The sequence below is a fragment of the Amorphus sp. MBR-141 genome, assembly GCF_053628695.1.
Map to the genome: position 1 here is coordinate 56,217 of NZ_JBRJGW010000013.1, position 56,473 is coordinate 112,689.

Annotated in this window: 50 protein-coding genes (2 of these 50 only partly in view); 23 read left to right on the forward strand and 27 right to left on the reverse strand. The window is 68.5% G+C overall.

Annotation, left to right across the window (positions count from 1 at the left end; genetic code table 11):
- The 3 genes in view from ACSSVZ_RS17380 to ACSSVZ_RS17390 are tightly spaced (at most 25 nt apart) and all read left to right on the forward strand, a layout consistent with a single transcriptional unit that may run on beyond the window.
- Positions 1 to 411 carry the 3' portion of an acetate--CoA ligase family protein gene (locus ACSSVZ_RS17380; RefSeq protein WP_453971982.1) on the forward strand. 1,683 nt of this gene lie to the left of the window's left edge, so 411 of the gene's 2,094 nt are visible here — the last part of the coding sequence; its start codon lies beyond the left edge, outside the window; it ends in the stop codon at positions 409 to 411.
- A 2-nt stretch (positions 412 to 413) separates the two neighbouring features.
- A complete protein-coding gene (locus tag ACSSVZ_RS17385) occupies positions 414 to 1,853 on the forward strand; it encodes an NAD-dependent succinate-semialdehyde dehydrogenase (RefSeq protein WP_453971983.1) in 1,440 nt (479 codons plus the stop codon).
- Positions 1,854 to 1,878: 25 nt separating this feature from the next.
- Positions 1,879 to 3,030 carry an acyl-CoA dehydrogenase family protein gene (locus ACSSVZ_RS17390; protein WP_453971984.1) on the forward strand — a complete coding sequence of 384 codons (1,152 nt, stop codon included), beginning with the start codon at positions 1,879 to 1,881 and terminating at the stop codon, positions 3,028 to 3,030.
- Between the two features lie 54 nt (positions 3,031 to 3,084).
- Here ACSSVZ_RS17390 and ACSSVZ_RS17395 read toward each other — a convergent pair whose 3' ends face one another.
- Positions 3,085 to 4,023 (reverse strand): acyl-CoA thioesterase, encoded by a 939-nt coding sequence (locus ACSSVZ_RS17395; protein WP_453971985.1) that lies wholly within the window; start codon positions 4,021 to 4,023, stop codon positions 3,085 to 3,087.
- A 186-nt stretch (positions 4,024 to 4,209) separates the two neighbouring features.
- Between ACSSVZ_RS17395 and ACSSVZ_RS17400 the strand changes: the two genes are divergently transcribed.
- The 7 genes from ACSSVZ_RS17400 (at position 4,210) to ACSSVZ_RS17430 (ending at position 13,966) form a co-directional block, all read left to right on the forward strand.
- Positions 4,210 to 5,220: a TAXI family TRAP transporter solute-binding subunit gene (locus ACSSVZ_RS17400; RefSeq protein WP_453971986.1), complete on the forward strand. Its 1,011-nt coding sequence runs from the start codon at positions 4,210 to 4,212 to the stop codon at positions 5,218 to 5,220.
- Between the two features lie 277 nt (positions 5,221 to 5,497).
- Entirely contained in the window at positions 5,498 to 6,511 is a 1,014-nt protein-coding gene (locus tag ACSSVZ_RS17405; protein ID WP_453971987.1) for a TAXI family TRAP transporter solute-binding subunit, read from the forward strand.
- A 123-nt stretch (positions 6,512 to 6,634) separates the two neighbouring features.
- A complete protein-coding gene (locus tag ACSSVZ_RS17410) occupies positions 6,635 to 8,599 on the forward strand; it encodes a TRAP transporter permease (RefSeq protein ID WP_453971988.1) in 1,965 nt (654 codons plus the stop codon).
- A gap of 22 nt (positions 8,600 to 8,621) precedes the next feature.
- Positions 8,622 to 9,881 carry an alpha-hydroxy acid oxidase gene (locus ACSSVZ_RS17415; protein WP_453971989.1) on the forward strand — a complete coding sequence of 420 codons (1,260 nt, stop codon included), beginning with the start codon at positions 8,622 to 8,624 and terminating at the stop codon, positions 9,879 to 9,881.
- Positions 9,878 to 11,518 carry a thiamine pyrophosphate-requiring protein gene (locus ACSSVZ_RS17420; protein WP_453971990.1) on the forward strand — a complete coding sequence of 547 codons (1,641 nt, stop codon included), beginning with the start codon at positions 9,878 to 9,880 and terminating at the stop codon, positions 11,516 to 11,518. Before ACSSVZ_RS17415 ends, ACSSVZ_RS17420 begins: the two co-directional genes overlap by 4 nt.
- Before the next feature lie 30 nt (positions 11,519 to 11,548).
- A complete protein-coding gene (locus ACSSVZ_RS17425) occupies positions 11,549 to 12,937 on the forward strand; it encodes an FAD-binding oxidoreductase (RefSeq protein WP_453971991.1) in 1,389 nt (462 codons plus the stop codon).
- A gap of 39 nt (positions 12,938 to 12,976) precedes the next feature.
- On the forward strand, positions 12,977 to 13,966 hold the full coding sequence (locus ACSSVZ_RS17430; RefSeq protein WP_453971992.1) for an amidohydrolase family protein: 990 nt from the start codon (positions 12,977 to 12,979) through the stop codon (positions 13,964 to 13,966).
- Positions 13,967 to 14,025: 59 nt separating this feature from the next.
- Here the strand turns inward: ACSSVZ_RS17430 and ACSSVZ_RS17435 are convergent, their stop codons facing one another.
- A complete protein-coding gene (locus ACSSVZ_RS17435; protein ID WP_453971993.1) occupies positions 14,026 to 14,724 on the reverse strand; it encodes an SDR family oxidoreductase in 699 nt (232 codons plus the stop codon).
- Positions 14,725 to 14,855: 131 nt separating this feature from the next.
- Positions 14,856 to 15,323 (reverse strand): (2Fe-2S)-binding protein, encoded by a 468-nt coding sequence (locus ACSSVZ_RS17440; RefSeq protein WP_453971994.1) that lies wholly within the window; start codon positions 15,321 to 15,323, stop codon positions 14,856 to 14,858.
- Between ACSSVZ_RS17440 and ACSSVZ_RS17445 the strand changes: the two genes are divergently transcribed.
- Positions 15,322 to 15,456 carry a hypothetical protein gene (locus ACSSVZ_RS17445; RefSeq protein WP_453971995.1) on the forward strand — a complete coding sequence of 45 codons (135 nt, stop codon included), beginning with the start codon at positions 15,322 to 15,324 and terminating at the stop codon, positions 15,454 to 15,456. The two genes, ACSSVZ_RS17440 and ACSSVZ_RS17445, sit on opposite strands and share 2 nt — an antisense overlap.
- Here the strand turns inward: ACSSVZ_RS17445 and ACSSVZ_RS17450 are convergent.
- From ACSSVZ_RS17450 to ACSSVZ_RS17495, 10 genes are all read right to left on the reverse strand, one after another.
- Entirely contained in the window at positions 15,441 to 16,142 is a 702-nt protein-coding gene (locus tag ACSSVZ_RS17450) for an ABC transporter ATP-binding protein (RefSeq protein WP_453971996.1), read from the reverse strand. The genes ACSSVZ_RS17445 and ACSSVZ_RS17450 overlap by 16 nt on opposite strands.
- Positions 16,136 to 16,912 (reverse strand): ABC transporter ATP-binding protein, encoded by a 777-nt coding sequence (locus ACSSVZ_RS17455; protein ID WP_453971997.1) that lies wholly within the window; start codon positions 16,910 to 16,912, stop codon positions 16,136 to 16,138. Before ACSSVZ_RS17455 ends, ACSSVZ_RS17450 begins: the two co-directional genes overlap by 7 nt.
- Entirely contained in the window at positions 16,909 to 17,889 is a 981-nt protein-coding gene (locus tag ACSSVZ_RS17460; protein WP_453971998.1) for a branched-chain amino acid ABC transporter permease, read from the reverse strand. The genes ACSSVZ_RS17455 and ACSSVZ_RS17460 overlap by 4 nt, the downstream gene beginning before the upstream one ends.
- Positions 17,890 to 17,906: 17 nt before the next feature.
- Positions 17,907 to 18,821, reverse strand: coding sequence for a branched-chain amino acid ABC transporter permease (locus ACSSVZ_RS17465; protein ID WP_453971999.1), 915 nt, complete (start codon positions 18,819 to 18,821; stop codon positions 17,907 to 17,909).
- A 77-nt stretch (positions 18,822 to 18,898) separates the two neighbouring features.
- Positions 18,899 to 20,062 (reverse strand): ABC transporter substrate-binding protein, encoded by a 1,164-nt coding sequence (locus ACSSVZ_RS17470; protein WP_453972000.1) that lies wholly within the window; start codon positions 20,060 to 20,062, stop codon positions 18,899 to 18,901.
- A gap of 26 nt (positions 20,063 to 20,088) precedes the next feature.
- Complete coding sequence (locus ACSSVZ_RS17475; RefSeq protein WP_453972001.1) at positions 20,089 to 21,054, reverse strand: MBL fold metallo-hydrolase; 966 nt, start codon at positions 21,052 to 21,054, stop codon at positions 20,089 to 20,091.
- Between the two features lie 8 nt (positions 21,055 to 21,062).
- The gene (locus ACSSVZ_RS17480; protein WP_453972002.1) at positions 21,063 to 22,238 is read right to left on the reverse strand and encodes an ABC transporter substrate-binding protein; all 1,176 of its coding nucleotides are present in this window, start codon (positions 22,236 to 22,238) and stop codon (positions 21,063 to 21,065) included.
- Between the two features lie 64 nt (positions 22,239 to 22,302).
- The gene (locus tag ACSSVZ_RS17485; protein WP_453972003.1) at positions 22,303 to 22,851 is read right to left on the reverse strand and encodes a 3-hydroxyanthranilate 3,4-dioxygenase; all 549 of its coding nucleotides are present in this window, start codon (positions 22,849 to 22,851) and stop codon (positions 22,303 to 22,305) included.
- A 50-nt stretch (positions 22,852 to 22,901) separates the two neighbouring features.
- Positions 22,902 to 23,861, reverse strand: a complete 960-nt coding sequence (locus tag ACSSVZ_RS17490) for a dihydrodipicolinate synthase family protein (RefSeq protein WP_453972004.1) — start codon at positions 23,859 to 23,861, stop codon at positions 22,902 to 22,904.
- Positions 23,858 to 26,137: a xanthine dehydrogenase family protein molybdopterin-binding subunit gene (locus tag ACSSVZ_RS17495; RefSeq protein WP_453972005.1), complete on the reverse strand. Its 2,280-nt coding sequence runs from the start codon at positions 26,135 to 26,137 to the stop codon at positions 23,858 to 23,860. Before ACSSVZ_RS17495 ends, ACSSVZ_RS17490 begins: the two co-directional genes overlap by 4 nt.
- A 127-nt stretch (positions 26,138 to 26,264) precedes the next feature.
- Between ACSSVZ_RS17495 and ACSSVZ_RS17500 the strand changes: the two genes are divergently transcribed.
- Positions 26,265 to 27,173, forward strand: coding sequence for a LysR family transcriptional regulator (locus ACSSVZ_RS17500; RefSeq protein ID WP_453972006.1), 909 nt, complete (start codon positions 26,265 to 26,267; stop codon positions 27,171 to 27,173).
- 39 nt (positions 27,174 to 27,212) lie between these two features.
- Here the strand turns inward: ACSSVZ_RS17500 and ACSSVZ_RS17505 are convergent, their stop codons facing one another.
- The gene (locus ACSSVZ_RS17505) at positions 27,213 to 28,094 is read right to left on the reverse strand and encodes an alpha/beta hydrolase (protein WP_453972007.1); all 882 of its coding nucleotides are present in this window, start codon (positions 28,092 to 28,094) and stop codon (positions 27,213 to 27,215) included.
- A 326-nt stretch (positions 28,095 to 28,420) separates the two neighbouring features.
- Here ACSSVZ_RS17505 and ACSSVZ_RS17510 point away from each other — a divergent pair, with 326 nt between their 5' ends.
- The 7 genes from ACSSVZ_RS17510 to ACSSVZ_RS17540 all read left to right on the forward strand — a co-directional run bounded on the left by ACSSVZ_RS17510 (position 28,421) and on the right by ACSSVZ_RS17540 (position 36,606).
- Positions 28,421 to 29,644 (forward strand): MHYT domain-containing protein, encoded by a 1,224-nt coding sequence (locus ACSSVZ_RS17510; RefSeq protein ID WP_453972008.1) that lies wholly within the window; start codon positions 28,421 to 28,423, stop codon positions 29,642 to 29,644.
- A gap of 168 nt (positions 29,645 to 29,812) precedes the next feature.
- Positions 29,813 to 30,676 carry an FAD binding domain-containing protein gene (locus tag ACSSVZ_RS17515; RefSeq protein ID WP_453972009.1) on the forward strand — a complete coding sequence of 288 codons (864 nt, stop codon included), beginning with the start codon at positions 29,813 to 29,815 and terminating at the stop codon, positions 30,674 to 30,676.
- A gap of 11 nt (positions 30,677 to 30,687) precedes the next feature.
- Entirely contained in the window at positions 30,688 to 31,188 is a 501-nt protein-coding gene (locus ACSSVZ_RS17520; RefSeq protein WP_453972010.1) for a (2Fe-2S)-binding protein, read from the forward strand.
- Positions 31,185 to 33,605, forward strand: a complete 2,421-nt coding sequence (locus tag ACSSVZ_RS17525; RefSeq protein ID WP_453972011.1) for an aerobic carbon-monoxide dehydrogenase large subunit — start codon at positions 31,185 to 31,187, stop codon at positions 33,603 to 33,605. Before ACSSVZ_RS17520 ends, ACSSVZ_RS17525 begins: the two co-directional genes overlap by 4 nt.
- 85 nt (positions 33,606 to 33,690) lie before the next feature.
- On the forward strand, positions 33,691 to 34,566 hold the full coding sequence (locus tag ACSSVZ_RS17530) for an AAA family ATPase (RefSeq protein ID WP_453972012.1): 876 nt from the start codon (positions 33,691 to 33,693) through the stop codon (positions 34,564 to 34,566).
- On the forward strand, positions 34,563 to 35,768 hold the full coding sequence (locus ACSSVZ_RS17535; protein WP_453972013.1) for a vWA domain-containing protein: 1,206 nt from the start codon (positions 34,563 to 34,565) through the stop codon (positions 35,766 to 35,768). Before ACSSVZ_RS17530 ends, ACSSVZ_RS17535 begins: the two co-directional genes overlap by 4 nt.
- Positions 35,769 to 35,778: 10 nt before the next feature.
- Entirely contained in the window at positions 35,779 to 36,606 is an 828-nt protein-coding gene (locus tag ACSSVZ_RS17540; protein ID WP_453972014.1) for an XdhC family protein, read from the forward strand.
- A gap of 48 nt (positions 36,607 to 36,654) precedes the next feature.
- Here ACSSVZ_RS17540 and ACSSVZ_RS17545 read toward each other — a convergent pair whose 3' ends face one another.
- The 5 genes from ACSSVZ_RS17545 to ACSSVZ_RS17565 form a co-directional block, all read right to left on the reverse strand.
- Positions 36,655 to 37,032: a winged helix-turn-helix transcriptional regulator gene (locus ACSSVZ_RS17545; protein ID WP_453972015.1), complete on the reverse strand. Its 378-nt coding sequence runs from the start codon at positions 37,030 to 37,032 to the stop codon at positions 36,655 to 36,657.
- Positions 37,033 to 37,152: 120 nt separating this feature from the next.
- On the reverse strand, positions 37,153 to 38,787 hold the full coding sequence (locus tag ACSSVZ_RS17550) for a GMC oxidoreductase (protein ID WP_453972016.1): 1,635 nt from the start codon (positions 38,785 to 38,787) through the stop codon (positions 37,153 to 37,155).
- Positions 38,777 to 39,094, reverse strand: a complete 318-nt coding sequence (locus ACSSVZ_RS17555; RefSeq protein WP_453972017.1) for a hypothetical protein — start codon at positions 39,092 to 39,094, stop codon at positions 38,777 to 38,779. Before ACSSVZ_RS17555 ends, ACSSVZ_RS17550 begins: the two co-directional genes overlap by 11 nt.
- Positions 39,094 to 40,494 carry a sugar porter family MFS transporter gene (locus tag ACSSVZ_RS17560; RefSeq protein WP_453972018.1) on the reverse strand — a complete coding sequence of 467 codons (1,401 nt, stop codon included), beginning with the start codon at positions 40,492 to 40,494 and terminating at the stop codon, positions 39,094 to 39,096. The genes ACSSVZ_RS17555 and ACSSVZ_RS17560 overlap by 1 nt, the downstream gene beginning before the upstream one ends.
- A gap of 30 nt (positions 40,495 to 40,524) precedes the next feature.
- Entirely contained in the window at positions 40,525 to 41,853 is a 1,329-nt protein-coding gene (locus tag ACSSVZ_RS17565; RefSeq protein ID WP_453972019.1) for a DegT/DnrJ/EryC1/StrS family aminotransferase, read from the reverse strand.
- A 167-nt stretch (positions 41,854 to 42,020) separates the two neighbouring features.
- On the opposite strand from ACSSVZ_RS17565, the gene ACSSVZ_RS17570 reads away from it, so the two are divergent.
- Positions 42,021 to 43,367: a sugar porter family MFS transporter gene (locus tag ACSSVZ_RS17570; RefSeq protein WP_453972020.1), complete on the forward strand. Its 1,347-nt coding sequence runs from the start codon at positions 42,021 to 42,023 to the stop codon at positions 43,365 to 43,367.
- A 136-nt stretch (positions 43,368 to 43,503) separates the two neighbouring features.
- On the opposite strand, the gene ACSSVZ_RS17575 is transcribed toward ACSSVZ_RS17570, so the two are convergent.
- Positions 43,504 to 44,559 (reverse strand): hypothetical protein, encoded by a 1,056-nt coding sequence (locus tag ACSSVZ_RS17575; RefSeq protein WP_453972021.1) that lies wholly within the window; start codon positions 44,557 to 44,559, stop codon positions 43,504 to 43,506.
- Between the two features lie 355 nt (positions 44,560 to 44,914).
- Here ACSSVZ_RS17575 and ACSSVZ_RS17580 point away from each other — a divergent pair, with 355 nt between their 5' ends.
- Entirely contained in the window at positions 44,915 to 46,582 is a 1,668-nt protein-coding gene (locus ACSSVZ_RS17580; protein WP_453972022.1) for a thiamine pyrophosphate-requiring protein, read from the forward strand.
- A gap of 21 nt (positions 46,583 to 46,603) precedes the next feature.
- Here the strand turns inward: ACSSVZ_RS17580 and ACSSVZ_RS17585 are convergent, their stop codons facing one another.
- From ACSSVZ_RS17585 to ACSSVZ_RS17615, 7 genes are all read right to left on the reverse strand, one after another.
- Positions 46,604 to 48,502 (reverse strand): TRAP transporter permease, encoded by a 1,899-nt coding sequence (locus ACSSVZ_RS17585; protein ID WP_453972023.1) that lies wholly within the window; start codon positions 48,500 to 48,502, stop codon positions 46,604 to 46,606.
- Positions 48,503 to 48,517: 15 nt separating this feature from the next.
- Complete coding sequence (locus ACSSVZ_RS17590) at positions 48,518 to 49,450, reverse strand: TAXI family TRAP transporter solute-binding subunit (protein ID WP_453972024.1); 933 nt, start codon at positions 49,448 to 49,450, stop codon at positions 48,518 to 48,520.
- A 101-nt stretch (positions 49,451 to 49,551) separates the two neighbouring features.
- Complete coding sequence (locus ACSSVZ_RS17595; protein ID WP_453972025.1) at positions 49,552 to 50,748, reverse strand: ABC transporter substrate-binding protein; 1,197 nt, start codon at positions 50,746 to 50,748, stop codon at positions 49,552 to 49,554.
- 45 nt (positions 50,749 to 50,793) lie between these two features.
- Positions 50,794 to 51,537, reverse strand: coding sequence for an ABC transporter ATP-binding protein (locus ACSSVZ_RS17600; protein ID WP_453972026.1), 744 nt, complete (start codon positions 51,535 to 51,537; stop codon positions 50,794 to 50,796).
- The gene (locus tag ACSSVZ_RS17605) at positions 51,527 to 52,333 is read right to left on the reverse strand and encodes an ABC transporter ATP-binding protein (RefSeq protein ID WP_453972027.1); all 807 of its coding nucleotides are present in this window, start codon (positions 52,331 to 52,333) and stop codon (positions 51,527 to 51,529) included. The genes ACSSVZ_RS17600 and ACSSVZ_RS17605 overlap by 11 nt, the downstream gene beginning before the upstream one ends.
- Entirely contained in the window at positions 52,330 to 53,256 is a 927-nt protein-coding gene (locus ACSSVZ_RS17610; protein ID WP_453972028.1) for a branched-chain amino acid ABC transporter permease, read from the reverse strand. The genes ACSSVZ_RS17605 and ACSSVZ_RS17610 overlap by 4 nt, the downstream gene beginning before the upstream one ends.
- Positions 53,256 to 54,173 carry a branched-chain amino acid ABC transporter permease gene (locus ACSSVZ_RS17615; protein WP_453972029.1) on the reverse strand — a complete coding sequence of 306 codons (918 nt, stop codon included), beginning with the start codon at positions 54,171 to 54,173 and terminating at the stop codon, positions 53,256 to 53,258. Before ACSSVZ_RS17615 ends, ACSSVZ_RS17610 begins: the two co-directional genes overlap by 1 nt.
- A 443-nt stretch (positions 54,174 to 54,616) precedes the next feature.
- Between ACSSVZ_RS17615 and ACSSVZ_RS17620 the strand changes: the two genes are divergently transcribed.
- Both ACSSVZ_RS17620 and ACSSVZ_RS17625 read left to right on the forward strand, forming a co-directional pair.
- Complete coding sequence (locus ACSSVZ_RS17620; protein ID WP_453972030.1) at positions 54,617 to 55,798, forward strand: FAD-dependent oxidoreductase; 1,182 nt, start codon at positions 54,617 to 54,619, stop codon at positions 55,796 to 55,798.
- 48 nt (positions 55,799 to 55,846) lie between these two features.
- Positions 55,847 to 56,473 carry the 5' portion of a maleate cis-trans isomerase family protein gene (locus ACSSVZ_RS17625; RefSeq protein ID WP_453972031.1) on the forward strand. Its footprint extends 120 nt past the window's final position, so the window shows 627 of its 747 coding nt (coding positions 1–627); its start codon is at positions 55,847 to 55,849; its stop codon lies beyond the right edge, outside the window.

Here is a 56,473-nt window from a genome sequence, read left to right on the forward strand (position 1 = left end):
GCCGCTCCCGGCATACCGTGCGACGGCATTCTCGTGGAGGAGATGGCGCCGCGGTTCGCGCTCGAGATGGTCGTCTCCACCCGCCGCGATCCGGCGTGGGGCGTGGTGGTGATCGCCGGCCTCGGCGGCGTGTTCACCGAACTGATGCACGACATCCGGATGTTCCCGGCCGGGCTCTCGAAGGCGCGCATCCGCGCCGAGATCGACAAGCTCCGCGGGGCGCCCCTCCTCCATGGGTATCGCGGCGGCGCCATGCTCGACGTCGATGCCGTCGTCGACACGCTCGACCGGCTTGGCCGGATGCTTCTCGCCGACCCGTCGCTGGTGGAAGTCGAGATCAACCCGCTGGCCATCTACCCTGCCGGCGAAGGAGTCCGGATCCTGGACGTTCTCGCAACAAGAAAGGTCTGACCATGTCCCATTCCGGCTATCCGGACCTCGGTCTGTTCATTGACAACAAGCTGGTGCCAGGCAGCGGCGCGGGCGAGCGGTTCGTCGTCAATCCGGCCACCGGCGAGACGCTCGCCCGGCTGCCGATGGCGTCGCGCGACGATCTCGATGCCGCGCTTTCGGGCGCCGCGCGCGCCTTCCCGGCCTGGAAGGCGACCCCGGTCCTCGCGCGCTCCCAGATCCTGCGCAAGGCGGCGTCGATCATGCGCGAGCGGCTGGAGGCGATCGCCCTCACCATGACGCTCGAACAGGGCAAGGTCCTTGCCGAATCGCGCATGGAGGTTTCGGCCGCCGCCGACATCCTCGACTGGTACGCCGAGGAAGGCCGGCGCGCCTACGGCCGGGTGATCCCGTCGCGCGCGCCCGGCACCCGCTTCCTGACGCTGAAGCTGCCCGTCGGCCCCGTCGCGGCCTTCTCGCCGTGGAACTTCCCCGCCGTGATCCCGGCCCGCAAGGTCGGCGCGGCGCTGGCGGCCGGCTGCACCTGCATCATCAAGCCGGCGGAAGAGACGCCGGGGACGATGCTCGCCATCGCCCAGGCGCTTGCCGAGGCCGGTCTGCCGGACGGCGTCCTCAGCGTCGTCACCGGCAATCCGTCCGAGATCTCGACCTACCTGATCGCCTCGCCGATCATCCGCAAGGTGTCGTTCACCGGCTCGACGGCGGTCGGGCGCGAGATCGGCCGGCTCGCCGCCGACGGCGTCAAGCGGACGACGCTGGAGCTCGGCGGTCACGCGCCGGTGCTCGTGCTCGACGACGCCGACCCGACCGCCGCGGCGGCCGCAAGCGCGGCATCGAAGTTCCGCAACGCCGGCCAGGTCTGCATCTCCCCCACCCGCTTCTACGTCCATGACCGCGTCTACGACGACTTCGTCGACGCGTTCGCCGAGAAGGCGCAGGGCCTCACCGTCGCCGACGGCGTCAGCGACGGCGCCCAGATGGGGCCGACGGCGAACCCGCGCCGGGTCTCGGCGATGGAAGCGCTGACCGCCGATGCGGTCGGCGTCGGAGCGCGCGTCGTGGCAGGCGGAGAGCGCGGCTCCAACCAGGGCTTCTTCTGGCAGCCGACGGTGATCGCGGACGTTCCGGACACCGCCCGCATCATGAACGAGGAACCGTTCGGACCGGTGGCCGTCATCCGGCGCATCAGCTCGGTGGACGAGGCCATCGCCGAAGCCAACCGGCTCCCTTACGGCCTCGCGGCCTACGCCTTCACCCGGTCGAGCGCGAATTCGATCCGGCTGGGCGAGCAGGTCGAGACCGGCATGCTGGGCATCAACAACTTCCTCATCAACATGCCGGAAACGCCGTTCGGCGGCGTCAAGGAAAGCGGCTACGGCAGCGAGGGCGGCAGCGAGGGGCTCGACGCCTATCTCGACGTCAAGCTCGTCAGCGAAAGCTGACGCGGCCGCGTCAGGGGAGCGTTCAATGGATCTGGGTTTCTCCGAAGAGCAGCGGATGCTGCGCGACAGCGTCCGCAAGCTCATGGACCGGCACGCGCCGCCCGACATGGTCGCCCGGCACGACCGGGAAGGCAGCTATCCCTACGCGCTGCACCGGGAATGGGCCGAGGCCGGCCTGTTCTCGCTCCCCTTTGCCGAGGCCGATGGCGGCCTCGGCGGCTCGGTCATCGATCTCGCCATCGTCGGCGAGGAGATCGCCTACACGAGCGCCGACTTCTACATGGCCTATGCCGGCGGGGTGTTCTGCGGGCTCAACATCGCGCGCAAGGGCACGGCGGAGCAGAAGGCGCGCTTCCTGCCGCCGATCATGTCCGGCGACCTCAGGATGGCGATCTCGATCTCCGAAGCCGACGCAGGCTCCGACGTCGGCGCGATGCGCACCAGCGCCCGAAAGGACGGCGACGTCTGGGTGGTCGACGGCACCAAGCTCTGGTCGACCGGCGCCGGCGTCGAAAACACCCTCCTGAACGTCTACCTGAAGACCGACCCCAGCGTGTCGCACCGCAAGGGCATGTCGCTCTTCCTGATCGACAACGACGCGCCGGGCGTGGAGCTGAAGAAGCTCGACATGCTCGGGCGCACAGCCACCGGCACCTACGAGATCCGCTTCGACGGGGTGAAGGTCGACGACGACCGGATCGTCGGCGGCGTCAACGGCGGCTGGAACTGCATCCTGTCCGGGCTGCAGGTGGAGCGCATCGTCTCGGCCGCCGGCAACTGCGGCGCCGCGCGGGCGGTGGTGGACCTGGCGACGGCCTACGCGAAGGAACGCACCCAGTTCGGCAAGCCGATCGGGTCGAACCAGGCGATCGCCCATATGATCGCCGACATGCGCACCGAGGTGGAAGCCGCCCGCGCCCTGATGTGGCAGGCGGCCTGGAAGGTGTCCGTCGGCGAGGACGCCCTCGCCGAGATCTCCATGGCCAAGCTGTTCTCGTCGGAGACCTACGCCAAGGTGGCGAACACGGGCATGCAGGTGATGGGGGCGTTCGGCTACTCGATGGAGTTCCCGATGCAACGCCACTACCGCGACGCGCGCTCGGCGACGATCGCGGCCGGTTCCTCGCAGATGCAACGCAACCTGATCGCCGGCCTGATGGGCCTCAAGGTCACCTGAGACCGGTCGGGGGCGGCTCCTCGCCCCCACCCAGCGAGTGGTGCGGAAGCCGCGTCAGAGCCTGAGCCCTGGGGCAACGATCTCCTGCATGGCCGCCTGCGCTTCGGCCGGAATCGACAGCGCCTTGCGCGCCTCCAGATCGAACGACACCGTGACGCCCTCCCCGGAGAACCACGGCTGCCCGGTCTCCGGATCCATCAGCCAGTGCACGATGCGCATGGTCCGGGCGTCGAAGCCGGCAAGGCCGGAGCGCAGCTCGAAGCGGTCCCCTGCCCGCGGATAACGGTGATAGAGCAGCCGATACTCGATCATCGCCCCGCCGATGCGCTCGGCCGGCATGTCGAGATAAGAGGCGAGATCGCCGCGAAGCGTCGGGCCGACAAGCGGCATCCCGTCGGTCACCGCGGCCAGGAACCCCTCCAGCCGCAATCGGCCGAACACGTCGCAGCTCTCGACGCCGAAGGCACCGCGGCTCGCACACATCAGGCCGAGCCTGTCGGCTGCGGCGGGCGCGGCCATGGTCTCGACCGGATCCAGCGAGACGCTGCGCGGCTCGGCCTTCTCCGGGACGGTGATGGTCAGCGTTTCCGCCTCGCGCCGCACGGCGCCCGGCAGCGGACGGGGCGCGCCGGTGGCCGCGTCGGCGAGCACCACGGTGGTGCGCATGGTCGCGGCAAGATCCCCGGACCGGCTGTGACGCAGCAGGAACTGCACGACCATGCTGTCGTCGCTCGCGGACAGCACACCGGCCGTCATGTGCAGCGGCGCCGACAGCCGCGCCTCCCGCAGAAAGCGCAGATGCTGTTCGGTGACGATCAGCGTCTCGCCGGCATCGGCACGGAACGCACCCGCAAGACCCAGCCTCGCGGCGACGGCGACCAGTCCTTGCCGCACGAGGGCGTTGTAGTAACGCGCACTCAGGTGCCCCATCTGGTCGCATTCCCAGCTGTTCACGCTGCCGCGCCAGACTTCCATCTCGGCTTCGCAGACCACGCCCGCCCTCCAGGGATCTTTTCGCTGCACATCGGTTCGCCGATCCCGTCCTTGACGGGCCTGAACCGCGTTCGTAGGCTGCAAGATATAAGGGACCCTGATCTGAAAAGTACACCCCGGCAAACGGGGATGTGGCCGCGAGACGGCCGACAGACAGGGGAGGAAACCACAGGGGAGGACGTTTCCATGAAATTGCAGACGAAGTCCGTCTTGCGTTCGGTCGTCGCCGGTCTGGCGATGAGCGTGGCCCTCGCCGGCACCGCATCGGCGGAGCTGTCCGTCGACCGGCTGACCATCGCCACCGGTCCGGCGGGGCTCTATTATTCCCAGATCGCCACCGCGCTCACGACCATCATCCAGGAGAAGACCGGCATTCCCTCGACGGCCCGTCCGCATGGCGGCACGTCGCAGTATCTGCCGCAGCTGCACCGCGGAGAGGTGCTCCTCGGCATGAATTCGGGCCTGGATGCCAATGCTGCCTATTCCGGCAAGGAGCCGTATCCCCAGGCGATGGACAACATCCGCGCCGTGTCGGTGATCGGCCAGGCCAACTATTCCTTCATCGCCCGCGCCGATTCCGGCATCAAGACGATCGCCGACGTGAAGGGCAAGCGGGTCATCACGAGCTATCGCACGCTTGCCCTCTTCGACGACGTGAACCGGGCGATCCTCGCCACCGCCGGCCTGAGCGAAGACGACGTGATCGCCGTCGCCGAGACGAACGTGCCCTCGGCCATCAAGGCGTTGACGGAAGACCGGGTCGACGTGACCGCCGCGATCCTGGGCATCACCGCGCACCGCGAGGCCGATGCCGCCATCTCCGGCGGCACCCGGGTCGTCGCGCTCGGGCCCGATCCGGCTCCGATCGACGGCCTCCGGGGCTTCCATGTCGGGATGATCGAGCCGGGACCCGCCAGCGTCGGGGTCGCCGAGCCGACGCGGATTGCCATCTACGATTCCTACCTGAACACCGGCGTCCACGCCGATGCCGACGACATCTATGAAATCGCCAGGATGACCCACGAGAACTGGGGAGAGATGCAGAAGGCCGTGCCGGCGCTGCGTGGCATGACCGCGGAGCAGATGATGCCGGAGCGGATCAGCCATCCCTTCCACGAAGGTGCGATCCGCTACTTCCGCGAGATCGGCCTGTGGACCCCTGAGCATGACGCACAGCAGGCCGAACTGCTGAAATGAGACACGCAGGACACGGCAGCCAGCCGTAGCTCAAGCTCCACCGCACAACCTCGGGCGGCGGCGGACATTCCGGCTTCATTGGACCGCCGGCCCGCAAGGGGGTCGCGCCGGCGACTGCCTGAAATATCGCCGGGCTTCCCCCTTGACCGGCAAGATCGGCCTACGTACCGTGCTGCCTATATAAGGGTCCCTGATCTGACATCGACATCCCCGTCACTGGGGATGCGGCTGCCTTGAGACGGCCGGCGATCAGGGATGAAGCGCGAGGGGAAAAATCATGTCGACACAGACGAGATCCGTCTTCAGGTCACTTGTCGCGGCGGCCGCGATGAGCATTGCGTTCGGCCAGGCGGCATCCGCCGAGATATCGGTGGACCGCATCACGGTTGCCACCGGCCCGGCCGGGACGCTTTACGCGCAGCTTGGGACCGCACTGTCCACCCTGATCCAGGATAAGACGGGCATTCCGTCGACCGCACGGCCGCACGGCGGCACCTCGCAGTATCTGCCGCAGCTGCACCGCGGCGAGGTGTTCCTGGGCATCAACTCCGGTCTCGACTCCAATGCCGCCCTGCTCGGCAAGGAGCCCTATCCGCAGGCGATGGGCAACATCCGGGCCGTGCTGGTGATCGCCCAGGCGAAGTACTCGTTCATCGCGCGCGCCAACTCCGACATCAAGACCGTCGCCGACGTGAAGGGTAAGCGGGTCATCACCAGCTACCGCACCCTCGCCCTGTTCGACGACGTCAACCGCGCGCTCCTGGCAACGGCGGGCCTGACCGAGAAAGACGTGACCGCGGTTGCAGAAACCAACGTGCCGTCGGCGCTCGCGGCCCTCGCCGAAGACCGGGTCGACGTCAGCGCCTCGATCCTCAGCATCCCGTCGCACCGCGAGGCCGATGCCGCCATTCCCGGCGGCACCCGGGTCGTTGCGCTCGGTCCGGACGACGGCCCCGTCAACGCGCTGCCGAGCTTCCATGTCGGCATCATGCAGCCGGGACCCGCTTCGGTCGGCGTGACGGAGCCGACCAAGGTCGCCATCTACGATTCCTACCTGAACACCGGCGTCCACGCGAACGCCGACGACATCTACGAGGTGGTCAAGACCACCTACGAGAACTGGGCTGACATGCAGAAGGCCGTGCCGGCGCTGCGTGGCATGAAGCCCGAGCAGATGGTGCCGGAGAAGCTCAGCCATCCGTTCCACGACGGCGCGATCCGCTACTTCAAGGAGATCGGCCTGTGGACGCCGGAACTCGACGCTCAGCAGGCGGCGTTCCTGAAGCAATAGAAGCTTCGCTCACACCACCCATCCGGGCAGCAGGCCGCCGCAGAGCGCGCCGCTGCCCGGGTTTTCCAAGCTTGTGATCTCCCGCTCCCTGGGGGGCGGTGACGAATATTCGGCACCCCGTTCATGTCGCGCGTCACGTCAGGCCTTCTCAAGCTCTACTACGCCTATCTGCTGATCGGCGGCATCTGCTGGGCCATGGACCTGCCCCTGCGGCTGGGCATCAACCTCGTCGATTCGGAATGGCTCGGGCCCTATCTCGGCGTTGCCGTGGCGGCCGGATTCCTGCAGAAGCCGTATGGCAAGAAGGCCGGCCTGATCGAGGTCGTCTTCGGCCTTGCCGCCATCGGCTGCTGGAGCTGGATGTCCTACAACTTCGAGGGCTGGCTCTTCGACTTCATGGGCACCACGCCCGAGAAGTTCGTGCCGGGCATCTTCGGCATCGTGCTGATGCTGGAGGCCCTGCGGAAGGTCTGCGGGACGGGCATCGCGGTGCTCGTCTGGGTGCTGATCGCCTACGCCTTCGTTGGCTGGGTGCTGCCGCAACCGTTCGAGGCGGACAAGCTGCCGCCCGAACGCGTCATCATGTACCTCTACTCCGATACCAGTGCGATCCCGGGCCTCGTGCTGTCGATCGTCGCCTCGCTCGTCCTTGCCTTCATCGTGCTGGGCAAGCTGATGGAGGTCGGCGGCGCCACCAATTTCTTCACCGACCTCGCCATGTCGATGATGGGCCACCGGCGCGGTGGTCCGGCGAAGGTCGCCGTGATCGCCTCCAGCCTGTTCGGCAGCGTGTCGGGCTCGCCCGTCGGCAACATCATGTCGACCGGCGTCGTCACCATCCCGCTGATGAAGCGGACCGGCTTCACCGCCGCCCAGGCCGCGGCCATCGAGGCCGTCGCCTCGACCGGCGGCCAGATCGCCCCGCCCGTCATGGGCGCCGCGGCGTTCCTGATGGCCGAATTCCTGCAGATCGACTACTATCAAGTCGTGCTGGCCGCCCTCCTGCCGGCAATCTTCTACTATATCTGCCTGTTCGTTCAGGTGGACGCCATCGCCGAGCGACGCGGCCTCGTCGGGCTGCCCCGCAGCGAGCTTCCGAAGATCGGCACGGTCTTCAAGCGCGGCTGGTTCTTCGTCCTGCCGCTCGTCCTGCTGATCTATCTCCTGTTCTGGGCAAACATGGCACCGGCGGCCGCCGCCCTCACCGCCGGCGCCACGCTGCTGGTCCTGGCAATCGTCATGGGCCGCTTCCGCACCTACTCCGAATGGCGCGCGTTCGTTCTCGGCGGCGGCGAGTCGATGATCCCCATCGTGCTCATCGCCGGCGGCGCCGGCGCGGTCGTCGGCGTCATGAACGTGTCCGGCCTCGGTCAGTCTCTCTCCTTCATCGTGATGCAGGTCGGCACGAACTGGGGCGTGTTCGCGATGCTGGTGCTCACCGCCATCCTGTCGATCATCCTCGGCATGGGCATGCCGGTGACGGCGATCTACATCGTGCTGGCGACCGTCATCGCGCCGTCGCTCGTCGACATGGGGCTGACCCCGCTCGCCGCGCACCTGTTCATCTTCTACTTCGGCGTGATGTCCTTCCTGACCCCGCCGGTGTGCGTCTCGAGCTTCGTCGCGGCGAGCCTCGCCCGGGCCGGCATGTGGAGCACCGGCTGGATCGGCATGCGCTTCGCCTCGATGGCGTTCATCCTGCCGTTCATCTGGGCCTACGACCCAGCCCTGCTCCTCGACGGCACCCCGCAGGCGATCGTGACGGTGGTCGCCACGACGCTGGCGGCGATCCTGCTGATCAGCCGCGTGTCGCGCCTGCTGGAGCATCCGAACCCGGCGAGCATCGCCATGGCCCTGGTGGCCGCCGTCATGGTCGTTGCGATCGTGTCGGCGCCGGTTTGGGCCGGCCCCGAAGCGATCCTGACGCTCGTCGTCGCCGCGGTGGGCTTCGGGGTCTATTTCCTACTCCCCCGCGTCTCGCTGCCCGGCATTCGCGCCGAGGGAGGGCCGGTCGTCGTCCCCGGCGAGCCCGAGCGGCGTCCGGAGACCTCCGAAAGCCTGTCCCATGCAGAGCCGAAGCGCAGCTGAGGTGAGCGGAGGAACGACGGCCGTGGCTGATTCAGACGACAGCCGCCTGACCGACAGGCTGTCGGCCTGGCGCAAGACGTACCCGACGTTGCCCGAGCTGGAGGCCCCTGCCCGCCGCCGGCTGCCCTATTTCGCCTACGACTTCCTGCAGGGCGGGACCGGTGCGGAGACCTGCCGCGCCCGCAACATCGCGGCGTTTGGCGACATCACCGTCGCGCCGCGCTACGGCGTCGACGTCGCCCGCGTGGACACCTCGATCGAGCTGTTCGGAAAGCGCCATGCCGCACCGCTCGCGATCGGGGCGATCGGAATGGACGGAATGATCTGGCCGGGGGCGACAGCCGCCCTGTCCCGCACGGCCCAGGCGCACGGCATCGCCCATTCCACCAGCACGATGGCGACCGCCGACCTGGAATCCGTCGCGCGCATCGCCCCCGATGCGTTCTGGTTCCAGCTCTACGGCATGCCCGGGGGCGACCATCGCACCACCTTCGATCTCGTCCGCCGCGCCCAGGATGCCGGCGCGCACGCGCTGATCGTGACCCTGGACATCCCGCGGCCCGCCAAGCGCAACCGCGACCTGAAGAACGGCCTGTCGATCCCGTTCCGGATCCGGCCGCGCATGATGGCCGCCGCGCTCACCCGCCCCCACTGGCTCGCCGCCATCCGGCGCGAGGGCATGCCGCGCTTCGCCAACATGGCCGCCTATTGCGGACCGGACCCGAGCCGCGAGGATCTTGCCGCCTTCGTCCAGCGCGAACGGGCCGGTGCGTTTTCCTGGGAGCTGGTCGCCCGGGTGCGCGAGCAGTGGACCGGACCGCTGCTGGTCAAGGGCATCCTGCATCCGGCCGATGCGGAGCGCGCGGTCGCCCTCGGTGCGGACGGCATCATCGCGTCCAACCACGGCGGTCGCCAGTTCGACGCGGCGCCGGCGCCAATCGACGTGCTGCCGGCCATCCGCGAGGTTGTGGGCAACCGCGCCAGGGTGCTCGTCGACAGCGGCGTCATGTACGGCGTCGACATCCTCAAGGCGCTCGCCTGCGGCGCCGACGCCGTCCTCGCCGGCCGCGCCTTCATGCTCGGCCTGGCGGCTCTCGGCCCGCTCGGCGGACATCACGTCGCCAGCATACTGATCGAGGAATTTTCCCTCGCCCTCGCCCAGTCCGGTCACCTGACGGCCGAGGATGCGAAATCCGCCACCATCCGCCACCCCAAGGCCTGGTCCGCCGCCGACTTCACCGAGCGCGGCAAGGCCCATCACGACACAGGATACGCCCCATGAAAGTCGGAGACGCGATCGCCGAGATCCTGAAGCGCGAGGGCATCGAACTCGTCTTCGGCTATCCGGTCAATCACGTGATCGAGCACGCCGCCGTCGCCGACATCCGGCCGATCATCGTGCGCCAGGAGCGCACCGGCATCCACATGGCCGATGCGATCTCGCGGATGTCTTCGGGCAAGAAGATCGGCGTCTTCGTGATGCAGAGCGGCCCGGGCACGGAGAACTCCTACGGAGCCATCGCCCAGGCCTACTCGGAATCCGTGCCGATCCTGGTGATGCCCGGCGGCTACGCCCGGCGGATGGCCCACATCGACCCGCATTACAACGCGACCGTCGCCATGCGCGACATCACCAAGTCGGCCGAACCGATCAACGTCCCGGCCGAGATCCCCAACATCTTCCGACGCGCCTTCTCCAAGCTCCGCAACGGCCGCGGCGGCCCTGTCCTGATCGAGATCCCCGGCGACATCTGGTCGGAAGAGGTGCCGGAGCCGCTGGACTACCGCCCGGTGCTCGCGACCCGGAGCGGGCCCGATCCCGAGGCGGTCCGCGAAGCCGTCGACACGCTCGTGGCGGCGAAGCGACCGGTGATCTATGCCGGCCAGGGCATTCACTATGCCCGGGCCTGGCCGCAGCTGAAAAGCCTGGCGGAACGCCTCGCCATTCCGGTCTGCACCAGCCTGGAAGGCAAGAGCGCCTTCCCCGAGGACCATCCGCTGGCGCTCGGGTCCGGCGGCGCGGCGATCCCGAAGACCGTCCGGCACTTCCTCGACGAGGCCGACGTGATCTTCGGCATCGGCTGCTCGTTCACCCAGACACCGTTCGGCGTGCAGATGCCGCTCGCCCGCAAGACCGTCATCCACGGCACCCTGGACGCGGATCACGTCAACAAGGAGTACGAGGCGACCACCGCGCTGATCGGCGACGCCGCCCTCACCCTCGACGCGCTCATCGCTGAACTCGACGGGCGCGGCATCGCGGCGCGGGCCCACGACGCGGTGGCGGAGGAAATCGCCGCGGTGAAGGAGGAATGGCTCGCGGAGTGGCTGCCGAAGCTCACATCCGACGCGAACCCGATGACGCCCTACCGGGTGCTCTGGGACCTCCAGCACACCGTCGACGTGGAAAACACCATCATCACCCACGACGCCGGCAGCCCGCGCGACCAGCTCTCGCCGTTCTGGGTCACCAAGGTGCCGCTCACCTACATCGGCTGGGGAAAATCGACCCAGCTCGGTTACGGGCTGGGCCTCGCCATGGGCGCCAAGCTCGCCTTCCCCGACAAGCTCTGCATCAACGTCTGGGGCGACGCGGCGATCGGCTTCACCGGCATGGACTTCGAGACCGCCGTGCGCGAGCGCATCCCGATCCTGTCGATCCTGCTCAACAACTTCTCCATGGCGATGGAGCTCCCGATCATGGGCGTGTCCACCGACAAGTACCGGGCGACCGACATCTCCGGGAACTACGCCGCCTTCGCCGAGGCGCTCGGCGGCTACGGCGAGCGGATCACCGATCCCTCGGAGATCGTTCCGGCCATCCGCCGCGGCATCGAGAAGACCCAAGCGGGCATCCCGGTGCTCCTGGAGTTCATCACCTCGCAGGAACTCGCCGCGTCCAAGTATCCGGCCGTCTGACACCCCAGGCGAAACGGGAGACCGCATGATATGACCATCGCCCAGTCCCAGGCAGCCGTCGTGGTCGGCGAGCTCAAGGACCATTTCGGCGAGCGGCTCGCCACCACCGAGGCCATCCGGCTGCAGCATGGCCGCGACATGTCGCGGTTGCCGGCGGCCCTGCCCGACGCCGTCGTGTTCGTCGAAAGCGAGGACGAGGTCCGCCGGGTGGTGTCGGCCTGCTTCCGCCACTCCGTGCCCGTCGTCCCCTACGGCGCCGGCTCGTCGATGGAGGGTCACACCATCGCGGTGAAGGGCGGCATCTGTATCGACATGAGCCGCATGAACCGGATCGTCGAGATCCATCCGGAGGATGGCGACGCGGTCGTCGAGGCCGGCGTCACCCGCAAGCAGCTCAACGCCCACATCCGCGACACCGGGCTGACGTTCCCGATCGATCCGGGCGCCGACGCCTCGCTGGGCGGCATGGCGTCGACGCGCGGCTCCGGCACCACCGCCGTGCGCTACGGCACCATGCGCGAAAACGTGCTGGCGCTGCGCGTCGTGCGCGCCGACGGCACCGTCATCACCACCGGCACGCGTGCCCGCAAATCCTCGACCGGCTACGATCTCACGCGCCTGTTCGTCGGCGCCGAGGGCACGCTCGGGGTGATCACCGAGGTGACCGTCCGGCTCCATCCGATCCCGGAGAGCGTCGCCTCGGCCATCTGCGCCTTCGAGACCGTCGAGGGCGCCGTCACCACGGTGATCGAGACGATCCAGCTGGGCGTTCCCATCGCAAGGGTCGAGTTCCTCGACGACACGGCGATCCGCGCCACCAACCTCTATTCCAAGCTCGGCCTGAAAGAGACGCCGACGCTGTTTCTGGAGTTTCACGGCAGCCCGCGCTGGGTCCAGGAGCAGTCCGAGACGGTGCAGGAGATCGCCGAGGCGAACGGCGGCTCCGACTTCGCCTGGTCGACGAAGGAGGAGGAACGCTCGCGACTCTGGCAGGCGCGCCACGATTCCATCTACTCCAACAAGGCGTTGCGGCCCGGCTGCGACTGCTACACCACCGACATCTGCGTGCCGATCTCGCGGCTGGCGGAAAGCATCCTCACCGCCCGGGCCGACATCGAGGCCTCGCCGCTGATCGGCAAGATCATCGGCCATGTCGGCGACGGAAACTTCCACATCGCCTATCTGATCGAACCGGACAACGCGGCCGAACTGGCCGAGGCCGAGCGCCTCGCCGACCGGCTGGTGGAGCGCGCCCTGAAGGTCGGCGGCACCGCCAGCGGCGAACACGGCATCGGCCTCGCCAAGCTCAAGTACCTGCGCAAAGAGCACGGCGACGCGATCGATTCCATGAAGGCGATCAAGGCCGCGCTCGACCCCACGGGGATCATGAACCCCGGCAAGCTCGGCCAGGTCGGCTGACCCGTTTCCAACCGCTCTGATGCAGCAAGGGAGATCCGCGTGACGAGCCCGGTGATCGACGTCCACACCCACATGATGAGCCAGCCCTACCTCGACCTCGTGCGGGAGAAGGGTGCGCCCAAGTACACCTTCCGCACCCTGCCCGAAGGCGGCGAGGTGGTGGACATGTACGGGTCTCCGTTCCTCACGCTGTTTCCCGCCATGCTCGACTACGACATGCGGATCAAGGCGATGGACCAGGCCCGCGTCGACGTCGCCATCGTATCCCTGACCTCGCCGAACGCCTATTTCGGCGACCCGGACGTCAGCATCGAGGCGGCACGCACGATGAACGACTGCTTCATCGAAGCCCAGCGCGCCTTTCCCGATCGCATCCGCTGGATGTGCTCGCTGCCCTGGCAGCACCCGGAACTCGCCAAGGCCGAGCTCAAGCGCTGCCTCGACGCCGGCGCCGTGGGCGTCATGGTGCTCGCCAACATCGACGGCATGTCGCTCACCGATCCGCTGTTCGCCGACATCTGGCAGACGATCGACGACCACGCCCTGCCGGTTCTCGTGCACCCTTCCGCACCGCCCGCCGTCGACCAGCTGGACATGCGTAAGCACAACATGGTGCCGCCGGTCGGCTTCGTCTTCGACACCACCATGGCGATCTCGCGGATGATCTACGACGGCTTCTTCGACCGCTATCAGAAGGTGAAGATCATCGCCTCGCACGGCGGCGGCGCCCTGCCGTTCATCGCCGGCCGCCTGGACATCTGCTACGACAAGATCCCGACCTGCGCCGCCCACGCGGAAGAACGGCCGACCCAGTATCTCCGCCGGATCTACGTCGATGCCGTCGTGCACCGTCAGGATGCCCTGCAGATGTGCATCGACGTCTGTGGGCCGGAGAACGTGCTTTACGGTTCCGACTATCCGCACAACATCGGCGACATGACGGGCTGCCTCGCGCGTGTGGATTCACTTGCCGGCGAGACCCGCCACCTGGTGCGCGGTCGCAACGCGGAACGCGTGTTCAAGCTCTGAGGGATGCGCCCCGGTCGATATGCCGGGGCTGCCTCCTCGGGCCGTTCCGATCCGGCAGGTCAGCCGCGCCCGAAGAACGGCACCCGCAGCGGCACGATGGTGGAATCGATCATCGTCACCTCGTCGGGCAGGCTCGCCATCAGCACGACGATCTTGCCGACGTCCTCGGGCTGGATCCGGTCCGGCGACGGCTGGTCGGTCACGCCCGGAACAAGCGAGGAGACCGTCGCGCCGGGATGCAGCGCCGATGCGGCGATGTTGAAGTCGCGGCCGTCGAGCGCCAGCGCCCGCGTCAGCCCTTCCAGCCCGAACTTGCTCGCCGTGTAGGCGGCGGAGTTCGGCCGCGGCCCCTTCGCCGAGATCGAGCCGATGTTGATGATGCGGCCTCCGCCGGCCGGCTTCATCAGCCGGATCGCCTCGCGGCTGCACAGGAACGCCGACGTGAGGTTGGTGTCGATCATCTCGCGCCAGCGCGCCAGGCTGATCTCGTCGGTGGGCGTTGCATCGGCGATGCCGGCATTGTTGACGAGAATCTTAGGCGAGCCGAGCCGCTCGACGGTGTCGCGGAACAGCGCTATGACCTGGTCCTCGCTCGTCACGTCGGTCGGCACGGCGATCGCCCTGCCCCCCTCCGCCTCGATTTCGGAGACCAGCTTCTCGAGCTTGTCCGCGCTGCGGGCCGCAACGGCCACGTGCGCGCCCGCCTTCGCAAGTTCCATGGCGATGCCGCGCCCGATGCCCGAGCTCGCGCCGGTCACAATCGCTACCCGTCCTTCGATCGATATCACCGCGTTCGCCTTCCCTGCGTGCCGGATCTTTTATCAGCCTCCCTGACATCGTAGCGAACCGCGCGCAACGGAAAAGGAGAAAGTCGCCCGCCTCCCCTCGCTCAGCCCATCTTTCTCGCCCCCGCCACGATCGACTGGACGATCCCCTCGTATCCGGTGCAGCGGCACAGGTTGCCCTCAAGGTCTGCCCGTACCGTCGCTTCGTCGAGATCGGAGCCGTGGCGCGCGACCATGTCGATGGCGGCCATGATCATCCCCGGCGTGCAGAAGCCGCACTGCAGGCCGTGGTTCTCGTGAAAGGCCGTCTGCATCGGGTGGGCCTCGTCGCCCGTCCGGATGCCTTCGATCGTCGTGACCGCGCATCCGTCGCAGGCCGCGGCCAGGATCGCGCAGGCCTTCACCGAACGCCCGTCGAGATGCACGGTGCAGGCGCCGCACTGGCTGGTGTCGCAGCCCACATGGGTGCCGGTCAGCCGGCACTGGGTGCGCAGGAAATCCACCAGCAGCGTGCGGTCCTCGACGTCGTCGCGCACTGCGGAGCCGTTGATGGTCAGGCGGATCGTGGTCATGCTGAAATCCGTTCATCGTGCGGCGCGCAAAGCGCTGCCGGCGGCGGCAATGGCGCACCGTTGGAAAGGCTTGAAGACAGGCTTTACGCTCGTCATCGCGGCCGCGGCGGGGCGCGCTCAGATGCCGACATAGCGCTCGACGACGTCTGAATCCCGGGCGAGATCCGCTCCGGTGCCGCTCCACACGGTCCGCCCCTTTTCCAGGATGTGATGCCGATCGGCGAGCCGCCGGAGCACGCCGATGTTCTTGTCGATCAGCAGGATCGACTGCCCCTCGCGCTTGAGCCGCACGACGCATTGCCAGATCTCGGTGCGGATGACCGGCGCCAGCCCTTCGGTGGCCTCGTCGAGAATGAGAAGCCGCGGGTTGGTCATCAGCGCGCGGCCGATCACCAGCATCTGCTGCTCACCGCCGGAGAGCGTGCCGGCGCCCTGGCTGGCCCGCTCCTTCAGCCGCGGGAACAGCGCATAGACCCCTTCCAGCGTCCACGGATTGGCGCGTTTCAGCCGGTTCGTGGCGGTCGCCACCAGATTTTCGCGGACCGTGAGGGTCGGAAACACCTGCCGGCCTTCCGGCACGAGGCCGACCCCCAGCCGCGCCACGGCTTCCGGTACCGCGCCCCCGATCGGCTTGCCGTCGAAGCGGATGTCCCCGCCCAGCACCCGGCAGGCGCCCATGATCGAGCGGACCGTGGTGGTCTTGCCCATGCCGTTGCGGCCGAGCAGCGTGACGACCTCGCCCTCGCCGATTTCCAGCGCCACGTCGAACAGCACCTGGGACTGGCCGTAGGCGGCCTGGAGGTTCGCGACACTCAGCATGCGAGATCCTCCTCGCGCAGCTCGTCGCCCTCGCCCAGATACGCGGTGCGGACCTCCTCGCTTTCGCGGATCTCGTCCGGCGTTCCGCTGGCGATCACCCGCCCGTAGACGAGCACCGAGATGCGATCAGCGAGCGCGAACACGGCGTCCATGTCGTGCTCCACCAGCAGCATCCCGACCCGGGACTTGAGGCCGGAGAGGATCTCGATCATCTCCGCGCTCTCCACCGGCCCGAGACCGGCCATCGGCTCGTCGAGGAGCAGCAGCCGCGGGCGCGACGCGAGCGCCACGGCGAGTTCCAGCTGCTTGCGCTCGCCGTGCGCGATGTTGGCGACCAGCGCATCCGCCCGCCCGGCGAGCCCGACCTGGGCCAGGTAGCCGCGCGCCGGATCGAGCAGACGCACGTCGTTGCCGGCGCGCTTCCAGAACCGGAAGCTGTGGCCCTCGCGCACCTGCACCGCGAGTGCGACGTTCTCCAGCACCGTGTAGTCCGGCAGCAGGCAGGTGATCTGAAACGACCGCGCCAGCCCGAGATGCACCCGCCCCGCGACGCTGACGCCGTCGATCGGCGCGCCATCGAGCGAGATCGTGCCCGCGTCGTGCGAAAGCTCGCCGCAGAGCTGCGCGATCAGCGTCGTCTTGCCGGCCCCGTTCGGGCCGATCAGCGCATGGATTTCCCCCGGATGGACGTCAAGGTCCACGTGGTCGGTGGCGACGAGGCCGCCGAAGCGCTTCACCAGCCCGCGGACGGCAAGGATCGGTTCGGTCATTTGCGGCCTCCCGCAAGACGACCCACGAGGCCCTGCACGCCGCCGTGGGTGAAGAGCACGACGAGGAGCAGGATCAGGCCGAGCGGCAACTGCCAGTTCGCCGTCCACGACGCCAGCACCGACTCCAGCACGATGAAGACCGCTGCCCCGATGAACGGGCCGAACAGCGTGCCGACCCCTCCGAGGATGACCATGATCATCAGCTCCCCGGACTTGGTCCAGTGCAGCATGTCGGGGCTTGCGAACCGCAGCAGGTTGGCGGTCAGCGCCCCCGCAAGGCCCGCCCCCATGCCGGAGAGAACGAAGCCGACCAGCTTGTAGCGGTAGGTATCGAGGCCGATCGCGGCCATCCGGCGTTCGCTCTGGCGAATACCCACCAGCACGAACCCGAAGCGGGAGCGCACGACGCGCCAGATGACGAGCAGCACCATCGCCGCAAGCGCCAGGCAGAGATAGTACATCGTCGCCTTGTCGCGCAGGTTCAGCCCGAAGAACGCGTTCGTCCGCCGGATCATCAGCCCGTCGTCGCCGCCATAGACCTCCAGCGAGACGAACAGGAAGAACACCATCTGCGCGAAAGCGAGCGTGATCATGATGAACTGCACGCCGCTGGTGCGCAGCGACAGCGCGCCGATGGCCGCCGCCACCAGCCCGGCGAGGAGGATCGCCAGCGGCAGCGTGACGATGAGCTGGTTGGTGCCCGGGATGATGCCGAACAGCGCCTCCCCGGCATCGTAGTGATAGGACAGGATCCCGACCACGTAGCCGCCCACCCCATAGAAGGCGGCGTGGCCGAACGAGATCATGCCGCCATAGCCCAGCGCCAGGTTCAGGCTGGCCGCCGCGATGCCGTAGATCAGCGCGCGGGTGGCCAGCGAGGTGAATGCGGTGTTGCCGGCCGCATCGGCGAGGTACGGCAGTGCCAGAAGCACCACCGCCAGGACGACGAGCAGACCGACTTTGACGGGTTTTGTCATGCAGGATCCGGCCGGTCTCACGCGCTTTTCACGAAAAGGCCCTTGGGCCGGATGAGGAGGACCACCGCCATCAGCAGGTAGATGCCCATGGAGGAGATGCCGGCGCCGAGCGCATCGGCCTCGGGCCCGACCATCACCTCCCGCAGCATGCCGGGCAGGTAGGCGCGCAGGAGGGTATCGACGACGCCGACGAGGAGGCTGGCGAAGAAGGCGCCGCGGATCGACCCGACGCCGCCGATCACCACCACCACGAACGTGGTGATGAGGATCTGCTCGCCCATGCCGACCTGCACCGCCAGGATGGGGCCGGCCATGAAGCCGGCGAACCCGGCCAGCAGCGCGCCGAGCCCGAACACAAGCGTGTAGAGCACGCCGACCCGGACGCCGAGCGCCCGCACCATCTCGCGGTTGGTCGATCCGGCGCGCACCAGCATGCCGATGCGCGTGTGGTTGATCAGGCCGTAGAGGCCGAGGGCGACCAGCAGCCCGAGCACGATGATGGCCAGCCGGAACACCGGATAGACGAGCCCGGGCACGAGCTCCACGGACCCGGCCAGGATCGGCGGCATCGCCACGAACAGCGGCTGCAGGCCGAACAGGATGGACACCCCCTGATTGAAGATCAGGATCAGCGCGAAGGTGGCGAGCACCTGGTCGAGATGGTCCCGCTCGTAGAGCCGCCGGATCACTACGTATTCGATCACGATGCCGGCGACGGCCGCCGCCAGGATGGCGGCCGGCAGGCCCAGGAAGAACGAGCCCGTCGTCAGCGCGACGTAGCTGCCGGCATAGGCGCCGATCATGTAGATCGAGCCATGGGCGAGGTTGATCACGCCCATGATGCCGAAAATCAGCGTCAGCCCGGCGGCCATCAGGAACAGCATGAAGCCGAGCTGGAGGCCGTTGAGGAGCTGTTCGAAAAACAACGTCATGCGCGCGTCAGCCCCGATCGCGGTCGGAAGGAGGACCGGCGGCGAACGGGCCGCCGCCGGTCGAACAGGTCAGGTGCCTACATCTTGCACTGGTCGGAGTAGGCGTCGCCATGGTTCTCGAAGACCTTGCCGATCGTCTTGATCATCGGCTTGCCGTCGTCGCCCTCGACCACCTTCAGCGCGTACCAGTCCTGGATCGGGTGCTGGTTCGGACCGAACGAGAACTTGCCCCGGACGGAGTCGAAGTCGGCCTTGCGGAGCGCCTCGCGGAAGGCATCCGCATCCTCCACGTCGCCACCGGTCGCTTCCAGCGCGGAGGCGATCAGCTTCGCCGTGTCGTAGCCCTGGCTCGCATAGTAGGTCATCGGCCGGTCGTAGGCCTTCTTCCAGGCAGCGACGAAGGCCTTGTTGGCCGGGTTGTCGAAGTCCTCGTTCCAGTGGCTGGAGACGTTGACGCCGAGAGCGGCGTCGCCCAGCGCGTTCAGCGTCGCACCGTCCATCGACGGTTCGGCCACCACCATCGGAATGGTGCCGAGCAGGCCGGCCTGCTTGTACTGGCGCATGAAGGCGATGCCCATGCCGCCCGGCTCGAACTGGAAGACCGCGTCCGGCTTGGCATCGCGGATCTGCGCCATCTCGGCGGCGAAATCGGTCTGGCCGAGCTGGGTGTAGACCTCACCGACGATCTCGCCCTTGAAGAAGCGCTTGAAGCCGGTGATCGCGTCCTTGCCGGCCTGATAGTTCGGCGCCAGCACGAAGGCCGTCTTGTAGCCGAGGTTGGTGGCGTTCTGGCCGGCGCTCTCGTGGAGGCTGTCGTTCTGCCAGGCGACGACGAAATAGTTCTCGTTGCAGCCTTCGCCGGCAAAGGTCGACGGCGCGGCGTTCGGGCTGATGTAGAACGCGCCTGCGTCGAGAATGTCGGGCACGGTGGCGCCGGCAACGTTGGAGAACACAATGCCGGTGAAGACCTTGACGTCGTCGTCGTTGAGGAACTTGTCGGCGACCTGGCGCCCGTTCGCCGGCTTCAGCCCGTCGTCCTCGACCATCAGCTCGACCGGCACGCCGCCGAGCTTGCCGTCCTCCATGCCCAGCTTGAAGCCGTCGAGGATGTCCTGACCGAGATAGCCGGCAGGCCCCGACAGCGTGGTGATGAAGCCGATCTTCACCGCATCCTGGGCCATCGCCGGTGCCGCGACGAAAGCCGAAAGCGCCAGAGCGGCACCAATTGTCTTGAGCGTCATTGGTAGATACCCCTCACTGCTGGTTCTCATTTTTGGAAGTTGCCGAGTGCAGGCTGGTCGCCCGTCTCGACATTGAGGGGACGGTAGCAGAAGTCGCATCCGTCCTGCACCACGTGGCCGAAGACGGGCACGGGGAAATGGTAGGGGGCAAGCACCGAACCGCGCACGGACGCCTCCGAGATGATCCGCCGTCGGGTCGTGCGCGCCTCATCGGGCCTGACACAGAAATTCGAGACGATATCGAGATCCGTCATCTGCAATGGGTGGTGGATGACGTCTGCGAGGAACAGGACGTCCGTGTCCCCTGCGGTCAGGTGGACGATCGACATGCCGTCGGTGTGGCCGGGTGCCGGCTCGAAATGCAGGCCGGCGGCGATCTCTCCCGGAGACTCGAGCGCCTCGTAGCCCACCGTCTCGATGATCGGCAGTATGCTGTCGGAATAGGCCCCGTGAAGCAGCGTGTCCGCACCGTCCTTCTCGGCGCTCGCCTTCCAGAAGGCGAGTTCGGCCTGTGGAACGACATAGCGCGCATTGGGGAACGTCGGCTGCCAGCCGCCGTCGGTCCAGGTGGTGTTCCAGCCCACATGATCCGCATGCAGATGGGTGGTGACGAGCAGGTCCACGTCGCCCGGTGCGATCGACAACGCCGACAGCGTGTCGAGAAACGGAGCGCTGCGACGATGCCAGGCCGGCCGGTCGGGCCGGTCCTTGTCGTTGCCGATACCCGCATCGATGAGGGCGACGAAATCCGGCGTCTCTATCAGATAGACGTTGAAGTTCAGCCGCATGCTGCCGGATTCCGGCTCCAGCGTTCCCGCCGGGACATGCGGTTTCATCCGCTCGAGATCCGCGTTGCTCAACTCCGAGAACATCGCCCGGACCGGCCAGACGATGCTGCCCGGCTCGGGGATGCAGGTAACCGCAACCGGCCCGGCTTCAAGCCGGTCGACGCTCGTCCCGAGTGGATTGAGCTGCCTGCGGACGGTCTTCATCGTTCGGTTCAGAGCTCGCATTCCGACGCGAACGGATCGCCGTGGTGTTCGAGGATCTTTGCGCGCGTCTTCAGGGTCATGGCGCCATCGGCGCCGGGCGCGACCGTCATCGCGTACCAATCCTGGATCGGATGCTGGTTCTTTCCGAACTCGAAGTACCCGCGGACGGAGTCGAAATCGGCCTTCAGCATGGCGGTGCGGAACGCCTCGGTGTCGTCGACGCTGCCGCCGGTCTGCTTCAGGGCCGCGGCAATGGCGCGGGCCGTGTCGTACCCCTGGGCCGCATACATGGTCGGGGTGCGATCGTAGGCCTCCTCGAATTTGGCGACGAACTCCCTGTTCGCGGGATTGTCGAGATCCGTATTCCACGCGCCGGAAACGTTGAGCCCGTCAGCGGCTTCGCCGACGGCCTGCAGGATCACGTGATCCATGGACGGTTCGGAGACCACCATCGGGATCGTGCCCAGCAGCCCGGCCTGCTGATACTGGCGCGTGAAGGCAATCCCGAGCCCGCCAGGCTGGAACTGGAACACCACATCGGGAGCGGCAGCGCGGATCTGCGCCATTTCCGCCGCGAAGTCCGACTGGTCGAGCTTGGTGTAGATCTCGCCGACGATCTCGCCCTTGAAGTAGCGCTTGAAGCCCTGGATCGCGTCCTTGCCGGCCTGATAGTTCGGCGCAAGGACGAAGGCCCGCTTGTAGCCGAGGTCGGTGGCGTTCTGACCGGCGCTGCCCTGCATGGTGTCGGTCAGCCAGGAGACGACGAAGTAGTTCGCGTTGCAGTCCTTCCCGGCAAACTCCGAGGGGCCGGCGTTTGGGCTGACCATGATGCCGCCCGCCTCGACCACCTCGGGAACGACCGCTCCGGCAACGTTGGAGAAGATCAGTCCGGTGAACAGCTTCACGTCCTCGTCCGTCAGGAAGCGGTCGGCGATCTGCCGGCCGTTCGCCGGCTTCAGGCCGTCGTCCTCGATCATCAGATCGACGGGGACGCCGCCCAGATTTCCGTCTTCCATGTCGACAGCCAGCTGAAAGCCGTCACGCACGTCCCGCCCCAGATAGCCGGCCGGCCCCGACAGGGTGGTGATGAAGCCGATTTTCAGGGGATCCTGCGCCATCGCGCCGGCGCCGCCCATGGCGGCGGCGAACACGCCCGCCGCCAAACACACTTGACCAAATTTCATGCCACTACTTTCAAAAAAGGCAGTTCCAAACCGCTGGGTGCAAGGACGTTGTGTTCCGGGCGGTTCAAATCTTCACCCAACCTTCCGGCGGTGCCTTGCCCGGGTGGATCGCGCCGCACTCCGGACACTTCCGCGCCGCCTCGTCGGCATAGAACGCCTCGTAGATCGGCGGCAGGTCGCGCACGATGCTCTTCAGCGAGACTTCGACGCGCTTCACCAGGGCGTGGCACTCGAAGCAGTACCATTCGAACGCATCGAGCTGATCGGAGCCGCGCTTCGGCTCCACCACCAGGCCGACCGAGCCCTCCTGCGGCCGCTGCGGCGAGTGGCGGACGTGCGGCGGCAGCATGAAGATCTCGCCGGCGCGGATCGGCACGTCGTAGAAGTCGCCGTTGTCGACCACCTTGAGGACCATGTCGCCCTCCAGCTGGTAGAAGAACTCCTCAACCGGGTCGTCGTGATAGTCGGTCCGCTTGTTCGGGCCGCCCACCACCGTGACCATCAGGTCGGCATCCTCCCAGACCTGCTGATTGCCCACCGGCGGCTTCAGCAGATGGCGGTGCTCGTCGATCCATTTCTGGAAGTTGAATGCGGAAAGTCGTCCCGTGCTCATGCCCTTGTCCTCTCGACTGCTTGCATTGACGCCCCACCGGCGCGACCGGGCTAACCCGCGGTCTTCAGGCCGCAACCCTCGAACGCCGCGCGGATCGCCGTCTTCTCGGCCTCGGTCAGCTCCAGGCAGGGAGGCCGCACCGTGCCGCCCACCTGGCCGAGCAGATCCTGCCAGTATTTCTGCTGGGCCTGCGGCTTCTCCGGCGGCCGCGTGGACTTCAGCGCGGCCCGCACCGGCTCCAGGCTGGCGCTGACGGCCCGCGCCTTCTCCGCCTCGCCGGCGAAGGCGAGGTCGGTGTATTCGCGCATCCGAAGATCGTGCTTCGTCTGGATCAGGTAGGGCGGCGACGAACACAGGTAGAGCCGCCAGTCGAGCTCCAGGATGTTGTCCAGCCACTCCTTCTCCGACGCCGTCGACACGATGATCCGGTCGCCGGCCAGCCGGGTCAGCTCGACGTACATCTCACGCGGCACAGAGTACTTGATCGCCACGACGTTCTCGATGTCGGCGAGCGTGTTGCAGAGTTCCGGGCTCATCAGGTAGCCGCTGTCGGGGTGGCTCCACAGCGCGATGCCGATGTCGACCTTGTCGGCGATGGTCCGATAGTAGTTCAGCAGCGTCTCGTCCTGCGCCTCGTAGAAGTGCAGGATCGGCGCGTGCACGACGATGTAATCGGCGCCGCAGGACTGGGCATGCCGCGCGAGCTCGATCACCGTGTCCATGTTCTGGTCGGAGCACGACATGATCGTCGCCGCCCGGCCGGCGCACGCCTCCACCGCCAGATCGAAGGTGCGCTTGCGCTCGTCGAGCGACATCGAGAAGAACTCGCCCTGCTTTCCGGCGATGAAGAAGCCGTCGATCTTCAGATCCTCGATCCAGTGATCGATGTTCTTGCGCAGACCGTCCTCGTCGATCGCCAGCGTGTCGGTGAACGGCGTCAGGGCGGCGGCCCAGATGCCCTTCATGTTCTCGAACGCGTACGCCTTCGCATCCTTCTTCGCATATTTCATTGGTCGTCCGCGCCTCGTGCGTTCGTCGGTCTGCCGGCAATGGCACGCCAGACCTTTTCACTCGTCAATGGCATTTGCAGTTCGTTGGGTCCGAACGGCGCAACGGCGTCGCAGACCGCATTGAAGATCGCCGCCGGAACGCCGATGCATCCCGCTTCGCCGATCCCTTTCGCGCCCAGGGCGTTGGACGGCGAACGGGTGACGATCTTGTCGATCTCCACCGGGGGCATGTCGTCGGCCCGGGGCAGCGCGTAGTCCATCAGGGACCCCGTCAGCAGCTGGCCGTCGTCATCGTAGACCAGCCGTTCGAGCATCGCCTCGCCCAGCCCCTGGGCAAGCCCGCCGAGCATCTGCCCGCGGGCCAGAAGCGGATTGACCACCACCCCGGCGTCGTCGATCCAGACCAGCCGCTCGATGCGGGTTTCTCCGGTGTCGCGGTCGATGGCGACCGCCGCCAGACAGGCCCCGCTGGCCCATGCCTCGCCGTCCGCATGGTAGACGGCCGAACAGGTCAGCGCCGTCTCTCCGGCCTCTCCCTGCCCGTGCAGCTGGCGGGAGAGGTCATCCAGCGCGATCGATGCGCCGGTGTCGCCGCGATAGAGCCGGCCCGGCTGGAATCGGATCGCCTCGGGGGCGCACTGAAGCAAGCCGGCGGCGGCCTCCGCAAGCTGCGACCTGAGCCCCTCGCACGCCCGCAACATGGCGCTGCCGCCGATCGCGGTCGAGCGGCTCGCGAGCGCTCCGAGACCGGACGCCGCCGTGGACGTATCGCCCTGCCGCACCGTGACGACGTCCGGCGTCGTGCCGAGGGCGTCGGCAACGATCTGGGCGAACGCCGTTTCGCGGCCCTGTCCCTGGGCACTCGCGCCGGTCGTCGCCACGAAGGTGCCGTCGGGGCGCACCGTCACGGCCGCGCTTTCCCAGCCCTGGCCGCAGGGCTCGATGTAGAGGCAGATGCCGATGCCGACGACCTCCCCGGCGGCGCGGCGCCGGTCTCGTTCTGCGCACAACTGCGCATAGTCGGCACGCGCGCGCAGCGTCTCCAGCAGGCGCACGAAGTCGCCGGAATCGACGCCTTCTCCGGTCAGCCGGGCGAGCGGCATGGAGTCCGCCGGGGCCACGTTCCGCAGACGAAGCTCGATGGGATCGATGCCGGTGGCGCGCGCGCCTTCGTCCATCAGCCGGTCGAGCAGCATGGCCGCCTCGGGCCGGCCGGCTCCGCGATAGATTCCCACGGCGGCGCGGTTGGTCATGTGGGAGCGCGCGGACACGTCGAGGGCGCCGATCCGATAGGGGCCCGGCAGGATGCGGAGCGCGTTGTTCGGGGGCACGACCGCGCTGTAGGTCATCCAGTGGCCCTGCTGGAACGCCAGTCTCGCCCTCAGCGCAAGCGCCTCTCCGTCCGCCGAAAACGCCATCTCGCCCGTGGAGGTCGCGCCGCGCCCCTGTGTGGCCGCGAGCAGGTCCTCGCCGCGCGTCGCACACCACTTGACCGCCCCGCCGATGGCGCGCGCCGCGAACGCGACCATCACGTCTTCCGGATAGATCGAGGCCTTGCCGCCGAAGGCGCCGCCGACATCGGGCGCGATCACCCGCACCCGGTCGAGCGGCAGGCCGAGGATCCGGCAGAGGTCCTCGCGCACCCGGTAGGGCGTCTGGGTGGAGCACCAGGCGGTGAGGCCGTCCTCGCCCCAGACCGCAAGTGCGGCGCGCGGCTCCATCGGCGTCGGCGCCACGAGCGCATGCTCGATCCGCACCGCTACGACGTGATCCGCGCCGGCGAAGGCCGCATCGACGTCGCCCGCGGTCAGCGCCTGTTCGACGGAGCGGTTCCCCGCCGTTCCGTGGGCCGGAGGGAGGGCATCGACGTCGATGTCGATCAGCAGCGCCGCATCCCTGGCAATGGCTGCGGTCTCGGCAACCACCGCGGCAACCGGCTGCCCCAGCGCCCCGACGCATTCGGTGGCGAGGACCTCGAACGGCGCTTCGACCAGATCGGCGATGATGGGGTTGATGGCGTTGCGGCCCAGCCTGCCGAGATCGCGGGCCGTGAAGACCGCCACCACGCCGTCAGTGGCGCGCGCCGCCTCGCAGTCGATCGCGACGATCCGGCCGTGTGCATGGGGGCTTCGGGCGAAGGCCAGGTGCAGGCAACCGTCCGGCTGAAGATCGTCCACATAGGTGCCGCGGCCGCTGGTAAAGCGGTCGTCCTCGCGCCGCAGCATGCTGCGCCCGAGCCAGGGCATGGTCGCTGCGGATGCGGACGTGACGCCCAAGCTGCCTCCTGATTGCACAAGCCGGTCCAGTGACCAATCGCTATGCAACAGGGAACCACCCGGCTATCTATATGTGAAGGCTGGATCCCATGATAAATTAATCTGAAATTGCTATAAATAAGGCCGCATGCGGATCACCCTCAAACAGATCGAGGCCTTTCTTGCCGTCGCCGACAGCGGGAACTTTTCCCGCGCGGCCACGCGACTTCAGTCTGCGCAGCCGGCGGTTTCGCAGGCCGTGAAGGAGCTCGAGACCGAACTCGGGATCCGGCTGTTCGACCGGACGACCCGGCGCGTCGAACTGACGGACGCGGGTCGGGAATTCCAGGCATCGGCCGAAAAGATCGTCGAGGACCTGGGCCACGCGGTGACCAACCTCAACGCCCTGGCCGAGCGCCGACGCGGCCGCATCCGCATCGCCGCCCCGCCGCTGCTCGCCGCTGCGGTCCTGCCGGAGGCCATCGCCGAGTTCCGGCGCGAAGCGCCCGGCATCAGCGTCGATCTGATCGACGCAAGCACCGACGAGATTATCGATAGCGTACGCTCGGGCCGCGCCGAGTGCGGACTGGGCACCTTCCCGCCCGGCGACGACCAGATCGAACGGCTGCCGCTCGCGCGCGACGAGCTCATGCTGTTCTGCCAGGCCGGCTCGCCCCTCGCCGGCGGCGACCGGGTCGAGTGGCGCGCCCTCGACGGCGAAGCGCTGGTCACGCTGACCCGCGGCAGCGGCATCCGGCTGCTGACCGAAGTGGGCTTCGAAACGGTCGGCATCGGTCTCGTGCCCAGCTACGAGGTGAACCAGGTGACGACGGCGATCGCGCTCGTCGAGGCCGGCCTCGGCGTCGCGGTGCTGCCCACCTATGCGCTGGCGGCCGCCCGCAACGGCACCTTGGCCGGCCGGCCGCTCGTCGCCCCGACGATCGGCCGTGAGATACAGCTGATCCACGCCAGCGGACGATCGGTTTCACCGGCGGTCGCCGCCTTCACCCCGATCCTCCGCCGCTGCATTCAGCGTCTCAAGCCGGCCTTTGGATAGAATGGGCCCGGCGGGCCGCGACGTGGTGCCCTCGCCGTCTCAGCCCGGATGGCGTCCGGAGATCAGATCCAGCAGGGCCTGCCCGAGTTCGGTCCGGTCGGACGCCAGATCGAGCACCACGTCGAAATGGTGCCGATCGGCGACCTCCAGCAGCGTCGAGGGGAAGCCGGCGTCACGCCAGGCGTTGTGGAAGGCCTCCGACTGACGGCCGAAGCCGGGCGCCTCGTTGACGGCGTAGGCCACGACGATCGGGCTGCCCGTCCGGGGGATGTTCTCCGCCGGGCTCAGCGCCGCGACGTCGGCGTCGGTGAGCGTCAGCCATTCCGACACGAACGATTTGGCGATCGGCGCCAGGTGGAAGAGGCCGCTGACCGGCAGCGCGCCCTTCACCAGGGTCTCCGGCACGCCGAAATCCGCATGCCAGCCGCCGGCCAGAACCGCGCCGGTCAGGTGCCCGCCAGCCGAGCTTCCGCCGACGTAGATGCGGTCGGGGTCGATGCCGTAGCGCCGGCCCTCGCGGTGCAGGAAGGCCATGGCGGCGCGCACCTGCCGCACGATCTCGGCGAGCGTCACCTCCGGCGCAAGCTGGTAGTCGACGGCCACCGTCGCGATGCCGTGGCGGGCGAGCATCTCGGCCATGAAGGCGGATTCGTTCTTCGACAGCGCCCGCCAGTAGCCGCCGTGGATGAAGACGAAGGTGGCCCGGGGCTCCTCGCCGCCGCCGAAGATGTCGATCGTCTGGCCGCTCGCCTCGTCGTAGACGACGTCGAGGGCGGTGGCGACCTTGCGCGCCGCGACCGAGCCCTCCCGGTAGCGCTTCACGGTCTCCTCGAAGACCTCCGCGGAGACCGTCGCCCGCGCGTTGTAGTCGCCGTTGATGGTGTCGACCGGCAGTCCGGCCTCCTCGGATAGATCGCGCACGCTCGTCACTGAAAACTCCCGGAATCGTTGCCGCTGCCGGCGTTGCGGCCGACTCGGTGGGGAACGATAACGGCAAAACGGTGCGCGGAGAATCGCCGTCGTCGGTGCGCACCGATTCCGCTGCACCAAACTGCGCTATTTCGCCCTTTTTTGCGCTTTTGCGCAGCGTGCGCGGCGCGCTGTGCGCACCCCAGCAGTGCGCACGCGGACGCCGGCCCCGCGCCGGCGTTGTCAACGACCGTGGCCCGCATGTAGTCTTTCTAAACAAGAAGACGAACACCTCAGGGAGAGCGCACACGGACCCACCCCCGTGTGCCGATTGCGGGATGGTCACAGGCCACGATCCCTACCTCGTCGCGCTCTCGGTGATGGTCGCGATTCTCGGCGGCTACACCGGCTTCGGGCTCGCCGCGCGCGTTCGCACCATGCCCGGCGCGAACCGGCGGCTGCTGCTGTCCGGAGCGGCCTGCTTCCTGGCGGTCGGCATCTGGACGATGCACTTCGTCGGCATGATGGCCTCGCCCGTCTCGGAGGGGGCGGCGTTCCTGGTCCTGCCGACCATCGTCTCCTTCCTCATCTGTGCGCTGGTGGTCGGGGTCTCGCTGTTCTTCGTGTCGGTCGGCGAGCCGTCGGACGGGCGCGTCGCGGCGTCGGCCCTGCTCCTCGGGATGGGCATCGTGTCGATGCACTACGTGGGCATGCGCGGCCTGATGACCGGCGACCACGCCGTGCACGATCCGGCGATCATCGCCGCCGCCGTGCTCATCGCCGTGGTGACGGCGTTCGGGGCGCTCCGGATGTTCGTCCGTCCCCAGGCCGGCATGCGGCTTGCCGGCAGCGCGGTGGCCTTCGGCATCGCCGTTTCCGGCATGCACTACACGGCGATGTACGGGATGACCGAGCTGCAGGTCTGCGCGGCCGGCGATCCGGTCGGCGGGCTGACGGTGTCGGAGGCCGTGCTGTCGCCGATCCTCGCCCTCCTCTGCTTCTTCATCGCCGCCGGTTTCCTGCTGTTCCTCATTCCCGACCCCAGGCCGCGCGCGGCGCCGCTGGCAGCGGGTGGACCATCCGGCCTCGACGTGGCGACGGACTTCGGCCGCGGCGCTTCGGGCTCCCCCGAAGGCCCGCCGTCCGGGCCCCCGCCCGCCCTCTCCGAGGCTCCGCCGCTCGCCCCCCATGCAGCCAGGCTGCCGGTCGAAGGCTCGAACGGCACCTATTTCGTCGAGGCTTCGGAGATCCGCAGCATCAAGGCGAACGCCCACTACACGCTGGTGCACGACGGGGTGCGCGAGCGGATGAGCCCCTGGTCGATCTCCCAGGCGGAAGCCCAGCTCGACCCGAGCCAGTTCATCCGGGTCCACCGGAGCCACATCGTGGCGCTGTCGCACGTGGCGTTCCTGCGCAAGGAAGGCGACGGCGCGGTCGTGGAACTCGACGGCACCGCCCCGCACCTCGTTCCGGTCAGCCGCGCCCGGGTCGCCGACCTGAAGTCCCGCCTCGGACTGGCCAAGGCGCCGGAGAGCGCGCCCACGGAGCCCGAAAGCGTCTGAATCGCTGACGCAGTTCGTGCGGCCTCAGCCGCAGTTCGTGCAAATTCCCGCGCCTCGTGTTCGAGAATCCGGCCCGATCTTGCCAGCCCGGCGGGGGAAGCCGAGCCTTCCATCAACGTCCAGAGGCCGCGGATTGCGGCACTCAAGAAGGACGGATGGAGGACACGCATGATACCCGCTCCATTCACCTATCACCGGCCCTCGTCCGTCGACGACGCGGTCGGCCTGCTCGCCTCGCTCGGCGAGGACGTGGAGATCGTCGCCGGCGGCCACAGCCTGATCCCGATGATGAAGCTGCGCCTCGCCGCCCCGGAGCACCTGGTCGACATCGGCGGCCTGCCCGGCATGAAGGGCGTGCGCCGCGAGGGCGACCGCATCGTCATCGGCGCGCTCACCACCCAGCACGAGCTGATCGCCTCCGAGGAGATCGCCCGCACCCTGCCGGTGCTGATCGAGGCGGCCCTGCTGATCGCCGACCCGCAGATCCGCTACCGAGGCACGGTGGGCGGCAACGTCGCCAACGGCGACCCCGGCAACGACATGCCGGCGCTGATGATGATGCTGGACGCGACCTACAGCCTGCAGGGCCCGGACGGGGCCCGCGACTGCCAGGCGAACGGCTTCTACCAGAGCGCCTACTTCACCTCGCGCGAGCCCGGCGAGATCCTGACCGGCATCTCCATTCCCGTGCCGCCGGACGGCAACGGCGCGGCCTACGAGAAGCTGAAGCGGAAGGTCGGCGACTACGCGACCGCCGCCGCTGGCGTGATGCTGACGATGTCGGGCGGCACCGTCGCCATCTGCCGGATCGGCCTCACCAATCTGGGCGACACGCCGCTGCTGGCCGAGGACGCGGCCAACGCCGTCATCGGAACGACCCTCGACTCGGCCGCGCTGGATGCCGCCGCCAAGGCGGCCGAAGCGATCATGCAGCCGGCCGCCGACAGCCGCGGGCCGGTGGAATACCGCAAGCACGTGGGCGGCATCATGGTGAAGCGGGCCCTTGCGCGCGCCGCCGAACGCGCACGCTGAGGAGATCTGAAATGGCGAAGACCCACGTCACCATGCAGGTGAACGGCACCGAGGTCGAAGGCCTCGTCGAGCCGCGCACGCTGCTCGTTCACTTCCTGCGCGAGAACCTGTCGCTCACCGGGACGCACATCGGCTGCGAGACCACCCATTGCGGCGCCTGCACCATCGACATCGACGGCATGTCGGTGAAGAGCTGCACCATGTTCACGGTGCAGGCCCAGGGCGCCGAGATCACCACCATCGAGGGGATCGCCAACGCCGACGGCACCCTCTCCGCCCTGCAGGAGGGCTTCCGCATGATGCACGGCCTCCAGTGCGGCTTCTGCACGCCGGGCATGATCGTGCGCGCCCACCGCCTGCTGCAGGAGAACCCGTCGCCCAGCGAGGACGAGATCCGCATGGGCATCTCCGGCAACCTCTGCCGCTGCACCGGCTACCAGAACATCGTTCGGGCCATCCAATACGCCGCCGCGAAGCTGAACGGCACGGAATTCCAGGAGGCCGCCGAATGAACGACATGGCTCCCACACGGGAACAGCGCGAAGCCGCCCTCGAAGGCATGGGCTGCAAGCGCAAGCGCGTCGAGGACATCCGCTTCACGCAAGGGCGCGGCAACTACGTCGACGACGTGAAGCTGGCGGGCATGCTGCACGGCGATTTCGTGCGCTCGCCCCACGCCCACGCCCGCATCAGGTCGATCAACACCGAGGCGGCGCTGAAGGTGCCGGGCGTGCTGGCGGTGCTCACCGCGGAAGACCTGAAGGGCGTCAATCTCGCCTGGATGCCGACGCTCGCCGGCGACGTGCAGATGGTGCTCGCCGACGGCAAGGTGCTGTTCCAGAACCAGGAAGTCGCCTTCGTCGTCGGCACCGACCGCTATGCCACCGAGGACGGCGTCGCCGCAGTGGAGGTCGACTACGAGGACCTGCCGGCGCTCGTCGATCCGTTCAAGGCGATGGACGCCGACGCGCCGGTGCTGCGCGAGGACCTGGAGGGCAAGACCGAGGGCGCCCACGGCCCGCGCAAGCACCACAACCACATTTTCGAGTGGACGGTGGGCGACCGCGACCTGACCAACGCCGCCTTCGACAAGGCCGAGGTGACGGTGAAGGAGATGATCTCCTACCACCGCACCCATCCCTCGCCGCTCGAGACCTGCCAGTGCGTCTGCTCGTTCGACAAGATCAAGGGCGAGCTGACCATCTGGGGGACCTTCCAGGCCCCCCACGTGATCCGCACCGTGGTGGCGCTCATCTCCAGCATCCCGGAGCACAAGATCCACGTGATCGCGCCGGACATCGGCGGCGGCTTCGGCAACAAGGTCGGCGCCTATCCCGGCTACATCTGCGCGGCGGTCGCCTCCATCGTCACCGGCAAGCCGGTGAAATGGGTGGAGGACCGCATCGAGAACCTGACCTCGACGTCGTTCGCCCGCGACTACCACATGACCACGGAGATCGCGGCGACGGCGGAGGGCAAGGTCACCGGCCTGCGCGTCCACGTGCTGGCCGACCACGGCGCCTTCGACGCCTGCGCCGACCCGTCCAAGTGGCCGGCCGGCTTCTTCAACATCGTCACCGGGTCCTACGACTTCCCCGTCGCGCACCTGGCCGTCGACGGCGTCTACACCAACAAGGCGCCGGGCGGGGTCGCCTATCGCTGCTCGTTCCGGGTGACCGAAGCGGCCTACTGCATCGAGCGCGGGATGGACATCCTCGCCCAGAAGCTGGGGATGGATCCGGCCGAGCTCAGGATCAAGAACTTCATCCGAGCGGAGCAGTTTCCGTACCACTCGGCGCTCGGCTGGGAGTACGATTCCGGCGACTACCACACCGCCATGAAGAAGGCGATGGAGACGGTGGACTACGCCGGGCTGCGGCGCGAACAGGCGGAGAAGCGCGCCGCCTTCAAGCGCGGCGAGACGCGGGAGATCATGGGCGTCGGCCTTTCCTTCTTCACCGAGATCGTCGGGGCCGGGCCGTCGAAGAACTGCGACATCCTGGGGATCGCGATGTTCGATTCCTGCGAGATCCGCCTGCACCCGACCGGCGCCGGCATCGCCCGCATGGGCACCAAGAGCCAGGGCCAGGGGCACGAGACCACCTACGCCCAGATCATCGCCACGGAGATCGGCATTCCCGCCGACAACATCATGGTGGAAGAGGGCAACACCGACACCGCCCCTTACGGGCTGGGCACCTACGGGTCACGCTCGACCCCGGTGGCGGGGGCGGCGATCGCCATGGCGGCGCGCAAGATCAAGGCCAAGGCGCAGATGATCGCCGCCTACCACCTGGAGGTCCACGAGGACGACCTGGAGTGGGACATCGACGGCTTCCGGGTGAAGGGGCTGCCGGAAAAATTCAAGTCGATGAAGGACATCTGCTGGGCGGCCTACAACTCGGTGCCGCCGGGCATGGAGCCGGGCCTTGAGGCGGTCTCCTATTACGACCCGCCGAACATGACCTACCCGTTCGGCGCCTACGTCTGCGTCATGGACATCGACATCGACACCGGCGTCTACAAGGTCCGCCGCTTCTACGCCCTCGACGACTGCGGCACCCGCATCAACCCGATGATCATCGAGGGGCAGGTGCACGGCGGCCTGACCGAGGCCTTCGCCATCGCGATGGGCCAGGAGATCCGCTACGACGAGACCGGCAACGTCGTCACCGGCTCGTTCATGGACTTCTTCATGCCGACCGCGGTGGAGACCCCGCACTGGGAGACCGACTTCACCGTCACCCCCTCCCCGCACCATCCGATCGGGGCGAAGGGCGTCGGCGAAAGCCCCAACGTCGGCGGCGTGCCGGCCTTCTCCAACGCCGTCAACGACGCCTTCTCCTTCCTCGGCTCGACCCACATCCAGATGCCCCACGACTTCTGGCGCAACTGGAAGGCGGCCAAGGACCTGGGCGCGGTGAGCTAGAGCATCCGAACGCCGCCTCTTCCCGCGACACGGCCTGCGGGGGGAGGCGGCCGCCGGGTTTCTCGGGCAAGCAGGTTTGCGTGACATGACCGCCCTCACCCGCAGCGACATCGCAACCCGGCTGGCCGACAGCGGCTACATCGCCGATGCGGAGCTTGTGACCGCGCTGTCGCTGATGCAGCTGCTGCGCCGTCCGCTGCTGCTGGAGGGCGAGGCCGGCGTCGGCAAGACCGAGGTCGCCAAGGCGCTGGCGGCGGTGCACGACACCGAGCTCATCCGCCTGCAGTGCTACGAGGGCCTCGACCAGGCCGGCGCGCTCTACGAGTGGAACTACCAGCGCCAGCTCTTGGCGATTCAGGCCAACCAGGGCACGGTGGCCGACATCGAGGACCACATCTTCTCCGAGAAATACCTGCTGGAACGGCCGCTGCTGGCGGCGATCCGGCGGGTCACGCCGCCGGTGCTGTTGATCGACGAGATCGACCGCGCCGACGAGGAGTTCGAGGCGTTCCTGCTGGAGCTGCTCTCCGACTTCCAGGTCTCGATCCCGGAACTGGGCACCGTCACCGCGACCTCCATCCCGCACGTCGTGCTGACCTCCAACGGCACCCGGGAGCTTTCCGACGCGCTGCGGCGGCGCTGCCTCTACCACTACGTCGATTTCCCGGACGTGGAGCGCGAGGCCCGCATCATCCTGGCGCGCCTGCCGCAGGCCGGCGCGACGCTGTCGCTGCAGGTCGCGCGGATGGTCGAGGCGATCCGCAAGGAGGACCTGCAGAAGGTGCCGGGCGTCGCCGAGACGCTCGACTGGACCGCGGCGCTGCTCGGCCTCGACATCCGCGACCTGCACGATCAGCCGGAGGCCGTCCACGACACGCTGATGTGCCTGCTGAAGACCCGCGAGGACCGCACGCGGATGACCCGCGAAGTGTCGAGCCGGCTGCTGGGGAAGGTCGCATGAGCTGCTGCGGCGCACCCCTGTCTCCCGAGGATTCCGACGCGGTCGCCCGCCTGGTCGTCGGCCGGCTGGCGGCGTTCCTGAAGACGCTGAGGGAGGCGGGCTATGCCGTCGGGCTGGCGGAAGGGCGCGACGCGGCCAGGATCGTCGAGGCCGGCCATGCCGCGCGGCCGGCGACGCTGCGCTCGGCGCTGAAGCATCTCGTCTCCAGCCGGCGCGCCGACTGGGAGACCTTCGACGGCATCTTCGACGCGTTCTTCCTGGGCAAGCGGGTGCGTTCACGCTCGATCGCGGCGGGCTCGACGACCCGGCCCAACAGCCCCTCGCTGAAGAGCCTGATGGACGCCCCCCGGGGATCCGACACCGCGCCCGTCACCGACCAGGTGCCGTCGGGCGATGCGCCCGACGAGGGAGGCTTCGGCGAAGGCCGCATGGAAGGCGCCTCCGGGGCGGAGGACCTGGCGCAGACGGACCTGCGCAAGATCGACGACCCCGACCAGATGGCCGCGGCGCAGGCCACCGCCGAGCGGCTCGCGCGGGCCATGCAGACGCGGCTGACGCGCCGCGACCGTGCGCGGAAGCAGGGCTACCGGCTGGACCTGCGCCGCACCATCCATCGCAACATCAGCCACGGCGGCGTGCCGCTGACGCTCGTCCGGCGCCAGCGCATTCAGAAGCCGCTGCGGCTGGTGGTGCTGCTCGACGCCTCCGGCTCGATGTCCATGTACACCAGCGTCTTCCTGCGCTTCGTGCACGGCATCCTCGGCGCCTTCGACGAAGCCGAGGCGTTCCTGTTTCACACCCGGCTCGCCCACATGTCGGACGCGATGCGGGAGAAGGATCCGGCCCGCGCCCTCGACCGGCTGTCGATGATGGCCCAGGGGGTGGGCGGCGGCACCCGCATCGGCGACTGCCTGGCCGACTTCAACCGCCACCACGCCGCCCGCGTCATCCACTCGCGCACCTGCGTGATGATCCTCTCCGACGGCTACGAGACCGGCGACGCGGACAAGCTCGGCCGCGAGATGGCGGCGCTCCGCCGCCGCTGCCGGCGGATCGTCTGGCTGAACCCGATGATCGGCTGGGAGGGCTATGCCCCGGAGGCGGCCGGCATCAAGGCGGCGCTCCCCCACGTCGATCTCTACGCGCCGGCCCACACGCTCGCGAGCCTGGCCGCCCTCGAACCCTATCTCGCCCGGCTGTGAGGTCGCCCCGATGACCGTTCAACCCGACATCATGGACATCGTCTCCCGGCTGAAATCGGCCGAGGAGGCGTTCGTGCTGGCGACCGTGGTGCGCACCGTCTCGGTGACGGCGGCGAAGGCCGGCGCCAAGGCCGTCATCCGCGCCGACGGCTCGATCGCCGGCGGCTGGATCGGCGGCGGCTGCGCCCGCGGGGCGGTGCTGAAGGCGGCGCGCGACGCGCTCGCCGACGGCGAGAGCCGGCTCGTGTCGGTGCAGCCGGAAGACCTGCTGGCGGAGCTCGGCGTCGCCCCCGGCACGGCGCGGGACGGCGTGCGCTACGCCACCAACATGTGCCCGAGCCAGGGCACCATGGACATCTTCGTGGAGGCGGTGCTGCCGCGCCCGTCGCTGGTGGTGCTGGGCGGCAGCCCGATCGCCGCGGCGCTGTGCGATCTCGCCCGGCCGCTCGGCTACCACGTGACGCTCGCCTGCCCGCCGGCCGACCGGCCATCGGGCGCGGAGGTAGACGCGCTGTGCGAGGGGTTCGAGGTCGCGCCTTCCAACGCCCGGCGGTTCGTGGTGGTGTCGACCCAGGGCAAAGGCGACGAGGCGGCGCTGGCCGCCGCCGTCGCCTGCCCGGCCGCCTACCACGCCTTCGTCGGCAGCCGGCGCAAGATGGCGGCGCTCACCGACAAGCTGCTGGCGAAGGGGGCCGACGCGGCGGCGCTCGCCCGGGTGAAGGCGCCGGCCGGCCTCGATCTCGGCGCCATCACGCCGGAGGAGATCGCTTTGTCGATCCTGGCCGAGATCACCGCCGAACGGCGGCGCGGGCAGCGGGAGACGCCGGCTGCGGCGTGAGGCGGGTGCGCGGCGGGGTCGTGGCGGCCTTCGGGCGGACGCCGGCGCTCAGGATCCGTCCGGCTCGCTCTCGATGGTCAGCGTCATGAAGCTCTCCGGCGGATACCACGTCCCCTCCTCGTGGCGGTTCGCCCAGCGGCAGATCGCCTGGACGACCGGGATCAGGCCGCGCCCCTTCTCCGTCAGCGCATAGGCGTAGCGCTTCGGGCGCTCCTGGTAGAGCGTGCGGGTGATCAGCCCCATCTCCTCCATCCGGCTGAGCCGATCGGCGAGGATGTTGGTGGTGATGCGCTCGGGCGACTGCAGGAACTCGGAATAGCGCGACTTGCCGGTGAGCATGTCGCGCACCAGCACCAGCGACCAGCGATCGCCGACGATGTCGAGCGTGGTGGCGATCGGACATGGCGAACGGAATTCTGGCTTCATGACCCGATACTAACTATCGAATTGCAAGTCGCAAGCCTTCAGGCATGGGCGTCCCGCGGCGCGGGGACGCCGCATCGGGTGGATGTGGGCGGCGACGGCTCGCGGCGCACGCGCGCGCCGTTACGCGGCGATGCTTTCCTCCGAGCGCGCCCGCGCCTCCAGGTGGCGGCCGAGGCGGTAGGAGAGCGCCATGATCGACAGCGTCAGGTGCTTGTCGGGCAGGTTCGGAATGACGCCGCCGTCGCAGACGTAGAGGTTGTCGAGGCCGTGGCAGCGCAGGTCGCGGTCGACGACGCCGGCGGCCGGATCGTCGGAGATCGCCGTGGTGCCGGCGTAGTGGATGCCGGTGCCGTTGTTGTCGGTGCTCTCGTAGATCTTGGTGGCGGTGGCCCGGCGCAGGATCTTCCGCCCCCACTTCAGCATGGAGTCCATCTGCAGCCTGGCCGTCTCCGGAATGGTGAAGTCCACCGTGACCTGGGGCACGCCGTCGGAATCGGTGGTGGTGCCCGGCCGCACGCGGTTTTCCGGCCGCGCCTCGCCGGCGCAGAACAGGCCCAGCGTCACGTAGGAGTGGAACATGATCCGCGCCAGGCGGGTCTTCACCTGCGGCGGGAAGCCCGAGAAGCCGGACAGGTAGTGCGGCACGTCGGGCAGGCCGTGAATGGCGTGGCCGATGAACGGGAAGCTGGAGCCGTCGGGCAGCTTGCCGCGCGACATCAGGATCAAGAGGTCGCCGTAGCCGATGTCGTAGTCGCGCTTCTTGCCCCACAGCCGCAGCAGCGAGGTCGACAGCACCGCCTTCGGATTGTCCTGCAGCCCCTGCCCCACCCGGTCGTGGCGGTTGGCGAGGCCGGCCGGATCGGCCTCGTCGGCGGAGTTGAACAGGATGCGCGGCGTCTCGATGGCGCCGGCGGCGAGCACCACGAACCGGGCCGACAGGGTCCGGCGCTCGCCGGTCTCGGTGTCGATGTACTCCACGCCGGAGACGCGCTCGGAGGTGCCGTCGCGCAGCACGCGGGTCACCTTGGCGTTGGTGCGCAGCTCGTAGTTGGGAAGCCCGGCGATCTCCGGCAGCAGGCGCGCCGAGAACTTGTAGACGGCGCCGACCGGGCAGCCGGACGTGCAGATGCCGGTGGAGATGCAGGAGCTGGCGAGGCCGGGGGTGGTGATGATGGCCTTGCGGTTGGGGATCGCGTGGGAGAACGGCTCGTTGAGCGCGTTGACGGCCGAGACGATGATCTTGTCGGCGGGCCGCAGCGGCTTGGGCGGGATGAACTCGCCGTCCGGGAGCTCCGGAATGCCCTCCTTCGTGCCGCAGACGGTGATCAGCTTCTCGACGGCGGAGTAGTCGTCCGCCAGCGTGTCGTAGCCGAACGGCCAGCCGGCGAAATCGACCTCCGAGAAGCGCACGCTGACGCCGTTCCAGAGGTTCTGGAGACCGTTGAGCTTGAGGATCTGGAAGTGCCGGAAGCCGTCCGCCGGCCGGGTCGTGGCGCCGTGCAGGCCGTCGGCGAACAGCGGATGCACGAACAGGCTGTCGTGCGGGTCGGCCGGCCAGACGGTGGACGGCCCGATGCCGAAGTCGAGCTTGGCGCCGGGCGGCGCCGTCCGGGTGAAATAGTCATTGGGCAGGGTTCCGCCCTGCTCCAGCGAGACGACGTTGAGCCCCGCCTTCGCCAGCTTGTGGGCGATGATGCCGCCGCCGGCGCCGGTTCCGACGATGACGACGTCGCAGTGTTCGGCTCTAGCGGCCATCGGTCGATCCTCCCAGCGCGCCTTCTCCGACGGAATTGAGGAAGCCCGGAGAGGCGAAATAAATGTATTCGAGGAAGGACAACAGCGTCGCGCGCTGCGGACCGAGATCGCGCTTCGCCAGCACGCCCGTGGCGGCGAAGTCGCTCCGCTCGGACACCGCCGAGAGGCAGCTGCGGATCTGGTTGTTGGCCAGCGCGATCCGGGTGATGTCCGGCAGCATCGGCGCCAGCGCGCGCCGATACGGACTGTGGGCGACGACCGCGGCCATCAGCGCCGCGCCGTCCTCGTTGCTCAGCTTCACGCTCATCACCGCGACGCGCCTCCCGCTGGTGCGGCACCCGCCGGACCGGTCGCCAGGACCCGCCCGAGCTCGCGGAAGGGCCTGCCGGAACGCAGGTGACGCTCGATGTCCTCAAGCAGGATACCGTTCGTCTCGGGCACGTAGCGCAGGGTGAACAGGATCCCGAGCGCGCAGATCAGCGCGTAGATCGTGAACACGCCCCCGAGACCGATGTCCGCGACGAGGATCGGGAACGAGAAGACGACCAGGAAATTGAAGCCCCAGTTGGTGACCGAGGCGACGCTCATGCCGCGGCCGCGGACGTTCAGCGGGAACACCTCCGACATCATCACCCACGGAAGCGGCCCGATGCTGGCGGCGAACGCGCCGATGTAGACGACGAGGCCGACGAAGGCGACGATGTCCATCGACTGCACGTCGGTCGCCGCCCCGACCGCGATCAGCCCGAGGGCGAGCGCCGCGAACAGGAACCCGCCGAGCAGGAGCTTGCGCCGCCCGATCCGGTCGATCAGCGCCATCCCGACGAGGGTCATCAGCACGTTGACGATGCCCACGCCGACGGTGGCCAGGATCTGGGTGGAAGCATCGGTGAAGCCGGCCTCCTGGAAGACCACCGGGGCGTAGTAGATGACGGCGTTGATCCCGCTCAGCTGCTGCAGGAAGAACAGGCCGATGCCGACGACGAGCGCCGGGCGCGCCACCGGGCCGAAGAGCTCGGCCCAGCCGCGGTGGCCTTTGTCGGCCTCCGCCGTCTCCGATATCTCCTCCAGCTCCTTCTCGATGGCCGGATCGCCCGGGGAGATGCCGCGCAGGCTGGCGATGGCGGTCCGCGCCTCCGCCGGCTTGCCCCTGATGGCCAGGAACCGCGGCGTCTCACGCAGGAAGAACATGCCGACGAAGAGCGCGACGCCCGGGATGATCCCGATCGCGAACATGATCCGCCAGGACTCGTTGAAGGCGTAGCCGACCAGGTAGGCCCCGAGGATGCCGAGCGTGATCGCCAGCTGGTAGATGGAGACGAGCATGCCGCGCTTTTCCGCCGGCGCGCTCTCGGAGATGTAGAGCGGGGCGACGAGGCCCGCGATGCCGATGGCGAAGCCGAGCAGCAACCGGGCGGACGTCAGCATCAGCGCGCCGAGCGACAGCGAGGCAAACAGGGCGCCGATGGCAAACAGGACCGCGGCGAACAGCAGCATCGGCCGCCGGCCGAACCGCTCCACCGCGCGGCCTGCCGCCAGTGCGCCGAACAGCGCCCCGAACGGCACCGCCGCGGTCATCAACCCTTCCTGGGTGGACGTGATCGAGAACTGAGCCTTCAGAAGGTGAAGGGCGCCGGCGATGACCCCCTCGTCGAAACCGAACAGGAATCCGGCAATGCCCGCGACCGCGGCAACGATGTAGATCATCTGCGCAACCCCCCAGTGGAAACGTCTCGATCAGCGCAGGAGCGCGCCAGCGACCTTGCGGATTGCAAGGACGATGTCCCGCTCGTCCTTTTCGCTCAGCGTCGACGCGATCGTCAGGATCGCGCCACGGTGATGCAGGTCGTCACAGACCGGAAGCGCCCCGAACGCATACGAATAGTCGCTGGCGAAGGCGTTCTCCGGATGCGTCCAGGGAAAGCCGTCACGGGAGTTGGAGCGCTTTTTCACCAGGCTCGGAATGTTCGAATACCAGTGCAGTCCCCATTCCCGCATGGTCAGGCAGGCGAGGCTGCCGGCCGGGCCGGCGATGCCCTCGGCGCGCACCGCGGCGACGAACCCGTCCGCCGCCGTCGCGTCGGGAAGGATCATCAGCAGGAACGGCCCGGTATCTCCCGAGGGATCCGGCACCGTGCGGAACCGCAGGCCCTTGATGTCGGCGAGCGCCTCGCGGATGCGCCACTTGGACGACCGCATGGCGCCGGTGATGGCCGGAAGCTTGCGCATCTGCGCCAGCGCCATGGCCCCCGCGAGCTCGGACATCCGCGCCCCGACGCCCCACAGCTGGCAGTCCTCGTCGGAGGTGTCGAGCCGGCCGGCCGGCGTGCGGGCATAGCCCAGGTCGTGCAGCGCCACGATGCGCCGGAACAGGGCATCGTCCTGACAGACCATCAGCCCGCCGTCGCCGGAGGTCATGTTCTTGTTCAGCTGGAAGCTGAAGATCGCGATGTCGCCGAAGCGCCCGACCGCCTTGCCGCCGACGCTGGCGCCCGCGGCCTGGGCACAGTCCTCGATCAGGCCGAGGCCATGGGTGCGGCAGATCGCGGCAATCTCCTCGATGTGCCCCGGCGCGCCGCTCATGTGCACGCACAGCACTGCGCGGCTGCGCGGGCCGATCTTGCGCTCCAGGTCGGCCGGATCGATGCAGAAGCTCTCGTCGATGTCCACCAGTCGCGGGATGGCGCCGGAGCGCACCACGGCCGACACGCAGCTGACCCAGAGATAGCCCGGGACCAGAACCTCGTCGCCCGGGCCGACATTCAGCGCCGCCATCGCGATCGACAGCGCCGCCGTGCCCGAGGAGACGCCCAGCGCGTGCTTGTGGCCGAAGGTCTCGCACCACTCCTTCTCGAGGGTGTCGACCATGTGCTGCGGATCGGGGCCGTAGAAGCGGAAGGGGCTTCGGGCGCGCACAACGCGCGACACGAGTTCCAGCTCTTCCTCGCCGATATAATGGGCGCCGGGCAGTTCCCAAGGCAGAGGATCGGTCCGGACCGGCACCCCGCCCTCGATAGCAAGCCTGTTTGCGCGCGAATGCTGCGCGGAATCTTCGGATACGCTCACAGCCATCTCCCCCGGTAGACCGATGAAACTAAATCTCAGTTGCTCTATTAAAATACTATTGATGTATTCGCCACACCATTTTAAGGGGGACAGTACACGATTTGCTGCACGCCGCTAATAGCCGACTATCGCTCCTTTTGGAAAAAATTCGAAGGCGACCGCATCTGATGCTGGGCTCCGCACTTCTCCTCTCCGCCGCGATGGTCGCCCTGTCGGGGCTCCTGTTCGGATACAGCACGGCAGCGATCGCCGGCGCCCTGCAGCAGATCGAGGCGCATCTTTCCCTCAGCCTGTTCGAAGAGCAGCTGCTGGTCGCGTCGGTCCCGGCCGCCTGCTTCGTCGGCGCGATCGCCGCCGGACCGGCGACGGCCAGCTCCGGCCGGCGGTTCACACTGATCGCCGCATTCTGCCTTGCGGTGGTCGGAAACATCATATCCCTCACGGCCCCGGGCTACGGGCTGCTCGTCGCTGCGCGCATGCTCGTCGGCCTCGCCGTCGGGCTTTCTTCAATGATTGCACCGATGTATGGCGCTGAGATAACACCCGCCCGCTGGCGCGGCACGGTGGTGGCGTCGTTCCAGCTCGCCGTGACGGCCGGGATCCTGCTCGCCTATGCGACGCCGCTGCTGCTGCCGGGCGAGCAATCCTGGTCGCTGATCCTCGGCCTGGGCATCGTCCCGTCGCTCTGCGGGGTGCTGATCGTTTACCTGTTGCCGGAGAGCCCGCGCTGGCTGCTCGGACGGGACCGCCTTGAGGATGCGCGGGTCGCCGCCGGCCGTCTGGGGCTCGGCGCCAGCCTGGCCGAGATGATGCCGGCCGCCCACGACGGGCCGCGGCAGCAGCTTTGGACCACCATCCGGCGCGGCAGCACGATCTCGGTGCTGGTGCTGTGCAGCGTGCTGTTCATCCTGCAGAACCTGAGCGGGATCGACGGGATCCTCTACTACGCCCCGCGGATCTTCGAGCAGCTCGGCTTCGAGGCCGGGGTGTCGGCGCTGGCGGCGACGTTCGGGCTCGGCGTGCTCAACTTCCTTGCCACCGTCGCAGCCCTCTGGCTGGTCGACCGCGCCGGCCGCCGGCCGCTGATGATCGTCGGCAGCGCCGTGATGGTGGCGGGACTTGCCGCGGTGATCGCCTCGGCGCAGTTCGAGCTGCCCGTGCTCGGGCTCGTCGGGCTCGGCATCTACATCGTCGCCTTCGCCCTCAGCCTCGGCCCGCTGCCCTACGTGCTGATGTCGGAGCTGTTCCCCTCGACGATCCGCGAGGCCGGCATCGCCACCGCCTCCGCCATGAGCTGGCTGTTCAACATGCTGGTGGCGTTCACGTTCCTGTCGCTGGTGGAGGCGCTGGGGCTGTCCGCGGTGATCGGGCTGTTCCTGTCGATGTGCGTGATCGCCCTGGTGGTGGGCCTGCTGTTCGTGCCGGAGACGAAGAACCGCCCGCTGGAGGCGATCGAGAAGGACGTGCTGGGGGGCGTGCGCCTCAGGCGGGTCGGCACGGTCGCGACCGAATGAGACCGGTTGGTCGAGACAGGCGCTCGAGCATTTCCCGTTCAGATCGAAGCGATCTGAACGAAGAGGAATTGCTCCAGGGTTTGATTCTGGAACCATTTCTTAGCGGCCAGGTGATTTCACCTGACCGGAAAAGGCTCTAGCTGATCTCGGCGAAGGCGCCGGCCGGCCCCACCTTCAGGCGGTCGAACGACAGCCCGAGCAGGGCCACGGTCTCCGGATCGATTTCGTAGAGCTCCGGCGACTTCGGCGGCTGGCGCAGGAGATCGAGCAGCACCTCGGTGGCGCGGGTCCGCTCACGCGACGGGACGTAGCCGAGGTTGGCGATTTCAACCTCCAGTGCCTCAACGGTGGCGTCCAGGTAGTCGACGGTGTGCTGGGGGGCGCCCAGGCCAGACCGGTCGCGCACCAGCACCATGCGCCCGGTGATGGCGCGCGTGTTCGGATCGTGGAGCGCGCAGCCGGCCAGGATGCCGCCGACGATGTTGGCGGGCGGCGACGGCACCTGGAGAGCGAGGAAATACAGCCGCCGGCTGAAGGTGCACTGAAGCACGGACTGGGCGGCGCGGCCGTCGCCGGAAATCTGCCCGACCATCGGCACGCGCTGGCCGAACAGAAACTCGGTGTAGCGGGCCTCCGGCGGGCCATCCTGCGACGGGGTGATGTCCATGCTGCCGAGGATGAGCCGCCCCGCCTCCCCGCGCGACCAGGCGAACGAGATCGCCAGATAGCGCCCGCAGAGGACGTGGCTCGACTGCCAGACGAGCGGCACGAGGGAGCCGGCCTGATCGTCCGCACCGTTGCCGGAAACCGGGTCGGCCGGCGGCGGGGCGCTGAGTTTGGCGATCGCGGCCTCCGGGACCCGGTGCCACAACCGCACGTGCTCGGCGAACTCCTCGAAACTCGAGGCGGCCACGAAGGCGCCGGTGAACTCGTCGCCCAGCACCCGAGCCCAGTCGTCGTAGACGCTGGCGAGCCGCGGCGTCGCCTTGCCCCGCAGCCACTTGTAGGCGTTCTGGGCGGTGAAGGCCGTGTTCGGATTGACGGCGGCGAAGCGCGCGCACAGCTCCTTGCTGGTCGGACAGCCAAGGGCGATCGTCGTCAGCTGGAGTTTTCGGGACAGTTCGCTCCGCTCGGAGCTGCCCGACACGGCAGGCGCCCCCGAGTCTTCGCGCCGCGGCTCCATCAGGTGCATGCATCCTCGTCGTTTGTTGCGGCACGCGCGACGCGCAGCCATCACCCGCTTCCCGAGGCTATTCATACCACATTCGATGCAATTGGATGAATTCCCGACGCAGGACGCGCCGGAGCGCACCGCGTGCGGCGGTCGTCATGTGCATGGTCCGGCTGCGAAATTGGCGGATCGGGCAGCGTCGACCCCCGTAATTCCGGACAAGAGACACGAATTCCCCGTAGTTGTCTGGACATTTCGGACGAGGTGTCGGAAATCTTGAGGCGAGGCTCCGGAGGCCGCGCGCGGGCACACGCGCCCCGGCTCCGGCCACGGGATACGAGCAGGGACGGGAAGACGGATGCAGGACGACCGGGGAATGCTGGCTGCCGAGGCCTATCTGCGGGCGATGAAGCGCTTCGGCGTCGACGCGCTCTACTCCGTGTCCGGGACCGATTTCCCCTCGATCGTGGAGGCCTATGGCCGGGCCGGCGGCGACTTCTCCCAGCTGCCGCGTCCGCTCATCTGCCCGCACGAGAACCTCGCCGTGGCGATGGCGCACGGCCATGCGCTGGTCACCGGCCGGGCCCAGGCGGCGATGGTGCACGTGTCGGTCGGCACCGCCAACATGGTGTGCGGGGCGATGAACGCGGCGCGGGACAACATCCCGATCCTGCTGTCGGCCGGGCGCACGCCGGTGACCGAGGAAGGCCCGCACGGGACGCGCAGCCGCTTCATCCACTGGGCCCAGGAGATGTTCGACCAGGCCGGCGTGCTGCGCGAGGCGGTGAAGTGGGACTACGAGATCCGCACCGGCGAGCAGGTGGAGGACGGGCTGGCGCGGGCGCTGGAGGTGGCGATGGCGCCGCCGGCCGGGCCGGTCTACCTGTCGCTGCCGCGGGAAATGCTGGCCGAGACCGTCCGCACCGAGCGGCCGGAGCGCCGGCCGACGCCCACCTCGCCCCAGGCCCCCGACGCCGACGCCATCGACCGGCTGGCCGCGCGCATCCGCGCCGCCGAGGCGCCGGTGCTGATCACCGCCAACGCCGGGCGCGACCACGCGGCGGTCGGCCTGCTGGCGACGCTCGCCGAGAGGTGGGCGGTGGCGGTCATCGAGTTCAATCCGCGGGTGGTCAACCTGCCGGCCGACCATCCGATGCATCTCGGCTACGAGACCGGCACGGCGCTGGGCGACGCCGACCTGATCGTGGCGCTTTCGGTCGACGTGCCGTGGGTGCCGTCGGTGACCCGGCCGCGGCCGACCGCCGCCCTGGTGGAGATCGGCGTCGACCCGGTCCACGCCCGCTATCCGATGCGCAGCTTCCAGGCCGAGGAGGCGATCACCGCGGCGCCGGCGAAAGCGCTCGCGGCGCTCCTGGAGGCGCTCGGCCCGGTCGGCGATGCCGCCCCGAGGGTCGATGCGCGCCGTCGTCGGCTGACGGAAGAGCATACCCGCCGCCACGCCGCCATCGCGGCGGAGGCCGAGGGCGACCGGATGAGCGCGGCGAGCGCCAGCCGGGCGCTGGCGGCGCTGCTGCCGGGCGCGTCGACCATCGTCAACGAATACTCGTTCCGCATGCCCCAGGGCCGCTTCACCCGCCCGGGCTCCTTTTACGGCGCGAGCCCGGCGGGCGGGCTCGGCTGGGGCTTCGGGGCGGCGCTGGGCATCCGCAACGCGGAGCCGGAAGGGCCGGTGGTCGCCATGCTCGGCGACGGGGCCTACATGTTCAACAACCCCTCCGCCTGCCACTGGGCGGCCGAGGCGCACGGTCTGCCGATCCTGACGGTGGTCTTCAACAACCGGCGCTGGGGAGCGGTGCGCAACTCCACGCTCGCCATGTACGCGCAGGGGGCCTCGGCCGCCGACGACGGCATGTTCATGGCCGACCTGTCGCCGTCGGTCGACCACGTCGGGCTGGCCCGCGCCCACGGCGCCCATGCCGAGGCGACCGGCGACCTGACCGCGCTGCCGGGCCTGGTCGAGCGGGCGCTGACGGCGGTCGACGGCGGCCAGCAGGCGCTGATCGCGCTGGACCTGCCGGAGTGAGATTCGCGCCGAGGCGGCGGCTCAGGCCTCTTCGCGCACCGCCACCGCGGCGCGCTGGCGGCAGTGCCAGACGATCGCCGCCAGCCCGGCCGCCCCAGATGCCCAGGTGGCGATCACCAGCCACTCCACCCCGCCGGTCGGCAGGATGCACATGAAGCCCAGCCCGCCGGCCAGCAGCCGCTCGGCAAAGCCGATGCGGCGGACGCCGTAGCCCAGAATGGCGGCGGTCACCAGCGGCACCGCGATCAGCGCGAACATCACCGCTTCCACCACCTCGAAGGCGCTCCCCTGCATCAGCAGGCCCGGGTGGTAGACGAACGCGAACGGCAGGATGAAGGCGATCCAGCCGAACCGCACACACTCCATGGCGGTCGCCATCGGCTTCGATCCGGCCATCGAGGCGGCGGCGAAGGCGGCCAGCGCGACCGGCGGCGAGATCATCGACAACAGCCCGAAATAGAAGACGAAGAAGTGCGCCTCGAGCTGGCCGACGCCGAGCTGGACGAGCGGCGGCGCCGCCAGCGTCGCCAGCAGCAGGTAGACGCCCGTCGTGGGCAGGCCCATGCCGAGGATGATCGACACGACGGCGGTGAGGATGAGCAGCAGCAGCAGCGAGTCCTTGCCGAGTTCCAGCAGCACGAAGGACAGCCCGAACGACAGCCCGGAGCTCGACATGAGGCCGATGATCATGCCGGCGACCGCGCAGATCAGCAGGATCTCGGCGGAATCGCGGCCGGCCTTGTAGACCGCCTCGAGCATCTCGCGCGGCGTCACCCGGTGCGGCCCGCCGAGGTTCAAAAGCCCGATGACGATCAGCGCGAGCGAAGCCCAGACGACCGCCTCTTCGGCCGACACGTCGAAGGCGAACAGGCCGACCAGCAGCGTCAGCATCGGCACCACGACGACCACGGCATGGCGGCCGATGACCGCCAGCGGCTTCGGCGGCTCCTGGTCGCCGGCGCCGAGGTTGTGCTTCTCGGCCAGCACGCTGATCTGCAGGTAGACGGAGTAGAAGTAGAGCAGCGCCGGGATCACCGCCGCGATGACGATCTCCCGGTAGGGCAGCCGCAGATACTCCGCCATCAGGAACGCCGCCGCGCCCATCACCGGCGGCAGGATCTGGCCGCCGGTGGAGGCCACCGCCTCGATCGCCCCCGCCGTCTGCGGCCGGAAGCCGGCGCGCTTCATGGCGGGGATGGTGATGACGCCCGTCGACATGACGTTGGAGACCGCGCTGCCGGAGATCGACCCCATGAACGCCGAGGCGATGACGGCCATCTTGGCGGTGGCGCCGCGCCGCTCGCCGGCCAGCACCCGGGCCGCATCGGTCAGCACGCCGGCGCCGCCGGTGACCACCAGCAGCTGGCCGAAGATGATGAACATGATGACCACGAACGCGGCCACCTGCAGCGCCGATCCCAGCGTCGCGGCGCTGTCGACGCCGATGAAGCGGACGATCTCGCCCAGCGCGATCGGCTTGCCCTGCAGCTGGCCCGGCACCAGGTCGGAGAACAGCGCGTAGAGCACCAGCAGGCCGAGGATCATGACGAGGCTCAGCGCGCCCAGCCGCCGCAGGCCCTCGATCGAGACCAAAGCGATGCCCGCCCCAAGCGCCAGCGACTCCTCGGGGTGAAAGAACGAGCCCTCGGAGAGGACCGGAAAGCGCAGCAGGAGATGGATGCCGACCCACAGGCTGACGGCCGCCAGCAGCAGGTCGATCAGCAGCCGCAGGCCGCGCACGTGGAGAATGTCACGCAGGTAGACCGACGCGGCGGCGAGGCCGAGCATCAGCCCCGCGACCTGTTCGGGATAGAGAAGCATGCCGGCGCGGAGCGGCAGGTTGAGGGCCCACGCGACGGGGAGAAGGGCGACCGTGAGGCAAAGCGCCCACTGGATGGCGGTGATTGCGGTTCTGCTCATGGTCGCCCGTTCCGATCAGCGCAGGCCGAGTTCCTGGCACGCCGCGAGCGCGCCCGGGTGATACTCCATCTCCAGCGTCGCGCAGAGCTCCTGCCTGTCGAAGCCGGCCCAGATGGGGCTCGATTCCTTCAGTTCGTCGGCATTGTTGTAGATCGACTTGACCACGCTCCCGACGGTCGCGTCGTCGACGTCCTTGTTGGCCCACAGCAGGTAGTTGTAGGCGAACACCGTGGCGCCCTCGTCGAGGCCCGGCAGCGTGTCGCTGGCGTCGACCTTGTAGAGGAAGATGCCGGGCATCAGCTCCTTCATGCCGGCCAGGTTCTCCTCGGTGAACGAGAGAAACTTGATGTCGCCGAGCGACGCCTCCAGGTCGAAGGTCGGGCGCGCGCCGAGCGCCGAGATCGAGATCACCGTCTGGCCCTGCTTCAGCGCCTCGTACATGCGCGGGAAGTTGGCGACCGGGACCTCGACGACGTCGTCGTAGGTGAGCCCGCCGGCGGTCAGGCCGAGCCGGATCACGAAGTCGCCCAGCGAGTTGTCGGGGAAGCGCGGCACGCCCTTGCCCTTGAGGTCGGCGAAGCTGTCGATGCCGGAGTCCTCCGTCACCACCAGACCGGCGACGAACGGGAACAGCGACGAGACGATCCGCAGGTTCGGGTTGGGCTCCTGGGACATGCCTGTCCCCTCGACCGCGTAGAAGGTCTGCGGATAGTTCGCGACGCCGAACTCGAGCCGCCCGGCGTTCACCAGCGGGATGTACTGAGAGGTGTTGGCGACGATCTGCGGGCGCATCTGCACCTCGCCGTCCGCCGAGACCACGTTGGCGATGGCGGTTGCCAGCTGGTTGGTGGCGCCGCCCTGGGTGGTGCCGATGCCGACGGTCTGCGCGGAGGCCGCCCCGAAGGACACGGCCGTCAGAACGGCCGCAAACGCAAATGACTTCAACATGGAATTTTCCTCTCCTGAAACTGGCCCGTCAGAGCACGCATCTCCCGGTGCCTGCGACGGGCGGTTGAAACCGATGGGCCGGCCCCCGCCGGCCCCGCTGCCTACTCGCAGGGGTCGGCCGGGACCTCGTCGAACTTGGTCCACGCCCCGTCCTTGATCTCGATGACGTAGCCGGGCAGCTGGGCGTCGTGCCCCTTGAAGCAGATGTCGTCGCCGATGATCCCGGAGAAGACGATGCCGTCCATCGCCTCGACGACGGCCTGCCGCTCTTCGTCCAGCTTCGCCGGATCACCTGTCACGTCGGCCGCCTCCATCGCCTGCTTCAGGAGAAACAGGATGTCGTAGGCCTGGGCGTCGGAATGGTGGGCGCCGAGCTTGTGGATGCCTCGCGCCTCCGCCTCCTTGACGAATTTCTCGTTGAACGCGGCCGACTGCTCCGTCCGCCCCTTCCAGAAGCCGGCGACCAGCAGCGTGCCGTTGCCTTCCGGCCCGAACAGCTCCACGACGTTCGGATCGGCGAAGATCTGCGAGCCGATGATGCGGCCCTCGTAGCCCTGGCGCCGCAGTTCCTTGATGACCTTCGAGGCTTGGTCCGGCAGGCCGGCAATGGCGACGAGATCCGGGTTTTCCTGGGCGATCTGGGCCGCCTGGGCGGACATGTCGAAGCTCTTGAACTGGACCGGGATCGGGTCGCCGACCTTGAGGCCGGCCTTTTCCAACAGCGCGGGGTAGAGCTTCGTGCCGGCGATGTTGGAGACCACGTCGTCGGAAATGTAGACGATCTCGGCCGTCTCGGCCTTGATGCCGGCGGTCTTGATGGTGTCGAGCAGGCGGCCGAACTGGACGGCCTCGTCCTCCGACAGGCGGTAGACGTAGGTGGTGCCGTCGACGAGCCCCGGAGCCGAGGAGGATGTCGGAAGCATCAGCGTCTTCATCCGCTCGGCGTCGTTGAGCGCCACGCGGGTTTCGCTCGACGAGAACGGACCGACGATCGCCAGGACGTCATCGTCCTGAATCAGCTTGCGCGCGCCCACCGATGCCTGCTTGGGGTCCGAGCCGGTGTCGAACCGGATGATCTCGATCGGCTTGCCGTTGATGCCGCCGGCCGCGTTGATCTCCTCCACGGCGATGTCGACCGCGACCACGGTGGGCTCCGCCGCGCTCTTCAGCGGACCGGCGGTGGCAACGATGTTGCCGATCTTGATGGTATCCTGCGCCATGCCCGGCGTCAGCGAGGCGGCGAGGCCGAAGGCGGCCGCCATCCCTGTGAGTATGAGACGTGATCCAAACGTGTTCATTCCGCGCTCCCCTTTTTGCTGCGGTCAGTTCCTGGTTCAGTGGCCTCAACCGGCTTCGGCGTGGCGCTCCCCCTGCCCCGTCGAGGCGCCGCCGAGATAGGCTTCGGTGAGCGCGTCGTCGGTGAGGAGCTCAGCGGCCGTGCCCTCCAGCACGACCGAACCGAGTTCGAAGACGTACGCCCGGGATCCGATCTCGAGCGCCATGGTGGTGTTCTGTTCGACGAGCAGGATCGCCAGCCCGTCGCGGTTGAGTTCGAGAAGCAGGTCGAACAGCCGCGCCACGAACAGCGGCGAGAGGCCGAGCGACGGCTCGTCGAGCATCATCAGGCGGGGGCGGCCCAGCATCGCCCGGCCGATGGCCAGCATCTGCTGCTCGCCACCCGACAGCACGCTCGCCTGCATGTCGCGCCGCTCGGCGAGGTTGGGAAAGCGGTCGTAGATCGCCGCGATGTCGCGATCCACCTGGCCATCCCGGCGCAGATAGGACCCCATCAGCAGGTTCTCGTGGACCGTCATGGAGACGAAGATCTGCCGGCCTTCCGGCACCAGCATCATGCCGGAGCGGACGCGCGCGGCGGAACTGGCGTAGGTGAGGTCGCGGCCGTCGAGCAGGATCCGGCCGCCGGACGGGCGCACCGCGCCCTGCAGCGCGCGCAGCAGCGAGGTCTTGCCGGCGCCGTTGGCGCCCAGCACGGCGACGATTTCCCCCTCGCCCACCGACAGGTCGGCGGCCTTGACCGCCCGGGTGCGGCCGTAAGTGACGTCGAGGCCGGTGACGTCAAGCAACATGGACGCCCTCCCCAGCGGTCGCCGGCCGATGGGCGGCGGCGTGGCGGGGGCCGAGATAGGCCTCCAGCACCTGCGGGTCGTCCTGCACCCGGTCGGTCGGGCCGTCGTAGACCTTGCGGCCGAAATTCAGCACCACGGCATGGTCGCAGAGACTGCGGACGAGCCCCATGTCGTGCTCGACGACGAGCAGGGTGATGCCGCTCTCCGACAGCTCCAGCAGGAAGTCGCGCAGGCTCGCCGTCTCGGTCGGGTTGAGGCCGGCCGCCGGCTCATCGAGCATCAGGAGGCGCGGCGACGACGCCAGCGCCCGCACCACCTCGATCTTCTTGCGGATGCCGTAGGGCAGCGTCGCCACCATCTCGCCCGGGTAGGTGTCCAGCGCCATGCGGGCGAGCAGGTCCTCGGCCTCGCGGCGCCACTTCGACCGGCCGAACAGCGACAGCGGCGCCATGGCGCCCGCCAGCCCGCCGGCCTGGGCCTGCTGGCCCAGCATGATGTTCTCCACCACGGACAGATGCGGCATCAGGCGGATGTTCTGGAAGCTGCGGGCCATGCCGAGGCCGATGCGCTTGCGCGACGGGACGTCGGAGATTTCCTGCCCGTCGAGGCGGATGGTGCCCTCGTCCTGGCGGTAGACACCGGAGACGAGGTTGAAGACCGTGGTCTTGCCGGCGCCGTTCGGGCCGATCAGCGCGGTGCGGCTGCCCGGGTTCACCTGGAAGCTGACGTCGGAGACGACGGTCAGCCCGCCGAAGTGCTTCGAGACGCCATCGAGCGCCAGGATCGGGCCGCTCATGCGGCCACCTCGCGGGCCACGACAGGCCTTCTGCGCCGCGGCCACAGGCGCTCGATCATCGTGCGGGTGATCAGTCCTTCGGGCCGGAACACCATCATCAGAACGGTCACCACGCCGAGGATGACGAAGCGCCAGGACTCGTCCGGCGGCGACACCGCGCCGTCCATGCCGAACAGCGTCGCAACCCCCTGCTTGACCGCCGGCACCGCGACCCGGAGGCCTTCGGGCAGCAGCGTGAAGAAGGTGGCCCCCGCGAGCGGGCCCCAGGCCGTCTGGGTGCCGCCGAGCAGCACGTAGAGCAGGACATAGATCGACATCAGGGCGTTGAAACCCTGGATCTCGACGAAGTTGAAGGTGTGGGCATAAAGGCCGCCGGCGAGGCCCGCGAGCGCCGCGCCGATGGCGAAGGCGCAGACCTTCACGCCGCGCACGCTGACCCCCATCAGGTCGGAGACCACCGCGTCGTCGTGGACGGCGCGCATGACCAAGCCGAAGCGCGTCGACATCAGGTAGAAGACGAACAGCGTAACGACGAAGGCCGCCGCCAAGGGCACCTGGTAGTCGACGTAGGCCGGGACCGACAGGCCGATGGCGCCGCCCAGCGTCTCGGAATTGAGGATCAGGCCGGCGACGACCTCGGCGAAGGCGAACGTCGCGAGCACCAGATAGACCCCGCTCATCCGCAGGATCGGGAACGCCACCAGGAAGCCGACCGCGCCGGCCAGCACGATGCCGACGCCGATGGTGACCGGCACCGCGAGGCCGTAGGTGGCCGACAGATAGGCGGCTGCGTAGGCGCCGATCGCCTGGAAGCCCGCCCCGCCGAGATTGAGCTGGCCGGTGGCGACCGGCAGGAAGATGCCGTAGGCGAAGACCACGTTGATCGCCAGGATCGACAGGATGCCCGCCCAGTAGCCGCTCATCAGAGCTTCCCCTTGCCGATGGCGTTGTGGCCGAACAGGCCCTGGGGACGGATGAACAGGGTGAGGAGCAGCATGCCCCACACGGCGATCTGGACGGTGTCGGCGCCGAAGAAGTTGATGGTCATCGTCTCGGTGAGCCCGACGATGAGGCCACCCAGCACGGCGCCCCAGACCGAGCCGAGACCGCCCACGACCATGCCGGCGATCGCCTTGGTGCCGATGTCCTCGCCCATCATCGGCGACACCTCGCCGTAGTTGACGGCGAACAGCGCGCCCGCGAGGCCGCACAGCACGCCGGTGAGCATGAACACCACCGGCACGATGCGGTGGATGTCGACGCCGAGGATGTTGGCGGCGTCCGGGTTTTCGGCGATCGCCCGGAGCGCGCGGCCGAGGCTGCTGCGGCGCAAGAGCCACGTCAGCCCGGCGACGATCGCCAGCACGACGAACAGGCTGAGCAGCTGCGGGATGCGGACGAAGATGCCGGCGACGTTGAGCGTCAGATCGGTCGAGGGGCCGGGAAAGCGCTGGGCATCCGTCCCGTAGGCGATGCGCACGAGGTTTTCCAAGATGAGCAGGAAGCCGAGCGAGCTGACCAGCGGGATCGCGTGCTCGGTGGCGTCGCCGTACCTGGTCTTGAGGTAGCGGAAGGTGAAGCGCTCGACGACCAGCGAGGCGAGGACCGCCACGGCCACCCCCACCAGCAGCGCCAACGGCCACGGCAAAGGTCCGGACAACCCGAGCGGCAATCCCCAGGATGCGGCCGCCCAGCCGACCATGCCGGCGACCATGAACAGGGTGGGGATGGTGAAGTTGAGGAAGTTGAGCACGCCGATCGTCAACGTGAAGGCCACGGCGACCGTTACGTAGACGCTGCCCAGCATCAGACTGTTGACGAATTGCTGAACCAGCAGCATCCGCAATTCTCCCCACCGGCGCGCCATTTGTATACAAATGACGGCCTTGTCCGACGGCTATTGTCGCCGTTCCAGCGGTCAAACCCGCCGACGCATGGCGGCTCGCGAGCAGGACCCGAGCCAGACCGACCGAGGCCCGTTGCAGTTCGGAGAAGGCACAGGAAACCCGACATGCGTCGCCGTTTCCGAGTCTCTGGAAGCTCTGGTCGCGGCCGTTTGCGGCCGTCGTTTCCCCAATCGGCGGTCAGCCCCGGTCACCTGCAGCCGGCCGGACCCGGCAGGCCGCGCGGCGCACCCGCGGGCTGCAGGCGCCGAATTGTCAGGAACATGAACCGCCAAATGCGCTTGATATGTCCTGACAACTTGTACACAATGAAAACCGATCTTAGCGTTGTCAAGGCAAAACATCGGGGGCGTTCGGCAGGATGGGCGGAGAGGAACGGGTGTTGATCGTTGGTGCCGGACCGGTCGGGCTGGTCGCCGCCGCGGCACTGGCCGAGGCGGGAATACCGGCGACGATCTTCGAGCTCAGCCGGGAGCTGCCGAAGGATCTGCGCGCCTCGACCTTCCATCCGCCCACCCTCGACATGCTCGACCGCTTCGGCGTGACGGACCGGCTGATCGAGCGCGGCCTGATCTGCCCCCAGTGGCAGTTCCGCGACCGCAAGGAAGGCATCGTCGCCACCTTCGACCTCGGCCTGCTTGCCGCCGACACCGCCCACCCCTACCGGCTGCAGTGCGAGCAGTGGAAGCTGGCCGAGCTGCTGCGCGAGCGGATGGAGACCAGCGGCCTGGTCGACATCATTTACGAGGCGGAGGCGCTGGGCGTCACGGAGGACGACGACGGCGTGACGCTCACCGTCGCCCGTCCCGGCGGGTCGAAGGAGACGTTCGGCGGCCGCTACCTGATCGCCGCCGACGGCGCCCGCAGCGCCATCCGCAGATCGGTCGGCATCGAGCTGGAAGGGCAGACGATCCCCGAGATCTTCCTGTCGATGTCGACGCATTTCCCCTTCGACCGGGCGATCCCGGATCTGGCGCCGATCGCCTACCTGACCGATCCGGAGGAGTGGGCCGTGCTGCTGCAGACCTCCACCCTGTGGCGGGTGCTGCTGCCGACGGACCCCAACCTGCCCGAGAGCGAGATTACCGACGGGGCCGTCATGCAGCAGCGCCTGCAGCGGCTCTGCCCCAACGACGCCGGCTACGAGATCGCCCATGCCACGGCCTACCGGGTGCACGAGCGCGTCGCCAACCGCTACGTGGCGGGCCGGGTGTTCCTGGCCGGCGACGCCGCGCACCTGAACAACCCGCTCGGCGGGATGGGCATGAACGGCGGCATCCACGACGCGGTGAACCTGACGGGCAAGCTGGCCGAGGTGTGGAACGGCGCGCCGATCGAGACCATGGGGCGCTACGAGCGCCAGCGGCGGAAGGTGGCGCTGGAGACCGTCCAGGCCCAGACGCTGCGCAACCGCAAGATGATGGCCGAGCGCGAGCCGGAGGCGCGCCGGGCCTATCACGACGAGCTGCGCCGCACCGTTGCCGACCCGCAGGCCCATCGCGACTACCTGCTGCGGTCGTCGATGATCCAGTCGCTGCGCGACCTCGAAGCGGTCGCCTGAGCCGAACGGCCGGCGCGACCTCACGCCCCTGCAAGGAGAACCAGCCCGATGGTGGACAGTCTCGGCTACCGCATGAAGTTCGGCGTGATCGCGCCGTCGACCAACACCTCGGTGCAGCCCGAGTTCGACTCGATGCGGCCGGTCGGCGTGACCAACCACTTCTCGCGCATCGTCATTCCGGACGATCCGGTGCACACCGACGAGGACTTCAACGAGCTGGTGATGCGCATCCGCGCCGCGACCATGGACGCGATCGACGCGGTGAAGACCTGCTCGCCCGGCGCCCTCGTGATGGGCATGTCGGCGGAGACGTTCTGGGACGGCAAGGAGCGCGCCGACAGCCTGAAGGCCGAGGTCGAGGCCCGGGCGGGCATGAACGTCGCCATGGGCTCGGACGCCTGCCAGGCCGCCCTCTCCCGCTTCGGCGACATCAAGCGCATCGCGGTCATCACGCCCTACATGCCGATCGGCGACGCCCAGGTGGAGCACTTCTTCACCGACTGCGGCTACGAGGTCGTCACGGTGAAGGGGCTGAAGTGCGCGAGCCCGATGCTGATCGCCCACGAGACCGAGAAGACGCTGCGCGACGCCATCATCGAGGTGAACGACAGCGGCGTGGAGGCGATCGTCCAGGCCGGCACCAACCTCGCGATGGCCCGGGTCGGCGGCATCGCC

What these genes read in the sequence shown, in the direction of transcription:
- ACSSVZ_RS17385 (WP_453971983.1), top strand. Translation starts at nt 414, where the DNA reads ATGTCCCATTCCGGCTATCCGGACCTCGGTCTGTTCATTGACAACAAG.
- ACSSVZ_RS17390 (WP_453971984.1), top strand. Translation starts at nt 1,879, where the DNA reads ATGGATCTGGGTTTCTCCGAAGAGCAGCGGATGCTGCGCGACAGCGTC.
- ACSSVZ_RS17400 (WP_453971986.1), top strand. Translation starts at nt 4,210, where the DNA reads ATGAAATTGCAGACGAAGTCCGTCTTGCGTTCGGTCGTCGCCGGTCTG.
- ACSSVZ_RS17405 (WP_453971987.1), top strand. Translation starts at nt 5,498, where the DNA reads ATGTCGACACAGACGAGATCCGTCTTCAGGTCACTTGTCGCGGCGGCC.
- ACSSVZ_RS17410 (WP_453971988.1), top strand. Translation starts at nt 6,635, where the DNA reads ATGTCGCGCGTCACGTCAGGCCTTCTCAAGCTCTACTACGCCTATCTG.
- ACSSVZ_RS17420 (WP_453971990.1), top strand. Translation starts at nt 9,878, where the DNA reads ATGAAAGTCGGAGACGCGATCGCCGAGATCCTGAAGCGCGAGGGCATC.
- ACSSVZ_RS17425 (WP_453971991.1), top strand. Translation starts at nt 11,549, where the DNA reads ATGACCATCGCCCAGTCCCAGGCAGCCGTCGTGGTCGGCGAGCTCAAG.
- ACSSVZ_RS17445 (WP_453971995.1), top strand. Translation starts at nt 15,322, where the DNA reads ATGCTGAAATCCGTTCATCGTGCGGCGCGCAAAGCGCTGCCGGCGGCG.
- ACSSVZ_RS17440 (WP_453971994.1), bottom strand. Translation starts at nt 15,323, where the DNA reads ATGACCACGATCCGCCTGACCATCAACGGCTCCGCAGTGCGCGACGAC.
- ACSSVZ_RS17450 (WP_453971996.1), bottom strand. Translation starts at nt 16,142, where the DNA reads ATGCTGAGTGTCGCGAACCTCCAGGCCGCCTACGGCCAGTCCCAGGTG.
- ACSSVZ_RS17455 (WP_453971997.1), bottom strand. Translation starts at nt 16,912, where the DNA reads ATGACCGAACCGATCCTTGCCGTCCGCGGGCTGGTGAAGCGCTTCGGC.
- ACSSVZ_RS17460 (WP_453971998.1), bottom strand. Translation starts at nt 17,889, where the DNA reads ATGACAAAACCCGTCAAAGTCGGTCTGCTCGTCGTCCTGGCGGTGGTG.
- ACSSVZ_RS17465 (WP_453971999.1), bottom strand. Translation starts at nt 18,821, where the DNA reads ATGACGTTGTTTTTCGAACAGCTCCTCAACGGCCTCCAGCTCGGCTTC.
- ACSSVZ_RS17470 (WP_453972000.1), bottom strand. Translation starts at nt 20,062, where the DNA reads ATGACGCTCAAGACAATTGGTGCCGCTCTGGCGCTTTCGGCTTTCGTC.
- ACSSVZ_RS17475 (WP_453972001.1), bottom strand. Translation starts at nt 21,054, where the DNA reads ATGAAGACCGTCCGCAGGCAGCTCAATCCACTCGGGACGAGCGTCGAC.
- ACSSVZ_RS17480 (WP_453972002.1), bottom strand. Translation starts at nt 22,238, where the DNA reads ATGAAATTTGGTCAAGTGTGTTTGGCGGCGGGCGTGTTCGCCGCCGCC.
- ACSSVZ_RS17485 (WP_453972003.1), bottom strand. Translation starts at nt 22,851, where the DNA reads ATGAGCACGGGACGACTTTCCGCATTCAACTTCCAGAAATGGATCGAC.
- ACSSVZ_RS17490 (WP_453972004.1), bottom strand. Translation starts at nt 23,861, where the DNA reads ATGAAATATGCGAAGAAGGATGCGAAGGCGTACGCGTTCGAGAACATG.
- ACSSVZ_RS17500 (WP_453972006.1), top strand. Translation starts at nt 26,265, where the DNA reads ATGCGGATCACCCTCAAACAGATCGAGGCCTTTCTTGCCGTCGCCGAC.
- ACSSVZ_RS17510 (WP_453972008.1), top strand. Translation starts at nt 28,421, where the DNA reads ATGGTCACAGGCCACGATCCCTACCTCGTCGCGCTCTCGGTGATGGTC.
- ACSSVZ_RS17515 (WP_453972009.1), top strand. Translation starts at nt 29,813, where the DNA reads ATGATACCCGCTCCATTCACCTATCACCGGCCCTCGTCCGTCGACGAC.
- ACSSVZ_RS17520 (WP_453972010.1), top strand. Translation starts at nt 30,688, where the DNA reads ATGGCGAAGACCCACGTCACCATGCAGGTGAACGGCACCGAGGTCGAA.
- ACSSVZ_RS17525 (WP_453972011.1), top strand. Translation starts at nt 31,185, where the DNA reads ATGAACGACATGGCTCCCACACGGGAACAGCGCGAAGCCGCCCTCGAA.
- ACSSVZ_RS17530 (WP_453972012.1), top strand. Translation starts at nt 33,691, where the DNA reads ATGACCGCCCTCACCCGCAGCGACATCGCAACCCGGCTGGCCGACAGC.
- ACSSVZ_RS17535 (WP_453972013.1), top strand. Translation starts at nt 34,563, where the DNA reads ATGAGCTGCTGCGGCGCACCCCTGTCTCCCGAGGATTCCGACGCGGTC.
- ACSSVZ_RS17540 (WP_453972014.1), top strand. Translation starts at nt 35,779, where the DNA reads ATGACCGTTCAACCCGACATCATGGACATCGTCTCCCGGCTGAAATCG.
- ACSSVZ_RS17545 (WP_453972015.1), bottom strand. Translation starts at nt 37,032, where the DNA reads ATGAAGCCAGAATTCCGTTCGCCATGTCCGATCGCCACCACGCTCGAC.
- ACSSVZ_RS17550 (WP_453972016.1), bottom strand. Translation starts at nt 38,787, where the DNA reads ATGGCCGCTAGAGCCGAACACTGCGACGTCGTCATCGTCGGAACCGGC.
- ACSSVZ_RS17555 (WP_453972017.1), bottom strand. Translation starts at nt 39,094, where the DNA reads ATGAGCGTGAAGCTGAGCAACGAGGACGGCGCGGCGCTGATGGCCGCG.
- ACSSVZ_RS17560 (WP_453972018.1), bottom strand. Translation starts at nt 40,494, where the DNA reads ATGATCTACATCGTTGCCGCGGTCGCGGGCATTGCCGGATTCCTGTTC.
- ACSSVZ_RS17570 (WP_453972020.1), top strand. Translation starts at nt 42,021, where the DNA reads ATGCTGGGCTCCGCACTTCTCCTCTCCGCCGCGATGGTCGCCCTGTCG.
- ACSSVZ_RS17575 (WP_453972021.1), bottom strand. Translation starts at nt 44,559, where the DNA reads ATGCACCTGATGGAGCCGCGGCGCGAAGACTCGGGGGCGCCTGCCGTG.
- ACSSVZ_RS17580 (WP_453972022.1), top strand. Translation starts at nt 44,915, where the DNA reads ATGCTGGCTGCCGAGGCCTATCTGCGGGCGATGAAGCGCTTCGGCGTC.
- ACSSVZ_RS17585 (WP_453972023.1), bottom strand. Translation starts at nt 48,502, where the DNA reads ATGAGCAGAACCGCAATCACCGCCATCCAGTGGGCGCTTTGCCTCACG.
- ACSSVZ_RS17590 (WP_453972024.1), bottom strand. Translation starts at nt 49,450, where the DNA reads ATGTTGAAGTCATTTGCGTTTGCGGCCGTTCTGACGGCCGTGTCCTTC.
- ACSSVZ_RS17595 (WP_453972025.1), bottom strand. Translation starts at nt 50,748, where the DNA reads ATGAACACGTTTGGATCACGTCTCATACTCACAGGGATGGCGGCCGCC.
- ACSSVZ_RS17600 (WP_453972026.1), bottom strand. Translation starts at nt 51,537, where the DNA reads ATGTTGCTTGACGTCACCGGCCTCGACGTCACTTACGGCCGCACCCGG.
- ACSSVZ_RS17605 (WP_453972027.1), bottom strand. Translation starts at nt 52,333, where the DNA reads ATGAGCGGCCCGATCCTGGCGCTCGATGGCGTCTCGAAGCACTTCGGC.
- ACSSVZ_RS17610 (WP_453972028.1), bottom strand. Translation starts at nt 53,256, where the DNA reads ATGAGCGGCTACTGGGCGGGCATCCTGTCGATCCTGGCGATCAACGTG.
- ACSSVZ_RS17615 (WP_453972029.1), bottom strand. Translation starts at nt 54,173, where the DNA reads ATGCTGCTGGTTCAGCAATTCGTCAACAGTCTGATGCTGGGCAGCGTC.